Source organism: Kribbella rubisoli, assembly GCF_004217145.1.
GTDB lineage: Bacteria > Actinomycetota > Actinomycetes > Propionibacteriales > Kribbellaceae > Kribbella > Kribbella rubisoli.
The window spans coordinates 1-55,831 of the sequence record NZ_SHKR01000019.1; the positions used below are offsets into that span (position 1 = coordinate 1).

The 55,831-nt window shown below is 67.9% G+C and carries 59 protein-coding genes (1 of these 59 cut by a window edge); 28 read left to right on the forward strand and 31 right to left on the reverse strand.

The genetic code is table 11. The features are described 5' to 3' along the window. On the forward strand, positions 1-917 hold a 917-nt coding region (locus EV645_RS40085; protein WP_206751468.1), incomplete at its 5' end, for a hypothetical protein. 530 nt (positions 918-1,447) lie between these two features. Here EV645_RS40085 and EV645_RS40090 read toward each other — a convergent pair. The 5 genes from EV645_RS40090 to EV645_RS40110 form a co-directional block, all read right to left on the reverse strand. Beyond that, complete coding sequence (locus tag EV645_RS40090) at positions 1,448-2,332, reverse strand: carbohydrate ABC transporter permease (RefSeq protein ID WP_130450305.1); 885 nt, start codon at positions 2,330-2,332, stop codon at positions 1,448-1,450. Then, positions 2,332-3,300, reverse strand: coding sequence for a carbohydrate ABC transporter permease (locus EV645_RS40095; RefSeq protein ID WP_130450307.1), 969 nt, complete (start codon positions 3,298-3,300; stop codon positions 2,332-2,334). The genes EV645_RS40090 and EV645_RS40095 overlap by 1 nt, the downstream gene beginning before the upstream one ends. Next, positions 3,297-4,580: an ABC transporter substrate-binding protein gene (locus EV645_RS40100; protein WP_130450309.1), complete on the reverse strand. Its 1,284-nt coding sequence runs from the start codon at positions 4,578-4,580 to the stop codon at positions 3,297-3,299. Before EV645_RS40100 ends, EV645_RS40095 begins: the two co-directional genes overlap by 4 nt. Before the next feature lie 207 nt (positions 4,581-4,787). After that, positions 4,788-6,923, reverse strand: coding sequence for a 3-hydroxyacyl-CoA dehydrogenase NAD-binding domain-containing protein (locus EV645_RS40105; RefSeq protein ID WP_130450311.1), 2,136 nt, complete (start codon positions 6,921-6,923; stop codon positions 4,788-4,790). Then, the gene (locus tag EV645_RS40110; protein ID WP_130450313.1) at positions 6,920-8,140 is read right to left on the reverse strand and encodes an acetyl-CoA C-acetyltransferase; all 1,221 of its coding nucleotides are present in this window, start codon (positions 8,138-8,140) and stop codon (positions 6,920-6,922) included. The genes EV645_RS40105 and EV645_RS40110 overlap by 4 nt, the downstream gene beginning before the upstream one ends. A gap of 62 nt (positions 8,141-8,202) precedes the next feature. On the opposite strand from EV645_RS40110, the gene EV645_RS40115 reads away from it, so the two are divergent. Next, positions 8,203-8,937 carry a MerR family transcriptional regulator gene (locus EV645_RS40115; RefSeq protein WP_242000959.1) on the forward strand — a complete coding sequence of 245 codons (735 nt, stop codon included), beginning with the start codon at positions 8,203-8,205 and terminating at the stop codon, positions 8,935-8,937. Here EV645_RS40115 and EV645_RS40120 read toward each other — a convergent pair. From EV645_RS40120 to EV645_RS40130, 3 genes are read right to left on the reverse strand one after another with little or no spacing between them, the layout of a single operon-like run. Continuing rightward, positions 8,934-9,200: a DUF6510 family protein gene (locus EV645_RS40120; RefSeq protein WP_130450315.1), complete on the reverse strand. Its 267-nt coding sequence runs from the start codon at positions 9,198-9,200 to the stop codon at positions 8,934-8,936. The genes EV645_RS40115 and EV645_RS40120 overlap by 4 nt on opposite strands. Then, positions 9,197-9,958, reverse strand: coding sequence for a ferredoxin reductase (locus tag EV645_RS40125; protein ID WP_130450317.1), 762 nt, complete (start codon positions 9,956-9,958; stop codon positions 9,197-9,199). The genes EV645_RS40120 and EV645_RS40125 overlap by 4 nt, the downstream gene beginning before the upstream one ends. Beyond that, complete coding sequence (locus tag EV645_RS40130; RefSeq protein WP_130450319.1) at positions 9,928-10,524, reverse strand: sulfite oxidase-like oxidoreductase; 597 nt, start codon at positions 10,522-10,524, stop codon at positions 9,928-9,930. Before EV645_RS40130 ends, EV645_RS40125 begins: the two co-directional genes overlap by 31 nt. A gap of 159 nt (positions 10,525-10,683) precedes the next feature. On the opposite strand from EV645_RS40130, the gene EV645_RS43270 reads away from it, so the two are divergent. The 3 genes from EV645_RS43270 to EV645_RS40140 all read left to right on the forward strand — a co-directional run bounded on the left by EV645_RS43270 (position 10,684) and on the right by EV645_RS40140 (position 12,518). After that, a complete protein-coding gene (locus EV645_RS43270; RefSeq protein ID WP_277877161.1) occupies positions 10,684-10,815 on the forward strand; it encodes a hypothetical protein in 132 nt (43 codons plus the stop codon). 180 nt (positions 10,816-10,995) lie between these two features. Beyond that, positions 10,996-11,784 (forward strand): GAF and ANTAR domain-containing protein, encoded by a 789-nt coding sequence (locus EV645_RS40135; RefSeq protein ID WP_157997271.1) that lies wholly within the window; start codon positions 10,996-10,998, stop codon positions 11,782-11,784. Beyond that, positions 11,784-12,518 (forward strand): GAF and ANTAR domain-containing protein, encoded by a 735-nt coding sequence (locus tag EV645_RS40140; RefSeq protein ID WP_130450323.1) that lies wholly within the window; start codon positions 11,784-11,786, stop codon positions 12,516-12,518. The genes EV645_RS40135 and EV645_RS40140 overlap by 1 nt, the downstream gene beginning before the upstream one ends. Before the next feature lie 256 nt (positions 12,519-12,774). On the opposite strand, the gene EV645_RS40145 is transcribed toward EV645_RS40140, so the two are convergent. From EV645_RS40145 to EV645_RS40165, 5 genes are read right to left on the reverse strand one after another with little or no spacing between them, the layout of a single operon-like run. Next, complete coding sequence (locus tag EV645_RS40145) at positions 12,775-13,917, reverse strand: acyl-CoA dehydrogenase family protein (RefSeq protein WP_130450325.1); 1,143 nt, start codon at positions 13,915-13,917, stop codon at positions 12,775-12,777. Positions 13,918-13,932: 15 nt separating this feature from the next. Continuing rightward, entirely contained in the window at positions 13,933-15,042 is a 1,110-nt protein-coding gene (locus EV645_RS40150) for a CaiB/BaiF CoA transferase family protein (protein WP_130450327.1), read from the reverse strand. A gap of 34 nt (positions 15,043-15,076) precedes the next feature. Continuing rightward, entirely contained in the window at positions 15,077-15,466 is a 390-nt protein-coding gene (locus EV645_RS40155; protein ID WP_130450329.1) for a DUF4345 family protein, read from the reverse strand. After that, positions 15,463-16,188 (reverse strand): SDR family oxidoreductase, encoded by a 726-nt coding sequence (locus EV645_RS40160; protein WP_130450331.1) that lies wholly within the window; start codon positions 16,186-16,188, stop codon positions 15,463-15,465. Before EV645_RS40160 ends, EV645_RS40155 begins: the two co-directional genes overlap by 4 nt. Before the next feature lie 16 nt (positions 16,189-16,204). Next, positions 16,205-17,098: an RNA polymerase sigma-70 factor gene (locus tag EV645_RS40165; RefSeq protein WP_130450333.1), complete on the reverse strand. Its 894-nt coding sequence runs from the start codon at positions 17,096-17,098 to the stop codon at positions 16,205-16,207. A 10-nt stretch (positions 17,099-17,108) separates the two neighbouring features. Between EV645_RS40165 and EV645_RS40170 the strand changes: the two genes are divergently transcribed. Genes EV645_RS40170 through EV645_RS40185 form a run of 4 tightly spaced genes read left to right on the forward strand, consistent with a single transcriptional unit; the run spans position 17,109 to position 21,188 of the window. Continuing rightward, entirely contained in the window at positions 17,109-19,907 is a 2,799-nt protein-coding gene (locus tag EV645_RS40170; protein ID WP_130450335.1) for a type IV secretory system conjugative DNA transfer family protein, read from the forward strand. Positions 19,908-19,960: 53 nt separating this feature from the next. Then, positions 19,961-20,281, forward strand: a complete 321-nt coding sequence (locus EV645_RS40175; protein ID WP_130450337.1) for a hypothetical protein — start codon at positions 19,961-19,963, stop codon at positions 20,279-20,281. A 33-nt stretch (positions 20,282-20,314) separates the two neighbouring features. After that, entirely contained in the window at positions 20,315-20,662 is a 348-nt protein-coding gene (locus EV645_RS40180; protein ID WP_130450339.1) for a hypothetical protein, read from the forward strand. Beyond that, complete coding sequence (locus tag EV645_RS40185; RefSeq protein WP_130450341.1) at positions 20,652-21,188, forward strand: hypothetical protein; 537 nt, start codon at positions 20,652-20,654, stop codon at positions 21,186-21,188. The genes EV645_RS40180 and EV645_RS40185 overlap by 11 nt, the downstream gene beginning before the upstream one ends. A gap of 19 nt (positions 21,189-21,207) precedes the next feature. Here the strand turns inward: EV645_RS40185 and EV645_RS40190 are convergent, their stop codons facing one another. The 4 genes from EV645_RS40190 to EV645_RS40205 form a co-directional block, all read right to left on the reverse strand. Beyond that, positions 21,208-21,465, reverse strand: a complete 258-nt coding sequence (locus tag EV645_RS40190) for a hypothetical protein (protein WP_130450343.1) — start codon at positions 21,463-21,465, stop codon at positions 21,208-21,210. Positions 21,466-21,573: 108 nt separating this feature from the next. Further along, the gene (locus EV645_RS40195; protein WP_242000960.1) at positions 21,574-22,137 is read right to left on the reverse strand and encodes a DinB family protein; all 564 of its coding nucleotides are present in this window, start codon (positions 22,135-22,137) and stop codon (positions 21,574-21,576) included. Next, positions 22,134-23,585 (reverse strand): cobyric acid synthase, encoded by a 1,452-nt coding sequence (locus EV645_RS40200; protein ID WP_130450345.1) that lies wholly within the window; start codon positions 23,583-23,585, stop codon positions 22,134-22,136. The genes EV645_RS40195 and EV645_RS40200 overlap by 4 nt, the downstream gene beginning before the upstream one ends. Positions 23,586-23,594: 9 nt before the next feature. After that, positions 23,595-25,115 carry an MFS transporter gene (locus tag EV645_RS40205; protein WP_130450347.1) on the reverse strand — a complete coding sequence of 507 codons (1,521 nt, stop codon included), beginning with the start codon at positions 25,113-25,115 and terminating at the stop codon, positions 23,595-23,597. 93 nt (positions 25,116-25,208) lie between these two features. On the opposite strand from EV645_RS40205, the gene EV645_RS40210 reads away from it, so the two are divergent. From EV645_RS40210 to EV645_RS40230, 5 genes are all read left to right on the forward strand, one after another. Further along, complete coding sequence (locus tag EV645_RS40210; RefSeq protein ID WP_130450349.1) at positions 25,209-25,514, forward strand: GNAT family N-acetyltransferase; 306 nt, start codon at positions 25,209-25,211, stop codon at positions 25,512-25,514. After that, entirely contained in the window at positions 25,511-26,041 is a 531-nt protein-coding gene (locus tag EV645_RS40215) for a YbaK/EbsC family protein (protein ID WP_130450351.1), read from the forward strand. Before EV645_RS40210 ends, EV645_RS40215 begins: the two co-directional genes overlap by 4 nt. Before the next feature lie 4 nt (positions 26,042-26,045). Next, positions 26,046-27,605: a helix-turn-helix transcriptional regulator gene (locus EV645_RS40220; RefSeq protein WP_130450353.1), complete on the forward strand. Its 1,560-nt coding sequence runs from the start codon at positions 26,046-26,048 to the stop codon at positions 27,603-27,605. Between the two features lie 71 nt (positions 27,606-27,676). Continuing rightward, positions 27,677-28,786, forward strand: coding sequence for a flavin-containing monooxygenase (locus EV645_RS40225; RefSeq protein ID WP_130450355.1), 1,110 nt, complete (start codon positions 27,677-27,679; stop codon positions 28,784-28,786). A 99-nt stretch (positions 28,787-28,885) separates the two neighbouring features. Next, positions 28,886-29,710: a helix-turn-helix domain-containing protein gene (locus tag EV645_RS40230; RefSeq protein ID WP_130450894.1), complete on the forward strand. Its 825-nt coding sequence runs from the start codon at positions 28,886-28,888 to the stop codon at positions 29,708-29,710. A gap of 2 nt (positions 29,711-29,712) precedes the next feature. On the opposite strand, the gene EV645_RS40235 is transcribed toward EV645_RS40230, so the two are convergent. Continuing rightward, the gene (locus EV645_RS40235; RefSeq protein WP_130450357.1) at positions 29,713-30,144 is read right to left on the reverse strand and encodes an organic hydroperoxide resistance protein; all 432 of its coding nucleotides are present in this window, start codon (positions 30,142-30,144) and stop codon (positions 29,713-29,715) included. Between the two features lie 26 nt (positions 30,145-30,170). Then, positions 30,171-31,124 carry a quinone oxidoreductase family protein gene (locus tag EV645_RS40240; RefSeq protein WP_130450359.1) on the reverse strand — a complete coding sequence of 318 codons (954 nt, stop codon included), beginning with the start codon at positions 31,122-31,124 and terminating at the stop codon, positions 30,171-30,173. Between the two features lie 50 nt (positions 31,125-31,174). On the opposite strand from EV645_RS40240, the gene EV645_RS40245 reads away from it, so the two are divergent. Next, positions 31,175-31,825, forward strand: a complete 651-nt coding sequence (locus EV645_RS40245) for a TetR/AcrR family transcriptional regulator (RefSeq protein WP_130450361.1) — start codon at positions 31,175-31,177, stop codon at positions 31,823-31,825. Here EV645_RS40245 and EV645_RS40250 read toward each other — a convergent pair. The 4 genes from EV645_RS40250 to EV645_RS40265 all read right to left on the reverse strand — a co-directional run bounded on the left by EV645_RS40250 (position 31,809) and on the right by EV645_RS40265 (position 35,552). After that, complete coding sequence (locus EV645_RS40250; RefSeq protein ID WP_130450363.1) at positions 31,809-32,555, reverse strand: sulfite exporter TauE/SafE family protein; 747 nt, start codon at positions 32,553-32,555, stop codon at positions 31,809-31,811. The genes EV645_RS40245 and EV645_RS40250 overlap by 17 nt on opposite strands. Before the next feature lie 109 nt (positions 32,556-32,664). After that, positions 32,665-33,816 carry an SPFH domain-containing protein gene (locus EV645_RS40255; RefSeq protein ID WP_130450365.1) on the reverse strand — a complete coding sequence of 384 codons (1,152 nt, stop codon included), beginning with the start codon at positions 33,814-33,816 and terminating at the stop codon, positions 32,665-32,667. Between the two features lie 159 nt (positions 33,817-33,975). After that, the gene (locus tag EV645_RS40260) at positions 33,976-34,503 is read right to left on the reverse strand and encodes an NfeD family protein (RefSeq protein WP_130450367.1); all 528 of its coding nucleotides are present in this window, start codon (positions 34,501-34,503) and stop codon (positions 33,976-33,978) included. Between the two features lie 266 nt (positions 34,504-34,769). Next, on the reverse strand, positions 34,770-35,552 hold the full coding sequence (locus EV645_RS40265) for an ABC transporter ATP-binding protein (RefSeq protein ID WP_130450369.1): 783 nt from the start codon (positions 35,550-35,552) through the stop codon (positions 34,770-34,772). Positions 35,553-35,613: 61 nt separating this feature from the next. On the opposite strand from EV645_RS40265, the gene EV645_RS40270 reads away from it, so the two are divergent. From EV645_RS40270 to EV645_RS40305, 8 genes are all read left to right on the forward strand, one after another. Further along, a complete protein-coding gene (locus tag EV645_RS40270; RefSeq protein WP_130450371.1) occupies positions 35,614-36,348 on the forward strand; it encodes a hypothetical protein in 735 nt (244 codons plus the stop codon). Between the two features lie 53 nt (positions 36,349-36,401). Further along, complete coding sequence (gene serB, locus EV645_RS40275) at positions 36,402-37,625, forward strand: phosphoserine phosphatase SerB (RefSeq protein ID WP_130450373.1); 1,224 nt, start codon at positions 36,402-36,404, stop codon at positions 37,623-37,625. Positions 37,626-37,692: 67 nt separating this feature from the next. Continuing rightward, positions 37,693-38,565, forward strand: coding sequence for a GNAT family N-acetyltransferase (locus EV645_RS40280; RefSeq protein WP_242000961.1), 873 nt, complete (start codon positions 37,693-37,695; stop codon positions 38,563-38,565). 42 nt (positions 38,566-38,607) lie between these two features. Then, a complete protein-coding gene (locus EV645_RS40285; RefSeq protein WP_130450377.1) occupies positions 38,608-39,966 on the forward strand; it encodes a glycoside hydrolase family 16 protein in 1,359 nt (452 codons plus the stop codon). A gap of 26 nt (positions 39,967-39,992) precedes the next feature. Beyond that, the gene (locus EV645_RS40290) at positions 39,993-41,051 is read left to right on the forward strand and encodes a cyanophycinase (RefSeq protein WP_130450379.1); all 1,059 of its coding nucleotides are present in this window, start codon (positions 39,993-39,995) and stop codon (positions 41,049-41,051) included. 8 nt (positions 41,052-41,059) lie between these two features. Beyond that, positions 41,060-43,924, forward strand: a complete 2,865-nt coding sequence (gene cphA / locus EV645_RS40295; protein ID WP_242000962.1) for a cyanophycin synthetase — start codon at positions 41,060-41,062, stop codon at positions 43,922-43,924. Next, entirely contained in the window at positions 43,921-44,439 is a 519-nt protein-coding gene (locus tag EV645_RS40300) for a SigE family RNA polymerase sigma factor (protein ID WP_130450381.1), read from the forward strand. The genes cphA and EV645_RS40300 overlap by 4 nt, the downstream gene beginning before the upstream one ends. Continuing rightward, complete coding sequence (locus EV645_RS40305; protein ID WP_130450383.1) at positions 44,439-45,188, forward strand: hypothetical protein; 750 nt, start codon at positions 44,439-44,441, stop codon at positions 45,186-45,188. Before EV645_RS40300 ends, EV645_RS40305 begins: the two co-directional genes overlap by 1 nt. Here EV645_RS40305 and EV645_RS40310 read toward each other — a convergent pair. From EV645_RS40310 to EV645_RS40330, 5 genes are all read right to left on the reverse strand, one after another. Further along, positions 45,185-46,036 carry a hypothetical protein gene (locus tag EV645_RS40310; protein WP_130450385.1) on the reverse strand — a complete coding sequence of 284 codons (852 nt, stop codon included), beginning with the start codon at positions 46,034-46,036 and terminating at the stop codon, positions 45,185-45,187. The genes EV645_RS40305 and EV645_RS40310 overlap by 4 nt on opposite strands. A 40-nt stretch (positions 46,037-46,076) precedes the next feature. Beyond that, positions 46,077-47,762: a Mur ligase family protein gene (locus EV645_RS40315; RefSeq protein WP_130450387.1), complete on the reverse strand. Its 1,686-nt coding sequence runs from the start codon at positions 47,760-47,762 to the stop codon at positions 46,077-46,079. 3 nt (positions 47,763-47,765) lie between these two features. Next, positions 47,766-48,536 carry an enoyl-ACP reductase FabI gene (gene fabI / locus EV645_RS40320; RefSeq protein ID WP_242000994.1) on the reverse strand — a complete coding sequence of 257 codons (771 nt, stop codon included), beginning with the start codon at positions 48,534-48,536 and terminating at the stop codon, positions 47,766-47,768. A gap of 29 nt (positions 48,537-48,565) precedes the next feature. Further along, positions 48,566-49,270, reverse strand: coding sequence for a 3-oxoacyl-[acyl-carrier-protein] reductase (gene fabG, locus EV645_RS40325; RefSeq protein WP_130450391.1), 705 nt, complete (start codon positions 49,268-49,270; stop codon positions 48,566-48,568). 209 nt (positions 49,271-49,479) lie between these two features. Next, positions 49,480-49,692 (reverse strand): dodecin, encoded by a 213-nt coding sequence (locus EV645_RS40330; protein WP_130450393.1) that lies wholly within the window; start codon positions 49,690-49,692, stop codon positions 49,480-49,482. A 74-nt stretch (positions 49,693-49,766) separates the two neighbouring features. Here EV645_RS40330 and EV645_RS40335 point away from each other — a divergent pair, with 74 nt between their 5' ends. Both EV645_RS40335 and EV645_RS40340 read left to right on the forward strand, forming a co-directional pair. Beyond that, complete coding sequence (locus tag EV645_RS40335; RefSeq protein ID WP_130450395.1) at positions 49,767-50,138, forward strand: DUF3099 domain-containing protein; 372 nt, start codon at positions 49,767-49,769, stop codon at positions 50,136-50,138. Positions 50,139-50,328: 190 nt separating this feature from the next. Next, a complete protein-coding gene (locus tag EV645_RS40340; protein WP_130450397.1) occupies positions 50,329-50,532 on the forward strand; it encodes a hypothetical protein in 204 nt (67 codons plus the stop codon). A 48-nt stretch (positions 50,533-50,580) separates the two neighbouring features. On the opposite strand, the gene moaA is transcribed toward EV645_RS40340, so the two are convergent. After that, positions 50,581-51,600 (reverse strand): GTP 3',8-cyclase MoaA, encoded by a 1,020-nt coding sequence (gene moaA, locus EV645_RS40345; protein WP_130450399.1) that lies wholly within the window; start codon positions 51,598-51,600, stop codon positions 50,581-50,583. A 57-nt stretch (positions 51,601-51,657) separates the two neighbouring features. On the opposite strand from moaA, the gene EV645_RS40350 reads away from it, so the two are divergent. The 3 genes from EV645_RS40350 to EV645_RS40360 all read left to right on the forward strand — a co-directional run bounded on the left by EV645_RS40350 (position 51,658) and on the right by EV645_RS40360 (position 55,042). Further along, complete coding sequence (locus EV645_RS40350; RefSeq protein ID WP_242000963.1) at positions 51,658-52,449, forward strand: SURF1 family cytochrome oxidase biogenesis protein; 792 nt, start codon at positions 51,658-51,660, stop codon at positions 52,447-52,449. After that, positions 52,376-54,223, forward strand: coding sequence for a glycoside hydrolase family 15 protein (locus tag EV645_RS40355; protein ID WP_242000964.1), 1,848 nt, complete (start codon positions 52,376-52,378; stop codon positions 54,221-54,223). Before EV645_RS40350 ends, EV645_RS40355 begins: the two co-directional genes overlap by 74 nt. Positions 54,224-54,286: 63 nt before the next feature. Next, on the forward strand, positions 54,287-55,042 hold the full coding sequence (locus EV645_RS40360) for an SDR family oxidoreductase (RefSeq protein ID WP_130450401.1): 756 nt from the start codon (positions 54,287-54,289) through the stop codon (positions 55,040-55,042). Positions 55,043-55,045: 3 nt separating this feature from the next. Here the strand turns inward: EV645_RS40360 and EV645_RS40365 are convergent, their stop codons facing one another. After that, a complete protein-coding gene (locus tag EV645_RS40365) occupies positions 55,046-55,519 on the reverse strand; it encodes a carboxymuconolactone decarboxylase family protein (protein ID WP_130450403.1) in 474 nt (157 codons plus the stop codon). Positions 55,520-55,584: 65 nt separating this feature from the next. Then, a protein-coding gene (locus tag EV645_RS40370; RefSeq protein ID WP_130450405.1) for a DNA polymerase domain-containing protein crosses the window boundary here: on the reverse strand, positions 55,585-55,831 show its final stretch. 845 nt of this gene lie beyond the right edge of the window; only the last 247 of its 1,092 coding nucleotides appear in the window; its start codon lies beyond the right edge, outside the window — the gene reads right to left on this strand; its stop codon occupies positions 55,585-55,587.

The window sequence follows — 55,831 nt, forward strand, 5'->3', positions numbered from 1 at the left end:
CGGATCCCCACACCAACCGACGACCAACCATGACAACCAGCACGGGGTCCACTTTCAACCGCCGCAAAGGGGTCCGTTTTCAACCGTCGTTGACAGAGGCGCCCGATGTCGCGGATGCCGAGGCCTTCTGGTCCTGGGTCGACTATGCCTGTGAACGTGACGCCCATCTGAAATGGGACGGCGTGGATCCGGAACTACTGGCAAGGGCCGAACGCGTTGGCCTGCACATCGAGACGTCTGCACCGGTACGGAAAAGCCTGCACCACTCCGACCGAGTCCGCGACGAGCTCACCCGTCACTACGGCTGGCGCCCTGAGAACTTCGCGGGCGGTGCCGAGTGGGGAGCGCTGATGAAGGAGTTTCACACTGTGATGGACTCGGCGACCAGCACTCACTTCAATGTCGCCAAGAAGGCATCCACCGAGGCGTGGGCATTCGAGGTGGCTCGCGAGCGCCTGAGAGACCGAGAGCAGAAGGCTCGCGACGACCTGACGGCGGTGAGTCGGCCATCGGTTGAGTTGGCGGAACGAACTGTGCGTAGGTCGCCCAGCAGCGCTGCGAGAAGCCTGGTGGATGCCGCGCAGAGACTCGACATTGCGGTCGAGGCCGCGCGACTTGTACGCGACCTCATAGATTCGGCGGGCGTGTCCAATGCCGAGGAAGTACTCCGGGGCATCAAAGCAGAGGCCGCGGACCGCACCGCACAGTTCGAGAGGCTAGTTGACGAGTTGATGGAGTACGCGGTCTGCCGCTACTGCAGCCACGCCATAGCGCGGGTTGGGGACGCTGCTTGGCGCCATTCCGCCAAGGCACCCATGTCCCGGGGCTGCCGTGCGGCCAGTTTCGATCGCGATGGCACTTGGGACGATTCGCTCGAGCGAGCCTGGAAGGCGGCCCCGCCGAAGACGTATCGATGAGTTCTATGCGCGGATGTAGGCAGGTCCTATGGCGTGACCGCAAGCAGATCTCGATCTACGACCCCCGGGGGCGAGTTCGATACCTATGCCTGAGGTGGGCGTTCGGCAACGGACTCGCACCCGCGGCCTACACGACTACGACCGCTCAAAGGCCCACATGCGAGCAAGCGGTGACATCATCTGCCCGAGGCAACAGATGCGGCCTCGCCGGAGGCGCCCCGAGTTCAGTCCTCGCGCAGCGGTCGGTTGGACGCGCCATGGGTGGGACGGCGGGAGCCTGGTGGACTACCCGCCCGTCCGTGCGATTCGCCGGAACGATCGCACGGGCGCGACATACACGCCGCCCCAGGCGGCCAATAAGACAGCCGCCGCGAAGCGGTGTCCTTTGGACGGTGAGCGGCATGGCGCGGCGGGGAGCCTGGTGGACTCCCCGCCTGGTCGTGCGATTCGCCGGGGCAGCTGCCCGGTAGACGGATTCGCTCGCCGCCGGAGGCGGCTAACAAGACAGCCGCCGCGGAGCGGTGTCCTTTTTAGTCTTTGATGCCGGATTGGGTTACGCCCTGGATTAGGTAGCGCTGGAGGAAGGCGAAGATGAGTACCAGCGGGAGGATCGAGACCGCTACCGCCATGAAGAGTTCGTGGATGTTGATGGTTTGGGCTGTGATGAACGTCGACATCGCGACCTGGATGGTCCATGAGGACGAGTCCTGGCCGATGACGAGTGGCCAGAGGAACGAGTTCCAGTTGCCGATGAAGGTGATGGCGGCCAAAGCAGCGAAGAACGGCAATGAGTTCGGTACGACGATCCGCCAGAACACGCCGAAGTACCCGGCGCCGTCAACGCGCGCCGCTTCCTCGAGCTCGCGTGGGAAGCCGAGGAAGTACTGCCGGAACAGGAACGCCGCGAACCCGCTGAACAGCGTCGGGATGATCAGGCCACGCAGCGACGACACCCATCCGAGCGACGACACCACGATGAACGACGGGATGAAGGTGACCGCGCCCGGGATCATCAGTGTGGCGACGATCGCGTAGAAGATCTTGTCCGCGTGCCGGTAAGGGATCCGCGCCAACCCATACCCAGCCATAGATGCCAACAGCAACTGTCCCGCCGTACCCAGGACGCCGACAACTGCGGAGTTGTACAGCGCCCGCGCCATCGGGACCTGGGTGTCGTCGAAGAGTTCCTTGATGTTGCTCCACTGCAGATGCGTCGGGAACAACGTCCACGCAGGCGCCGTGATGTCGGCCTCGGTGGACAGCGCGTTGCGGAGAATCAGGTAGAACGGCAGCAGGAACAGCACGACCGCGATGAACAGCGCGATCCACCGCAGCACCATCCCGACCCGGCCCCACCCACTTTGGGTGAAGCCGATCGGTTGCGGCGTTCCCGTCGTACGCTCAGAGACTGCCATCAGTCGCCCGCCTTTCCGAAGCCGAAGATCCGGCTCTGCAGCAGCGTCACGATCATGATGATGACCGCCAGGATCAGCGCGCCGGCCGAGCCGTGCCCGAGGTCCTGGATCGAGCCGAGCGAGATGCCGTACAGGTAGACCAGCGGCGGCCGCGCGTAGTTCACGTTGCCGATCAGGTTGTAGAACTCGTCGAACGCCTGGTACGCCGCGATCAAGTTGAGGATCAGTACGGCGACCGACGTCGCCCGGAGCTGGGGCAGCGTGATGTACCGGAAGACCTGCCACCCGGGCTTGGCCCCGTCGACGTACGCCGCCTCGTACAGCGTCGGCGAGATCCGCTGCAGCCCCGCGATGAACAGGATCATGTAGAACCCGAGCTGAAGCCACAACCGGACGGTGACCAGCGGGAGCCAGTACCACGGCGGTGAGACGGTCGAGAGCCACGCGATGTTGTCGATACCGAACCAGCCGAGCACCGTGTTGGCGAGGCCGAACCGGACTCCGTTGAAGATCGACAAGCGCCAGATCAGCGACGCGACGACGTACGAGCAGGCGGTCGGCAGGAAGAACACCGACCGGAAGAACGCCCGCGCGATCTTGACCTGGTTGACCAGCAACGCCAGCACGAGCGACAGCACGAACGTCAGCGGCACGATGAACACCGCGAAGATCGTGAACGTGCCCAGACTCGACAGGAAGTTGTGGTCGGTGAGCATGTCGATGTAGTTGCGGAGCCCGACGAACTTCGACGGCGTCGCGGTGTTGTAGGCCTCGAAGAAGCTGAGGACCAGGCTCCAGATGATCGGCAGGTACGAGAAGATCAGCAGGCCGAGCACGAACGGCCCGACGAACACCCAGAACCACAGGGTGTTGCCGGCGATCCCCTTCTGCCGGCGCCGCCGCGGTCTCCGCCGCTCACCAGTGGTGACGGAGTCCGCGGCCGACGGCGTCTTGGTCGGAGCGCTCATCCGAACAACCGGGAAAGCTCAGCGTTGACTGTCTTCTCGGCTTTCGCGATCTCGGCGGCGGGGTCGGCTCCCTTCTTGATGACGTTGGTCAGCATGTCGCCGAACGCCGTGCCCATCTTCGGCGTCCACGCCGGGTTGTCGGTGTAGCCGTGGTCCTGGGTCAGCTTGACCGTGTCGGCGGCGACGCCGCTCTGCAGCTTGGAGGCCTTGGCCGCGAGGCTCTTGCGCGGCGGAATGTGGAAGCCGTAGTTCAGCGACCAGTCCTCCTGGTACTCCGACTTGTCGATCCACAGCCACTTGACGAACTTCTTCGCCGCGTCGACGTTCGGGCTCTTCGCGGAGACGAACTGCGTCCACCCGCCGGAGTACACGGCCGGCTGGGCCTGCGCGTCGAGCTTCGGGAACGGGATGACGCCGATGTCGTCGCCCAGCGCCTTCTGCATTCCCGGCACCGCCCACATGCCGATGAACTGCATCGCCACCAGGCCCTGGTTGATGGCGGTCGGGTCCCACCAGTCCGTCGGCGCGCCGAGCAGGACGCTCTTGCTCGCGTACAGCTCGTGCAGTTTGCCGAAGGCCTGGGCGGCTCGGGCATCGGTGAAGCCGGGCTTGTTGTCCTTGGTCAGGAACTCACCGCCGGACGAGTACAGCGCCGGACCGCCCATGACGTTGCCGCCGTCGTTGCCGACGAAGATGCCCTTCACCTTGTTCGTGGTGAGTTCCTTGGCCGCGGAGATCAGGTCGTCGATCGTCTCCGGCGGCTTGATTCCGGCCTTGTCCAACAGGCTCTTGCGGTAGTAGATGACCTGCGGGTCGATGATCATCCGGATCCCGTAGATCTTGCCGTCGAGCGTGTTGGTGGCCAGGTCGCCCGGCTGGAAGTCGTCCTTGACGTCAGCCATGATGTCGTCCAGCGGCACCACCTGGTTGCTCTTCACCATGGCGATGTTGAAGTGACCCTCGAAGACGTCCGGGCCCTTGCTGGACAGCAGGCCGGACGCGAGCTTGGCGTCGTAGTCACCGGGGGTCCACTGCACCGCCACGTTCGCGTCGGTGTAGGCCTTGGCGTACCTCTGCGCGGCCTGCTGAGTGCCCGTCTCGCCGTACTGGTGGTACCACTGCGACAGGTTGACCTTCTCCCCGCCGCCTCCGCCCCCTGAGGACGGTCGGCCGGTATTACCGCCGCAGGCCGCGGTGAACGCGGCCAGTGCGGCCAGTCCACCGGTCCGCTTGAGTAGATCCCGCCGGGACAATCCGGCGTTCGGAACATGAGCAGGCATGAATTCCACCTTCCCGAGAGGGAACGTCGCAGGGGTACGACGCACGGTTCCGAGTTACTTAACGACGTTAAGCATCTCTGAGTTGGCACAACTACTACAGGTCAATCGTTGTAGAAGTGCCTAGCACGATGACTCAAAAGTGCGCTGCGCGCAAGACCGGACTGCGACCTTCTTTGTTTGAATGTGTGGAATGTTGTCAGGCCGTGATCACGTAAACATCTCACCGGCGGCTGACTGTCGGACCAGCAGTTCCGGCGGCTCGAAGCGTGCACCGTATACAGCGGCCAATTCGCGCGACCGGGCAACGAAAGCTTGCAGTCCGTAGGCGTTGACGTACTGCAGCGCGCCTCCGTGCAGCGGCGGGAACCCGATGCCGAAGATCGATCCGATGTTGGCATCAGGCACCGATCGGAGTACGCCCTCGTCGAGACACTTCACCGTTTCGAGCGCCATCGCGAACAACATCCGCTCCTGCAGATCGATCAGCGGTACGTCGTTGTCATGGGCGAAGTGCTCCCACAGTCCTGGCCACAAACGCTTCGGGCCGTCCGACGGATAGTCGTAGAACCCCGCACCCGCGGCCTTACCGCGACGGTCGAACTCATTGACCAGACGATCGGCAACCGCCATCCCGGGATGATCGTCGAATGCACCGGCACTGTCGCCGGCCGCGCGAGCCGCGTCGCGGATCTTCTGCGGCAGGGTCAGCGTCACCTCGTCGAGCATCGCCAGCGGCGGCGCCGGGAAGCCGGCCTGGGTCGCGGCCCGCTCGATCATCACCGGGTCGACACCTTCGGCAACCATCGCGGCGCCTTCCATCACGAGCGTGCCGAAGACCCGCGACGTGAAGAACCCGCGGCTGTCGTTGACCACGATCGGCGTCTTCTTGATCTGCCGTACGACGTCGTAGGCGCGCGCGATCGTCGCGTCGGACGTCTTCGAACCCACGATCAGCTCGACCAGCGGCATCCGGTCCACCGGCGAGAAGAAGTGCATGCCGATGAAGTCGTCCGGCCGGTCGATCCCGTCGGCGAGCGAGGTGATCGGCAGCGTCGACGTGTTCGAGCAGAGCAACGCGTCCGGTTCGACCACGCCGGCGATCTCCGCGAACACCTTCTGCTTGAGACCCGCGTCCTCGAAGACGGCCTCGATCACCAGGTCGCACCCGGCCAGATCGTTCGGGTCCCCGGTCGGCGTGATCCGGCTGAGGAATTGCTCGACGTCCGAAGCAGACATGCGCCCCTTCGACACCTGCTTCGCCAGCAGCTTCTCGGAGTACACCTTGCCCTTCGAAGCGGCGTCCAAGGAGACGTCCTTCAGCACCACCTCGATGCCCACCTTCGCGCACACATACGCGATCCCCGCGCCCATCATCCCGGCGCCCAGCACCCCGACCTTGCGGGCCGCGAAGCGAGGTACGTCGGCCGGCCGCGACCCGCCGGCGTTGATCGACTGCAGGTCGAAGAAGAACGCCTGGATCATGTTCTTCGCGATCTGCCCGGTGGCCAGCGAGACGAAGTACCGCGACTCGATCCGCGAGGCCGTCGCGAAGTCGACCTGGCTGCCCTCGACCGCCGCGCTCATGATCGCCCGCGGCGCCGGGTACGGCGCGCCCTTGAGCTGCTTGCGCAGGTTCGCCGGGAAGGCGGGCAAGAACGCGGCCAGCTTCGGCGAGGACGGCGTACCGCCCGGGATCTTGTAGCCATCCCGGTCCCAGGGCTGCTTGGCGTCACCGTCGTACGCCGTGATCCACCGGCGCGCCGCGTCCAAAAGATCGTCGGCGGCGACAACCTCGTCCACGATCCCGACCGACAATGCGTGCGCGGGCTTCATCCGCTGGCCCTGCAGCAGCACCTTCATCAGCGCGTCCTGCAGCCCGAGCATCCGGACCGTGCGGGTCACTCCCCCGCCGCCGGGCAGCAGACCGAGCGTGACCTCGGGTACGCCGAGTTCGATGCGGTTGTCGTCGGCAACGATCCGGTGATGGCAGGCGAGCGCGATCTCCAGCCCGCCACCGAGCGCGGATCCGTTGATCGCGGCAACGACCGGAATACCCGACGTTTCAAGGGCTCTGAGCTGCCGCTTGACCTCCTCGACGGTCTCGAACACCTGCGCCGCATCCGACGGCTGGATCTGCGACAGCATCTGCAGGTTGCCGCCGGCAAAGAAGGTGGACTTGGCGCTGGTGATGACGACGCCGCGCAGCGACTCCTTCTCGGCCTGCAGCCGCTCGACGGCCGAGCCCATCGCCGCCAGATACGCGTCGTTCACCGTGTTCGCCGAGGCGGACGGGTCGTTCAGGGTCAGCGTGACGATGCCGTCGGAGTTGGTCCAGTCGATCATGCCGCAAGCCTCTCGATGATCGTCGCGACGCCCATCCCGCCGCCGACGCACAGGGTGGCCAGTCCGTACCGGAGCTCGCGCCGCTCCAGCTCGTCCAGCAAGGTTCCGATCAGCATCGCGCCGGTGGCGCCGAGCGGGTGACCGAGAGCGATCGCGCCGCCGTTCACATTCACCTTCTCATGCGGTACGCCGAGATCCTTCATGAAGTGCATGACCGCCGCGGCGAACGCCTCGTTCATCTCGAACAGGTCGATATCGCTCGCTTCCAGCCCGGCGCGAGCCAGCGCCTTCCGGGCGGCCGGCGCCGGGCCGGTCAGCATGATGGTCGGATCCGCGCCGCTGACGCCGACTGCGACCACGCGGCCGCGGGGCGCCTGACCGAGCGCCTCGCCGGCCTTCTCGTTGCCCACAGCAACCAGCGCGGCGCCGTCGACGATGCCTGACGAGTTGCCCGCATGATGCACGTGCTCGATCCGCTCGACGGTCAGGTACTTCTCCAGCGCGACCGAGTCGAACCCGCCGTGCTCCCCGATCGCCGCGAACGACAGCGGCAGCCCGGCGAGCGTCTCGACCGACGTACCCGGCCGGACCAGTTGGTCGTGGTCCAGGATCTGCAGACCGTTGCGATCCGTCACGGGTACGACGGAGCGCGCGAAGTATCCGTTCGCCCAGGCCTTCGCGGCGCGGGCGTGCGACTCGGCGGCGTACGTGTCGACGTCGGTCCGCGAGAAGCCGTCGATGGTCGCGATCAGGTCCGCACTGATGCCCTGCGGGATGAAGCCGGTCTCGAGCGCCGTCTCCGGATCCATCGCCCACGCGCCGCCGTCGGAGCCCATCTTCACGCGCGACATCGACTCGACGCCGCCGGCGAGGATGAAGTCCTCCCAGCCCGATCGCACCCGTTGCGCCGCCTGGTTGACCGCCTCCAGGCCGGATGCGCAGAAGCGGTTCAGCTGTACGCCGCCGGTCGTCTCCGGATAGCCGGCCATCAGGACGGCGGTCCGCGCGATGTCCATGCCCTGGTCGCCGATGGGCGTCACGACCCCGAGGACGACGTCGTCGATCGCGGTCGCGTCCAGATCGGGATGCCGCGTCCGCAGCTCCTGCAGCAAGCCGGTGATCAGCTGGATCGGCTTGACCTCGTGCAACCCGCCGGTCGGTTTGCCCTTGCCGCGCGGTGTCCGGATCGCGTCGTACAGAAACGCTTCGCTGGTCATGGACCCGATTGTGACAGTTGCACTGTCATGATGGTCAAGTGCGGGTCGTTATGATCTCCGCCATGTCGGATGTCTCGGGGGACGACGCCACCCTGACAGTTGATGAACTGTCGGCGCGCGTCGGAATGACTGTGCGCACTTTGCGCTTCTATGCGGGCCGGGGCCTGATCCCGCCGCCGATCAGACGCGGGCGGGTCGGGTACTACGGACCTGAACACATCGCGCGCCTCGACCTCGTGCGCGAACTCCAGGCGCACGGTTTCACGCTCCAGGCGATCGAGGGTTACCTCGACCGGATCCCGGTCGACGCGACCCCGCAGGACATCGCGCTGCACCGCACGCTGCTGACGCCGTGGATGCGCGACCTCCCCGAAACGCTCGACCGGACGGCGCTGGTACGGCGTACCGGCCGGGAGCTCACCGACGACGACATCGAGATGCTGGTCGCGCTCGGAGTGGTCGAGCCGACGCCGGACGAGGACGTGTTCCAGGTCGCGACCGCACACCTCAGCCTCGGCGTCGAGCTGCTCGACCTGGACCTGCCGGTCGAGGCAGTGCTGGACGCCGGACGCATCTTCACCGAGCACGGCCGCGCGCTCGCCGAGGAACTCACCGAGGTCTTCCGCACCAAGGTCTGGCCGCACTACCGCGACTCCGGCGGCCCGCCGGAGCACATCCAGCACCTGGTCGAACGCTTCAAGCCCGTCACGATCCAGGGGTTGGTGCTCGCCTACGAACGAGCCGTCGGCGAGACCCAGCGCGACACGATCCGCCGGACCCAGAGCAAACCTCGTTAGGAGTTCGGGACCCGCAGGTAGGTCAGGCCCCGAAGGTCGAGGTACGTGTCGTTGGGCGTGGTGACGATGCGCAGGAGCACGGAGTCGCAGCCCGGGCAGCGGGCCACCATGCCTGGGGCGTCGACGAAGACGTGCGCCTCCGCGAAGACGGCCGTGTGGCCGCAGCCGTTGCACTGCGCGATGGCCGCGGTCAGGTCGACGGCGAACAACTCACTCAGCGACCCGGCGGCAGCGTTGCCGTCCAGATAATTGGTCTCACTCATCGCGAGTCTCCTGTCGGTCCGAATCGTTCTGTCCGCACACGCGCCGGATCGTGTCCCGCGGCGACCAGCAGATCCGCCACCGTTTCCACGAACGGCGTCGGCCCGCACACGTACGTCGTCGCGCCGTCCTCCGGCTTGAACGCGTACTGCGAGATCACGTCGGCATCGATCCGCCCGACCCGCGGCTCCCCCGCCGGCGCATCCCGCGTGTACACCAGCCGGACGTCGACGTCGTCCGACGAGGCGAGCTCTTTGAGGTCGCTCACGTAGATCACGGACTCCGGACGTCGGACGGAGTACAGCAGCCGGAACGGCGTCGTACTGCCGGCCGAGGCGTGCGAACGCAGCATTGCCCGCAGCGGGACGACACCCGATCCCCCGCCGATCAGCTGCACCGGCCCGTCCTGCTCCGGTTTCCACACGAACCAGCCGCCGACCGGTCCGCGGATCTCGAGCGGATCGCCGACGTTGATCACGTCGACCAGGTACGGCGAGACCTCGCCGTCAGGCACCTGCTCGACCGTCAGCTCGATCGTCGAACTGTCCGACCCGCTCCACGCCGAGGCGATCGAGTACGACCTCGATGCCCGGTATCCGTCGGGCGCGGTCAGCCGCACGTCGAGGTGCTGCCCGGCGAGATGCCCCGGCCAGTCCGGTACCTCGAGCACGATCGTCCGCGCCGTCTCGGTCTCACGCCGTACGTCGGTGACGGTGCCGACCTGCCAGGTCAGTCGCCGGCGTATCGCTGTTCTTTCCATGGGTCTCCGTACTCGTGGTAGCCGGCCGTCTCCCAGAAGCCGAGGTCCTCGGTGTCGGAGAGCACGAGACCGCGGACCCACTTGGCGCTCTTCCAGAAGTACAGGTGCGGGACGAGCAGCCGGGCCGGTCCGCCGTGCTCGGGGTCCAGCGGCTCGCCGTCGTACTCGTAGGCGATCCAGGACTGCCCGTCGAGCAGGTCGTCCATCGGCACGTTCGTCGTGTAACCGCCGTAGCTGTGTGCCATCGCGTAGTCGGCGCCGGTCTCGACGTCCGCAAGCAGCGTGTCGAGCGAGACGCCCTTCCAAGTCGTCTCCAGCTTCGACCACCGGGTCACGCAGTGGATGTCCTTGGTGATCTCCTCGGCCGGCAACGCCATCAGCGCGGCCCAGTCCCACTTGTACTTCTCACCCGTCTCGCTGGTGACGGTGAACTCCCAGTGCTCCGGTAGCACATGCGGTGTCGGCCCGGCCGACAGAACCGGGAACTCACGGGTCAGGTACTGCCCGGGCGGAAGCTCTGTCCCGCTCCGCCGCCGACCGGTGAACCCCGGAGAAACGATGCCCATGGCGACCTCCCTCGATTCCTGAAGGCAGTCAACCATGACAGAACGACCCGCGCGACAGGACGACGCCGAGCAGGCCCCGAGGAGTACAATTGGCAGCCTGGCGCTACCCCGGACCTCGGTAGCTTCGCGCATCGCCGATCGGTCCGGGAGGCCCCCGTCATGAGCGAGTGGTACGGCGTACGCGCCGCCGTGGTGAGCGAGAAGTCCGTACGCACACGACCCGGCGAGTCGACGTCGCCGGAGTCCGAGGCCGAGGTGCCGCCGGGCGAGGAGCCGACGGCCGACGAGTGAGAATCGCGGCAGCGGGTACGGGAAGGCCTCTGGCGGGTGACGCCGGCGGATCACGGACCCGGCGCAGACTCGCCGCGGTGAACACAGTGGGTGGCGCGCGACGCGATGATCAGAAGTTGTGCGGTCCGACCGCTAGGGTGGACCATCCGCCCCGCGGCGGTTCGAATCTGGACGGAACGGGTGGATCACGAGCGCAGCGCCAGAGTGTGGGGGGCGATCAGAGCTGTTGCCAACGGCGATGACTCTTCGCTCTCGTTGCTGCACGCAGTGACGGCCTGTGCGCAGGTGCTGTCCGCTGCCGGCGCCGGGCTCGCCCTGACGAGTAGCGGCGGGATGCTCGAGCCGTTGCTGGCCACCGATGCCGAGATCGGCGAGCTGGACGAACTGCAGTCCTCCTTGGGTGAGGGCCCGAGCGGCGACGCGATCTCCGCCGGCGCGCCGGTGCTCGAGACCGATCTGGCCGGCCTCAACGCCGGCCGCAGGTGGCCGTCGTTCTCGGCGGCCGTGGCCGGCCGAGGAATGCACGGCGCGTTCGCCTTCCCGGTCGCCGCCGGGGCCGCCAAGGTGGGCGTGCTCAGCGTGTACCGGCGGCAGGCCGGGCCGCTGCGGGCCGAACAACTACAGGATGCGCTGGTGTTCGCCGACGCGGTGTTCGTTCTCGCCCTCGACCAGCGTCACGGCGTCAGCGCCGACCTGGACGAGATGATCGAGGCCGCGTTCACCGCCCGGCGTGCCGAGGTGCACCAGGCCGCGGGACGCCTCGCGGCACAGGAAGGCGTCAGCGTTGCCGATGCGCTGGCGCTGCTGCGGGCCCACGCCTACAGCAGCGGTCAGCCGCTGCACCGCGTCGCCGCCGACGTGATGTCCGGAAGCCTCAAGCTCGAGAGTGGCTCGTCCCCACCCGGCGGACCGACCGATCCGAAGGAGCTGGACCCTGACCACGCCGAGAACGAACAGGAGGAGGACTGATGAGCGCAACTGACCGTAGAGTGCGCGAGGTGTTCATCGAGCTGTCGGACACGCTCGTCGACGATTTCGACATCATCGAGTTCCTGGACCGCCTCGCAGCCCGGTGCAGCGAGTTGCTGGGAGTTTCGGCCTGCGGCATCCTGCTGGCCGACCATCACGGCGTACTGAACCTGGTTGCGGCCTCCACCGAACAAGCACGCCTGGTCGAGCTGACCCAGCTGCAGAACTCCGAAGGTCCCTGCCTGGACGCGTTCAGCACCGGACATCCGGTGCAGCACCCGGACCTTCGGGACGCCCGGGGCCGGTGGCCGCGCTTCACCGCGGCCGCCATCGGGGCCGGCTATCTGTCTGTGCAGGCACTCCCGATGCGGCTCCGCGACAAGGTGGTCGGGGCGGTGAATCTGTTCAGCAGGTCGACCGGCCAGCTGGACGCCGACACGATCACCCTCGGGCAAGCACTGGCCGATGCCGCAACCATCGGCATCGTTCACCAGCGCGCCATGGCCAGGCAGGAGGTCGTCACGGAGCAACTGCAGACGGCCCTCAACAGCCGGGTGCTGATCGAGCAGGCGAAGGGATTCCTCACCCACAGCCTCTCGATCGACGTCGACGAGGCCTTCGTCGTACTGCGGCACTATGCGCGCGCCAACAGTCGCCGGCTGACCGACGTCGCCGACGATGTCGTCCAGGGCCGCCTCACCATGAGCGCACTCCGATCGGTGACGCCTGGATAGCCCATTGTCACGCCCGGCGGGTGGCAGCCCTGGCGTGCTGCCGGTTTGCCCGCTACGCTGAGGCCGCCTGTTCAGGCATGCCCCAGACCCCGGCGCCCAATGTGTCGCGCCACTCGGGAGGGGTTGGCACGGCACGGTGCCACTCAGCTTCGGTCTCATTCCACCGCACTGCTGACAGTTCAGGCGCAGGCTCCGTCTCGCCGCGGAGGCCTGCGGACGACTACCTGCCGGCACCTCACCGGCAGGTAGTTGTCCGCTACACGCCCATCGTCCGACCGATGATTTCTTTCATGATTTCCGTAGTGCCGCCGTAGATGGTCTGGATCCGGGTGTCCAGGTAGGCCTTGGCGATCGGGTACTCCGTCATGAAGCCGTAGCCGCCATGGAGCTGCAGGCAACGATCGACGACCTTCTTCTGCAGCTCCGTGGTCCACCATTTCGCCATCGCGGCCTCGGCAACGCTCAGCGTGCCGGCATTGAGCTCCTGGACGCAGCGATCAACGAAGACACGGGCGATCTGCGTCTCGGTGGCGAGTTCGGCCAGTACGAAGCGGCTGTTCTGGAACGAGCCGATCGGGCGGCCGAACGCCTTGCGATCCTTCACGTACCGCAGGGTGTCCTCGAGCATGTTCTCGCAGGCGGCAGCCGCAACCACGGCGATGGTCAGGCGTTCCTGCGGCAACTTCTCCATCAGGTAGATGAAGCCCTTGCCCTCCTCACCGAGCAGATTCTCCGCGGGCACCCGTACGTCGTCGAAGAACAGCTCGGCGGTGTCCTGTGCCTTCAGGCCGATCTTGTCGAGGTTCCGCCCGCGCTCGAATCCGGGCATACCGCGCTCGACCACGAGCAGCGAGATGCCTTGCGCACCGGCCGCCGGATCGGTCTTGGCGACCACGATCACCAGATCGGCAAGGATGCCGTTGGAAATAAAGGTCTTCTGGCCGTTCAGCACGTAGTGGTCACCATCGCGACGTGCGGTGGTCTGGATGCCTTGCAGGTCGCTCCCGGCGCCCGGCTCGGTCATCGCGATCGCGCTGATCGTCTCCCCCGCGCAGAACGCAGGCAGCCAGCGCGCCTTCTGCTCAGGCGTCGCATAGTCGAGCAGGTACGCCGAGTTGATGTCGGTGTGGATGGTGAAGCCGACCCCACTCGCACGGACCCGGGTCAGTTCCTCGATCAGCACGGTGTTGAACCGGAAGTCGCGCACCCCGCCCCCGCCGTACTCCTCCGGCATCATGAAGCCGAGCAGACCCGCACCGCCGGCAGCGGTCCACAGCTCGCGCGGGACGATCCCGGCTTCCTCCCAACTGTCGTGGTGCGGGACGATCTCCTTCTCGCAGAAGGCGCGAACGGTCTCCCGGAAGGCATCGTGATCGGCGTCGAAGAGCTGACGTTCCACGGGCGGATTCCTCTCTCAGTTCTGTACGGCGGCGCCGGATTCCAGCACGGTGTCGATATCGGCGATGCCCCAGTCGGTCAGGGCCTCGCGGGTGTGCTCCCCCGGACGCGCGGGCGGTCGATCCAGGCTGGTCGGCGTACGGTCGAAGCGTGGGGCGGGCGCGGGCTGCCGGACGCCGTGATGGTCCACAAAGGTGCCTCGGGCAACGAGATGCGGATGGTCGGCGGCGAGTGGCAGGACGGGCGCGACGCAGGCATCGGACCCGGCGAAGACCTCGGTCCACTCGGCCTGTGTTCGCTGCTTGAACGTCTCGGTCAGCACCTTGCGCAGTTCCGGCCACTGCGCCGGATCGTTGCGATCGGGTACGTCGACCCCGAGCTTCTCGATCAGCTCGGTGTAGAACTGCGGCTCGAGCGCACCGACCGAGACGTGCTTCCCGTCGGCAGTTTCGTAGACGTCGTAGAACGGCGCACCGGTATCCAGCAGGTTCGTCCCGCGCTCCTGCCGCCACGACCCGGCTGCGAGCGCACCGAGCAGCATCGTGGTCAGATGCGCCGACCCGTCGACGATCGCCGCGTCGACCACCTGCCCCTGCCCGCTGTGCAGCGCCGCGAGTACGCCGATCACCAGATAAAGCGATCCGCCAGCGAAGTCGCCGAGCAGGTTGGCCGGCACCTGCGGCGGTCCGCCGGCCCTGCCGATCAGGTGCAACGCACCCGACAGGGCCAGGTAGTCGATGTCGTGTCCGGCCGTCTGCGCGAGCGGACCGTCCTGGCCCCAGCCGGTCATCCGCCCGTACACGAGCCGCGGGTTGATCGCGTGGCACTCCTCCGGCCCGAGACCGAGCCGCTCGGCGACACCGGGCCGGAACCCTTCGATCAGTACGTCGGCCTGCGCGACAAGCCGGCGTACGACGTCTACCGCCGCGGGTTGCTTCAGGTCGAGCGCCGCGCTCCGGCGACCGCGGTTGAGCAGGTCGAGCTCCGGCGGGCCGAGCGACAGGCTGCCGCCGGGGCGATCGATGCGCAGTACCTCGGCGCCGAGCTCGGCCAGCATCATGCACGCGAACGGCGCCGGACCGATCCCCGCCAGCTCGACCACCTTGACGCCCTCGAGTGGACCCATGGGCGCTATTGTGACAGTTCTACTGTCACAGTCGTCAAGTCAACTTGCGAACTCCCAGCAATGCACTGGCAGGCAGCACGAACATCAGGGTCACGACCACCCCGAGCACGATCGACCAGCCGACCTCGCCGTGCTGCAGGTGACTGAGGTGGAGGACCATGTGCGGCAGCGCGAACGCGACGTACGCCAGCAGGGCGACGCCCGCGAGGTAACGTTCGGGCCGGATCGCCGCGGCGGCCAGCACGATCGCCAGACCGAGCGACGCACTGCCGAAGTCGCGGAAGGCGTGCTCGCTGAAGGGCGGATCCCAGTCGACTGTCGGCACGTTGTCGTAGAACGACTCCGGCAGGAACGTCAGCCAGACGCCGAGGACCAGCTGGAGCGCGGCGAAGATCACGAGCACCGTGCGAACGTAGGTCCTCATCCCAGGTGCTCCGCGAACGTGATCCGCCCGTACGCCGGGCCGTCCACCATCGCGTCGCCCGCAGCGAAGGCGCGGAACACCTTGCCGCCCAGGCGGACCGGCACGATCGGGCGCCGCGAACCCTTCGCCCGCTTCCAGATCCGGGCCAGCTCCGGCACCCAGAGGCGCTCGGGCCCGCCGATGTCGGGCGCCCGCCCCTTCACCGGCGGCGCGCCGACCAGCTCCGTCAGCCGGGTGGCGACGTCCTCGACGGCGATCGGCTGCATCATCATCTTCGGCGCGACCACGACGGGGAGATAACGCTGGGCGCCGAAGACCTGGGCGACCAGGTCGTGGAACTGGGTGGCGCGCAGGATCGTGTACGGCACGCCCGACTCCTCGACCAGCCGCTCGACCTCGAGCTTCGCCCGGTAGTAGCCGAGCGGGATGCGGTCGATCCCGGCGATCGACATCACCACGAGGTGCCGCAGCCCGGCTACGGCCCCGAGCAGGTTCCGGGTCTGCTGCGCGTCCTGGCCGCGCGCGCTGGTGGCGAGATGCACAACCACGTCGGCGCCCTGGACCGCGGCAGTCAGCCCTTCGCCGGTGGTGAGGTCGGCGACGACATGTTCGGGTCCGGCCCGTCGGCTGAGCACGCGTACCTGGTGTCCGGCCGCGCGGAAGGCGTTCACAGCCGGCCGGCCGAGGCGACCGGTCCCGCCGGTGACGAGAAGGGAAGTCATCTGGTGTCCTTTCGGTTCACCAGCTCAGATCCGACAGCCCTCCGATTTGTGACAGCTGGGCGGCGGCGAAAATGAGTTTGTCCGGATTCAGCACGAACCGGAGGTCGCTCACACCCTCCGGACCGGCCTCGATGAAGCACACCGCCATCAGCCCGTCGGCGCTTTCGGCGACGAGCACCGGCTCGCCGTTCGCCTCGGCGAACCGCATGACGAAGCCCGCGCCGAACTTCTGCAGCGTCCCGATCAGGTAGCGCGCCACCAGGGTCCGGCCGACGACCGGGTTCCGGGCCGCGATCACCTTGCCGCCGCCGTCCGCAGTGGAGACGACGTCCTCGGCCAGCAGACGCTCGAGCTGCTCGATCTCGCCCGACTGCGCCGCTGCCAGGAAGCGGTCCACGAGCTCGCGCCAACGGACGCGGTCGACCGGGTGCCGACGGTCGGTCGCCACCCGTTTGCGAGCGCGGGACAACAGTTGCCGCGCGTTGGCTTCCGTCGTACCGATCAGCTCGGCCACTTCGCGATGGCTGTACCCGAACGCTTCATGCAGGACGTACGCCGCACGCTCGGCCGGAGTCAGCCGCTCCAGCAAGAGCAGCAGCGCGAACGACACCGAGTCCCGCTCGGCGACCACCCCAAGCGTGTCGAACTCGGGCCGCCCCGTCAGCACCGGCTCCGGCAACCACTCCCCGACGTACAGCTCGCGCCGGGCTCGCGCGGACGTGAGCTGCTTGATGGACAGGTTGGTGACGATCTTCGCGAGATACGCGTCCGGATCCCGCACCGACGTACGGTCCGCGTCCTGCCAGCGCAGCCAAGCATCCTGCAGGATCTCCTCGGCGTCGGTCGCCGTCCCGGTCATCCGGTACGCAATCCCGAACAGCCGTCCGCGCAGACGCTCGAAGTGATCCATTCGGACAGTCTTGCGCAACCGACCCGCCAGCAATGGGGTCTCTCGCTCACTTCTCGGCATCGAGGATATCGGGTACGGAACGGGCAACTTCGGCCTTCAGATCCGCGAACACGGCATTCACCGCCTCGCGATAGTCCGGGCAGTTCGCCTCAAGCCACGCGAGCGAAGCCTCCTCGTCACCTGCGTCGACCAACTGCTCGAACTCCCTCATCGCTTCCGCAGACAGTGTGGACGCGAGGAGCACGCCGACGCGCAGCTCCATTGTGGAGTACATCTGCTCAAGGAATGCCTTCTTAGTCTCCGGGCTCAGCGATCCGAGCCCAAGCTGGTCCAGCAGTTCGGTGTCCAGTTCCAACATCTGCAGGCCTCCCAGCGAGCTTTCTCGCTTCGCAGTGTCGAAGACGCCGACGCGGCCGACAAGCGCTGTCATGCATCTGCTTCGGCAGGCATGAGAATCGTTGCGGCCGTCGCTCCGTTAGGCGAACCTCACCGCATGAAGCCTTTCTGGGCGCTGCAAATCATCTCCCACCAGGGGTCGATGACACGGCAATCGCTGTCCAACCAACTGTTGCTTCTCAAGGCATTGGCGAACATGCCACGAGGGGTCGCTTTGACCTGGCGTCTGGAAGCGGTTCCGCACCCCAAACCGTCGTCGGTTGGAGCGCGGATGTCGTTGATCTGCTCTGCGCCCGAGAACCTAGAGTTGGCGCCGGCTTCGCTGCTGGAACTGGAGAACATCGCGAGCGTGGCGCTGGCCGCCGGGTACAGCCTGTCGCGAGACCGGCACCCGACCGCTGCGACCCAGCGATCTCGGCGGTACTTGGTACCCGATGGCACGGCTCTTCCGGTGAAACCGGACTGGGCTGTGCTCGTCGACCTAGTCCGGCACCGCGGTACGCCGATCGCCATCGACATCAGCTGCACAGCGACCGGGCTCCCATCGGAGAGCATGGCGACAGTACCCGCGCAACTGGGAGATCTGTCCGCGTTTGACTTCGATCCGGGACTGCCCTTTTTGGCGAGCCTGCACAGCAGCGACGGGGCCGCAGGGCTCAGCCTCGAGGTCTCCGTGGCTGCCAAGCGTCTCGTGGACCCTGGGCTCCTGCACCTCATCGGACACAGCGTGCTCGGGCTGCCGGTGCGGATCTGCACTGGCCGCGAAGTCCAGCGCACGTTGCCGCCGGTCTACTCGCCAGAGCTGGCACTCCGAGCCTGGCACGCACCCTACGGCCCGTTACAGGGCCGGGGAATACAGAGCGGCCCGACGACAATCCCTGCTGCACATGATCTGTCGGACGTGGACGGCGCGACGCTCGGCACGACCAGCGTGCAGGGCCCGGACTGGGACCGTGCATCCGCGGTACGTATCTCAGAGGAGGAGCGTCTCCGGCATCTGTACATCGTCGGCAAGACAGGTTCCGGCAAAACCAATCTGATGAAGCTGATCGCCGAGCAGGACATCAGGGCCGGGTACGGCGTTGCGGTGATCACGCCGCACGGAGATCTCATCGATCACCTACTCGACACCGTCGGCGACCGGGCCGGCGATGTCACGCTGCTCGACTTCGGCGACCCGGACGCCATACCGCTCCTCAATCCGTTGACCTTGGACACCCACGGACAGACCGAGTACGTCGAGAGCACCGCGCGGGTCGTCGATCTCTTCGCCAAGCGGACATTCAACCAGTTCGCGGGGCCGGTCTTTGCCGACTCGGTCCGCTTGGCGCTCGAGACCACCGCCGCGCTGGTACCGAAGACCGGCGCCTACCCGACGCTTGCGGCGGCGATCGAGATCGTGAAAAGCGACAAGCTGCAACGCTGGGCAAGTTCCGCGGTCAAAGAGGTCCGGCCCGATCTCGGTGAGGAATGGACTCGACTGTTCAACATGCGCGGCTCCGAGCTGGCCGAGACCTCGCGCTGGGTGACAGCGAAATTCAACGACCTGGGTCCACACTCCGCGCTGCGCGCGATCACCACGCAACTGACTGACAGCCCGCTGTCCATCCGTGACATCTACCGGCAGAACAAGATCCTCCTGGTTCGGCTGCCTGATACACACATGCCGGCGGCAACCGCGTCGGTGCTCGGGGCCTTGATCTTCGACCGGCTCTTCCAGGAGGCACAGCTGAGTGGTCATGACGCGAGACGTCCCTTCTACGTCCACGTAGACGAGTTCCAGCGGTTCGTGACGACCGACCTCGAGGAGTTGGTAGCGGAGGCCCGCAAGTTCAGACTCGGCCTGACGATCGCTCACCAGAACCTCCGGCAGCTCGAAGCATTTTCGCTGTACGAGGGCGCCACGAGCTCCCGCCTGGCCGACGCAATCTTCTCGAACGTCGGCACCCTGATCGCGATGAAGACCGCCGGACGGGACGTCGCACGCTTCGCCGAGGAACTCTCGCTCCGGGAATCCGACGTCCGCAGTCTAGGTCGGGGCCACGCGTTCGTTCGAACCGGGCATCATGGCGAGGACCTGACCTGCTCGATCGCGATCCGGCTCGCCACCGCGACCGCTGCCCCCACAGTCCGAGCAGCGATCCGACAACGGATGCTCGCCGACGGCATCTGCCGGCCGCGTGCCGACCAGGACCAAGGGGCCGAAAACCTCCTGGTCAGCCTGCGCGATCTCGCTACCACTCGCAAGCAGATCAAGCCCGCCGCAACTGCAGTTCCCAGCGACCTGTTCGAGGACACCGGCCGCTCGACGACAAGCACCTTCGTCGACGAATGGAAGGCCAAGCGCCGCCGGACGGCAAGCACCGAGCCGCCAGCCACCGTCTCGGAACCCGACCAAGCGGAGGCAGGCTGAGCCATGCCTTGGCCTGGCACACCACCACTACGAGGAGGATCCGGGAGATGTCAATGAACACGCCCGAGACCGATACCGCCAACTATGTCGAGGCACTGTTCCGGATTGAGACCTCAGTCTGGTCGAAATACGAGGAAATCGCCCGCGATCTAGGTATTACCAGCAACGAAATCATCGCGCTCAGTATCACGGAGCTGCACTCGCGGCTCATCAATGTGAAGGAAGGGCGTCTGCTGCTGTCGATCTCGGCGGACGCGCGGTTCTACACATCGACCCTGGAGATGCACCTGGCCGAGGCAGACCCGGTCTACGCCCGCGTGCTGAAGGATCTCAATGCCCTCCCGATCGGGCCGGCTGACCAAGACGATCACTAACCAGTCGAGACGACGAACGTGAGGACGTCCGCCATGTCAGACGACAACGGCCCTAAGACGCCGGAGCAGGAGGCGAAGGCACGTGGTGAAGCCGCCAAGCGCGCCCTGCGCGCGCAAAAGCGGAGAAGCCTGCTCCGGCTCGGTCGGGACGGAACATTTGTCACAAGGAAGGGATTGAAGAAGCGGCCCGGCCAGGTGGTGATCCCCAAGGACGCGTACAACCGCTGGGCCGACAACCGGAACGACGTACTGGAGATTCCGATCTTCGTTCTGGACTTCGGTTGGGCTGTTCTGGTAGTCCCGACGACGGAGGCCGATCGGTTCATCGAGGATCTCAAGATCGACCACTCCCGACTGAAGCCGCCGCGCCATGGACGATGACGTGGTTGCCGCGCAACTGGCCATCGACAGGTATGCGCTGCTTGCGTTGCTACAGGATGGTGAGCTTCGCACCTCGGACGGCAAAGAGATCCGCGCGACGCAGGAGTACGTCGTGCTGCCCAACGAGTACGCCGCCGTGTTCAAGGCCGCGCTGGAGGCCCGGCTCGACCACGCGGGGGCCTGCGCCGGCGACCTGCACGACATCGCCGAGATCATGCTTCAGCCCTGTCCATGCACCGAGGGGTGGGTGCCGGCGCTCGAGCCGTCCTTCCTCTCCGCCGCGTTGCCTGTTCCCGTTCGCATCGCGCAGACACCGGCGGCCTCGCTCGGGTGGCGGGTTCGGCTCCGGAGCGCGATGGATTCGATAACCGAGGCCGAGGCAGCGCTACTGGCCGGTCTCCTCCACCTCCGGCTTCCGCTCGTTGCTTGTGTTCCCGGGTTGTCTCCACCCACCCTTGAGTTCCTGGCCGACATCGCTGTCGAGGTCATCGACCTCAGCCACGCCTGTCCGAACCACGACAGCTGAGCCGCGTGCTCGATCGGAGTTACCACGGCAGGTGATCCAGCCACATCGCGACGGTGTGCCACTTGATTGCGGCTCCCGCCGACACGGCCGTCAGGGACAGCCCCATCACAATCTTTCGCCGTCCTCGAGGCACTGTTCTCCGGCCACCGTCGTCCTGCGCCCCGACCGGATCCATCCGGCGTAGGAATGCCAGCCGCAGTGTGACCCCGAGTCCGTCCTTGGCCGCCTCCATACTCCGCTGGTCGCGTGGGTCCTCGACCTTCTTCATCGCTCCCATGCGGCACCTCTTCCTCGCGCCAGGCCCTTGTCTTGCTACGAGGATCACGGCCATGCCGGTCCGGTGTCGATCTGCGTCATGGCCGGCCTTAGGGCAGTCATGCGCGAGCTAGCGCGCCAGGAAGGTCTCCGCGGCTCGCTGGATCGTCGTGTAGTACTCCGTCCAGCCGGTTTCGTCGAGCAGGTCGGCGTCCTTGCCGCCCTGGCCGTCGATCAGTTCACGGACGATGTCGGCGTGGCCGGCGTGGTGTGCGGTCTCGTCGACGACGCGGACGAGCAGCGCGCCGAACGTCGTACTGCGGTTGCCCTCGGCCCAGTGCGGGACTTCGGCCGGGTGATCCAGGTCGAAGTCGGCGATCGAGCGGTCGCTGTGTGCGCAGGCCTCGATGTAGAGGCCGGTGAGATACTCCGTGGACTCGTCCGGCTTGGCCCACATGTCGGCGCCTTCCCAGACCGAGCCGTCCGCCTCCCAGGGCAGCTGTTCGGCCGGCGGACGGCCGACGCTGGTCCCGAGGTAGACGTACTCGATCCCGACCAGGTGCTTCACCAGCCCGAGCAGGTTGGTGCCGGACGGGACCATCGGACGGCGGCGGTCGTACTCGCTGAGCCCTTCGAGCTTGGCGAGCATCAAGGCGCGGGTGTCTTGGAGGTAGTCCTGCAGGTCGGTCTTCACGGGGCTCCTGGTGGCACGAAGGGAACGGGCGGGGCGCCGTTCTCGATCAACCGCATGAGGGCGGCGGTGTCGGCGTACTCCTCGATCAGGTCGGCGAGACGGTCCAGTCGCTCGGCGCGGAGTCCGGCGAAGGAGACGGAGCCGTCGGGCGCGGGCTTGCCGGTCAGGCTCGCCACCTCGGTGAGGAAGGCGTGCCGCGCGGCGTCGTCGTCGAGCAGACCGTGCCAGATCGTGCCCCAGGTGTTGCCGCTGCGGCAGCCACCTGGGAATGCATCCGCCTCTCCCGTCACCTCGACCACCCCGTGGTGGATCTCGTAGGCCGTCGCCGTGGGTCGCGCCAACGTCTTCTCACGCACAAAAGTGGTTGCGACGGGCAACAAATTCAGGCCGGGGTGATCGCCGCCCGACTCGACTGAATGGGGATCGGAGACGAATGATCCGAGCATCTGGTACCCGCCACAGATCCCCAGAACTGGAAGGCCTGCGGTGACCCTGGCTGTGATGGCGTCGGCCAGGCCGTTCGAGCGGAGCCAGGCCAGATCGGCGACCGTGGCGCGGGAGCCGGGGAGGACGACCAGGTCGGCGTCGCGGATCTCGGCGGGGCTGGTGGTGAAGAAGACGCTGTTCGTCGGCTCGACCGCGAGCGCGTCGAGGTCGGTGAAGTTGCTGATCCGCGGGAAGCGCACGACCGCGATCGTCAGCAGGTCGCCCGGCGAAGTACGTCGTACCGGGATGTCGAGCGCGTCCTCCGAGTCCAGCCACAACTCGGGCAGCCACGGCAGGACGCCGTACGTCGGGCGGCCGGTGACCGAGGCGAGCATGTCGATCCCCGGCTGCAGGAGCGACACGTCGCCGCGGAACTTGTTCACCAGGAACCCGCTGATCAGGGCCTGATCGGCCGCGTCGAGCAACGCCACCGTGCCGAACATCGACGCGAACACTCCCCCGCGGTCGATGTCACCGACCACGACGACCGGCGCCCTCGTATGCTGCGCGAGCCCCAGGTTCACGTAGTCGGACTGGCGCAGGTTGATCTCGGTCGGACTGCCCGCGCCCTCGCTGATCACCACGTCGTACCTCGACGCGAGATCGTCGTACGCCGCGAACGCCGCCTTGGCGAGCTCGGCCCGCTCGGTCAGGAAGCCCCGCGCGCTCAGCTCGCCCCACGGCCGGCCCATCAGCACGACGTGGCTGCGCCGATCACTGCCGGGTTTGAGCAGCACCGGGTTCATCGCCGCCTCGGGTTCGGCGCCCGCGGCAACGGCCTGGATCCACTGCGCCCGGCCGATCTCGGTGCCGTCGGCGCAGACCATCGAGTTGTTCGACATGTTCTGTGCCTTGTACGGCGCGACCCGCACGCCCTGCCGGGCCAGCCAGCGGCAGATGCCGGTGACCACGGTTGTCTTCCCGGCATCCGACGTCGTACCGGCGATCAGCAGCGAACCCACGCCGTCATCTTAGGGTTCGCGGCGTTCCGTCCGTGGCACCCGCGGGGTCGCCCCCTGGAACCGGGTCGCGCCGCCGGTCGCCGACAGCGGTTTGGCGATGTTTTCCAGCGACTTGCCTTCCGCGTCCACGCCGAACACCCAGGCGATGATCCCGCCGGCCAGCATCACGGCCGCGCCGACGATGTAACCGACCGTCAGCGGCCCGCGCGCCGGGTTGTCGCCCGAACCGATCAGCGACGCGAACAGGTACGGCGCGATCACACCACCGGTCAGCTGCGAGATCGCAAAGAAGAACGAGATCGCCTGGCCGCGCAGCTCGATCGGGAAGATCTCGCTCACCGTCAGGTACGCCGACGACGCGCCGGCCGACGCGAAGAAGAACACCACGCACCACAGGCCGGTCAGCGAGGCCGCGTTCAAGGCGCCGGCGTTGAACAGCAGCGCGGTGATGAACAGCACGATCGCCGACAGCGTGTAGGTGCCGAAGATCATCTTCCGCCGGCCGATCGTGTCGAACAGCCGGCCGAGCAGCAGCGGACCGGCCAGGTTGCCGATCGCGAACGGGAAGAAGTACAGCGCGACGCTGGAGTCGCTCAGACCGAAGTACGACTTCAGCACCAGTGCGTAGGTGAAGAAGATCGCGTTGTAGAGGAACGCCTGGGTGACCATCATCGAGAACCCGAGGAACGAGCGGCTGCGGTAGTCGCGCAGCATGACACGGGCGATCTCGCGGTACGTCACCGGCGGATAGTCGACCAGCTCGATCGCCTCGTCGTCGCTGACCTCGCGCAGTTCGCCGCCCTGCCGCCGCACCGTCTCCTCGATATCGTCGACGGTCCGCTCGGCCTCCTCGACCCGTCCGTGCGTCATCAGCCAGCGCGGGCTCTCCGGGATGTGCCGGCGCAGGTAGATGATGATCAACCCCATCACCGGGCCGATCAGGAAGCACAGCCTCCAGCCCCACTCGATCGGCACGATGTCCTTGTTCAGGAACACCAGCCCGACCGCGGAGCCGATCAGCGCGCCGGCCCAGTAGGTGCCGTTGACGCCGATGTCGACGCGGCCGCGGAACCGCGACGGGATCAGCTCGTCGATCGCGGAGTTGATCGCGGCGTACTCACCGCCGATCCCCATACCGGCGAGGAACCGGAAGATCAGCAGCGAGGTGAGGTCCCACGACAGCCCGGCGAGACCGGATGCGAGCAGGTAGACGAGCAGCGTGACGATGAACAGGCTGCGTCGGCCGAGCCGGTCGGTCAACCGGCCGAAGACCAGCGCTCCGACCACCTCACCGCCCAGATAGACCGATGCCATCAGGCCGACCTGCGCCGTGCTCAGGTGCAGGGTCTCCGGCTCCTTCAGCACATTCCCGACCAGCGACACCAGCTGGATCTCGAGGCCGTCGAGGATCCAGGAGACGCCGAGACCGACGACGATCATCCAGTGGAACCGGGTCCAGGGCAGCCGGTCCATCCTGGCCGGCACGAGACTCGGTATCGCTTTTCCGTGCTTCAATGCGTGCTCGCTCATCCCTGCTCCTTTCGACCATCCGCGCCGGTACCCCAGGAGTGACGAAGTCAAAACCGTCCGTCACTGCGCGATGAGATGGCTAAAGTTGCGAGCATGGAGAACGAGATCAACATCGTCGACGCCAAGGACCACAGTCGGTACGAGGCGCACGACGCCGACGGCACCCTGATGGGCTTCGTCGACTACAAGCTGCACCCGGGCGTGATCGCCTTCCTGCACGCCGAGACACTGCCGGAGTTCCGCGGCCGCGGCGTGGCCGGGCGGATCGCGACCAAGTCGCTCGACGACGCCCGCGCGCTCGGGCTCCGGGTCAAGCCGGCCTGCCCGTTCTACCAGGAATTCCTCGCCGAGCACCCGGAGTACGCCGACCTCACCAAGCTGCCGGAGGCTCACCAGTGACCGCAGCAGTGATGGGCAAGCTCGACTGGCGGCCGGCGCTGGAGGTTCCGGAGCTGCTGGCCGCGCCGGTTCGAGCAGCGCTCGACGGCGTGACGGCGTACGCGGCTGCGATCGACGCGGAGCTGGCCGACACCGCGGCGTTCTGCGCGGAGTACGACGTACCGATGGAGGCGTCGGCCAACTGCGTGATCGTGCTCGGCAAGCGGGCCGGCGAGGAGTCGTACGCCGCGGTGCTGGTGCTGGCGACCGACCGGGCCGACGTGAACGGCGTGATCCGCAAGCATCTCGGCGTACGGAAGATCTCGTTCGCCGCGCAGCACGACGCGGTCAGCACGACCAGCATGGAGTACGGCGGGATCACGCCGGTCGGACTGCCCGCGGACTGGCCGGTGCTGGTCGACGAGGCCGTTGTGAAGGCCGGGCTGGTGGTGATCGGCAGCGGGATCCGCGGCTCCAAGCTGCTGCTCGACGGCGCCGAGCTGGCGAAGTTGCCGACAGCAACTGTGCTGGACCTGGCGCAGCACTAGAAACATGGAGCAGCACGACTGGCCCGCGGAGTACGCCGAACTGACGGCGGCGGACCAGCGCGCTCCCCTGCCGCCGGCGGAGCTCGAACGGCTCGCGGTCGCCGCGTTCGTCCTCGGTCACGACGAGGAGGTGGCGGCGTACCGCGAGCGAGCGGTCGAGGCACATCTCGCCCATGGCGATACGGATGCGGCGATCCGGAGCGGGTTCTGGCTCGGGTTCCACCTGCAGCAGCGCGGTGATCTCTCCCGTGCGGCCGGCTGGCAGGCCCGGATCACGCGCCTGGTGCCGGAGGGGAACGTCGAGCTGGCCGGGCGGCTCGCGATGGGCGAGGCCGCGCTGAAGATGAACTCCGGCGAGGCGGCCGCCGCATTGCCCTTGTTCGAGACGAGCCAGCAGTGGGCGACCGAGCCGGACACGATGGTGCTGGCCGCGCTCGGCCGCGGGAACTGCCTCGCCATGCTGGGCCGCGGAACCGAGGCACTCCTCGCGTTGGACGAGGCGATGGTGCACGTCACCGGCGGCCAGATCGGCCCTGAGGTCACCGGGATGGCGTATTGCTCGGTGATCGCCCTGTGCCTGAACATGTACGACATCCGCCGCGCCCAGGAGTGGACGCGCGCGCTCACCGGCTGGTGTGATTCGCAGCCCGGCCTGGTCCCCTACCGTGGCGCGTGCCTTGTGCACCGCGCCCAGATCCTCCAGCTCCGCGGCGCCTGGGCCGAGGCCGCCGACGCAGCCGAGGACGCATGCCGCCGCCTGTCGGCGGGATCGGTCGGATCGGCGTGGTACCGCCTGGCCGAGGTGGAGCGCCAACGCGGCAACTTCGACGCTGCCGAGCACGCGTATCAGCTGGCGGCCGGTGACGGGATGGACGTGCAGCCAGGTCTCGCTCGGCTGCGAGCCGCGCAGGGCAGGTTCGACGTTGCGATCGCCGGGCTGGAGCGGGCGCTGGCCGAGGACCCGTTCTCTCCGAATCGCCCGATGCTGCTCGCGGCGCGGGTCGAGCTGGCGATCGAATGCTCCGATCGCGAGACCGCACGCAAGGCGGCGGCCGAGTTGAACGAGTTCGCCCCGGCGGAATCGCCGTACCTGCAGGCGTTGGCGGCGTACTCCGAGGGCGCGGTGCGGATCGCGTGCGGTGATCCACAGGGCGCGATCCCGCCGTTGCGGCGGGCGTGGACGCTGTGGCAGCGGCTGGAGATGCCGTACGAAGGCGCCCGCACGCGGCGGTTGGTCGCGGACGCCTGCCGGCAGCTCGGAGACACCGACGCGGAGCAGATGGAGCTGGACGGCGCCCGAGCCGTCTTCCAGCGCCTAGGTGCCGACGGCGACCTGACGATGGCCGACCCGCCGGACAACAGCAGCAAACTCAGCGCGCGGGAACTAGAAGTACTGCGGTTGCTCGCGACAGGCGCTACGAATCGGATGGTTGCAGATCAGCTGTTCCTCAGTGAACGGACAGTCGCTCGACACGTCAGCAACATCTTCGGGAAGCTCGACGTTTCCAGCAGAGCCGCCGCGACAGCCTATGCGTACGAGCACGGCCTGACTGGGCAGAAATGACCACTCGACGTCGGGCTGAGTTGGCGTGATGGGTGGATGTGCGGCGTCCCGCACCGCCCTACCTTGAACTTATGGACAGGGTCGGGGTTGTGGTGATCGGGGCGGGTCAGGCAGGGCTGGCGATGGGGTACTACTTGCGGCGGCGGGGCGACGACTTCGTCATCCTCGACGGGAACGAGCGCGTGGGTGACTGCTGGCGGGAGCGGTACGACTCGTTGCGGCTCTTCAGCCTGCCGCGGTACGCGAGCCTGCCGGGATTACGCATCGGCACGAAGGACTGCCCGAACCGGGACGAGATGGCCGACTACCTCGAGCAGTACGCCGTCCACCACGCGCTGCCGGTGCGGACCGGCGTGCGCGTGACGCGGTTGTCGCGGGACGGCGAGGGGTTCGTGGTGGAGACGAACGCCGGCGACTGGCGGGCCGACCAGGTCGTGGTGGCTGCCGGGATGCACAGCACGCCGCGGTGGCCGTCCTTCGCCGGTGAGCTCGATCCGTCGATCCGGCAGCTGCATTCGCTGGAATACCGCAATCCTGCCCAGCTGGCAGACGGCACCGTGCTAATCGTTGGTGCGGCCAACTCTGGCACCGACGTCGCGCTGGACGCGGTCAAGACTCATCGCACCCTGCTCGCCGGACGACACCCCGGACAGGTGCCGGTCGACATCGACTCGACCGTCGGCCATGTGTTCACGCCGGTCGTCATGTTCCTCTTCAAGTACGTCCTCACTCGACGTACGCCGATGGGACGCAAGGCGATCGCGAACGCGCTGAAGAACGGCCTGCCGCTGACCCGCAACAAGCTCGATCATCTCGATGCTGCCGGCATCAAACGACTGAGTCGGATCGACGGCGTCCGCGACGGCAAGCCAGTCACGGTCGACGGCGACGTACTCGACGACGTGACGAATGTGGTCTGGTGCACCGGTTCCGATCCGGACCACAGCTGGATCGACCTGCCCGTCTTCGGTGACGACGGCCGGCCGCGGCACGAGCGCGGCGTGGCGTCCGACATCCCCGGCCTGTACTTCCTCGGGCTCGATTTCCAGTACGCGATCGCGTCCGCCAGCATCCAGGGTGTGGACCGCGACGCTCGCTTCCTCGTCAAGCATCTCGCGCAACACGCCGCCGATCTCAGTCGGCGGAGCGCCGATCGGACCATACCCGTGGACAGGCGGTAGCATCACGGGCTGAAATGGGTGCGTGGCTGGGCGTGGGTCAGGGTGAGTGATCAGGTGTCGGTGAGCGGCGGCGAAGGCGGGCCGACCGCTCTGCGGATCATGCTGGGCGGGCAGCTTCGGCGAATGCGCGAAGGTGCCGGGATCAGTCGCGCCGACGCGGGCTGGCAGATCCGGGCCTCGGAGTCCAAGGTCAGCCGGATGGAGCTCGGCCGGGTCGGGTTCAAGGAACGCGATGTCAGCGACCTGCTCGAGCTGTACGGGATGGCCGACGAGGACGAGCGGTTCCGGCTGATGGAGCTGGCCCGGGCCGCGAACAACCCCGGCTGGTGGTCGCGGTACGGCGATGTCATGCCGAGCTGGTTCACCAACTATGTCGGCCTCGAGGTCGCCGCGGCGCTGATCCGGACGTACGAGGTGATGTTCGTCCCCGGCCTGCTGCAGACCGAGGAGTACGCGCGGGCCATGGTCCAGCTCGGCAAGTCGAATTTCCTGCCGCATCAGGAGGTCGACCAGCGGGTCGAGCTCCGCGTGACCCGGCAGCAGATCCTCACTCGCGCGAACCCGGCCCGCCTCTGGGTCGTCATCGACGAGTCGGTGCTGCACCGGCCGGTCGGCGGCGAGAAGGTACTGCGGGCGCAGATCGAGCACCTGATCATGTGGTCGCAGCAGCCGAACATCACACTGCAGGTGATGCCGTTCAGCAGTGTCGGGTACGCCGGTGCAGGCGGCGCGTTCAGCCTGCTGCGGTTCCCGGAGGGCGATCTGCCCGACATCGTCTACATCGAGCACGCGGCGAGCGCGCTGTACCTGGACAAGCTCGACGAGGTGGACGAGTACGTCGCGATCATGGAGGGCCTGACCATCTCGGCGGCCCCGGTGTCCGCGACCGAGGGCCTCCTGAAAGAGGCCCTCGCGCGGATCTAGCCTCAGGCGACCTTGAGGTCGACCTTGATGTTGCCGCGGGTGGCGTTGGAGTACGGGCAGACCTCGTGCGCCTTGGCGACGAGCTCCTCGGCGACCGCGCGCTCGACACCCGGCAGGCTGACCACGAGCTCGACCTGGAGGCCGTAGCCGGCGCCGCCGTTGATCGGGCCGATGCCCACCTCGGCGGTGACGGTCGAGCCGTCGGAGTCTTGGCGGGCCTTGCGCGCCACCAGCTTCAGCGCGCTGTGGAAGCAGGCCGCGTACCCGGCCGCGAACAGCTGCTCCGGATTCGTGCCGTTGCCGTTGCCACCCATCTCGACCGGCGGCGCAACCGTGACGGCGAGCTTGCCGTCATCGGTCGAGACCTTGCCGTCGCGGCCGCCGTCCGCGGTGGCGCGGGCGGTGTACAGAACCTTCTCAACAGCGATCGTCATATCTGGTTTCTCCTAGGTAGTGAGGTCTAGCGAGTGGGGTCGAGCAGGAGCTTGCCGACCGTCTTGCGGTCGCGCATGTCCTGGTGTGCGGTGGCGGCGTCGGAGAGCGCGTACTCCGCGCCGACGATCGGGCGGAGCTTGCCGCTCGCGGTCAACTCGAACAGCTCGGTCAGCTCGGCGCTGAAGCGCTGCGGGTCGCGGAAGCAGTCCACCAGCCAGAAGCCGGCGATCGTCTTCGAACCCTTCATCAGCCGGGTGGCCTCGATCGGCTTGGCGGCCTCGCGGCCCGCCGCCCCGAATGTCACCAGCCGGCCGAACGGCGCCAGCGCCGCGAACGACTCGTCGAACGTCGGCCCGCCGACCATCTCCAGCACGATGTCGACCGGCTTACCGCCGTTCGCCTCGATGATGCGATCCTTCAGGCCTTCCGGCGTACCGTCGATGGCGACGTCGGCGCCGAGCTCGAGGGTCTGCTGCCGCTTCTCCTCCGACGACGCGGTCGCGATGATGCGGCCGGCGCCCCACAGCTTCGCGAGCTGGATGGACAAATGGCCGACGCCGCCGGCGCCTGCGTGGACCAGGACGGATTCACCGGGCTGCAGGTGCGTCGAGAGCTTCAGCATGTACGCCGCGGTGGTGCCCTGCACGATGAGAGCGAGCGCCTGACCGTCGGTGACACCTTCGGGCACGTCCCAGGCCCGCATCGGGTGGATCAGCGCCTTCTCGGCGTACCCGCCGGAACCGGTGAGCGCCACCACGCGACGGCCGTCCGCAGTACGGCCGACAACCTCGCCGCCCGGGATCATCGGGAGCTCCGCCTTGGAGAGGTAACTGTTCTCGACCTGGTGGGTGTCGGCGTAGTTGATACCCGCGCGGTCGACCGTGATGACGACCTGTCCGTCGCCGGCGACCGGCTCCGCGACATCGCTGATCTTCAGGACCTCGGGTCCACCGAACTCGGTGATCTGAATGGCTCGCATACACCGTACTATACACTGTACGTTATGAAGGTCGAAGGGAGGTGCGTCACATGGCCAGGACACCGCGGAACACGCTCAGCTCCGAACTGATCGTGCGGACCGCGCTCGAGTTGATGGAGTCCCGCGGCGCGGACGCTTTCAGTCTGCGCGGCGTGGCCGCCGAGCTCGGTGTCGGTCCGATGGCGCTCTACACCTATTTCCGTAACAAGGACGAGTTGTACGACGCGGTGCGCGATCACCTGATGGGCCTGCTGCCCGCCGTCCCCGGTGATGCGGCGTGGCCGGACCAGGTGCGCGCGGTCTGCCGGTCGTTGCGGCTGCTGATGCTCCAGCATCCTTGCCTTGCGCAACTACTCGCCGGCCGGCCGTTGAGCGGGCACGAGACGGCGCGCGTCGCGGAGGGGCTCCTCGGCGTACTGCGGGCGGCCGGGTTCGACGCGGAGACGGCGGCCCGGACGCATACGACGCTGTTCACGTATGTGCTCGGCTCGACGTCATGGGAGATCCAGATGGCGGCCGAACGTCGTGATCCGGAGGCATGGCGGCGGCTGCGGGCGACGATGGAGTCGCTGTCGGCGCGCGACTTCCCGTCGGTTGTCGAGCTGGCGCCGGAGCTGGCTCGTACGACGGGCGGCGACGAGCAGTTCGACTACGGGCTGGATCTACTGCTGGCCGGTCTGCAGCTCAGAACACCATCGTGACGATGGCGAGGACACCTATACAGACGATCAGCGCGCGGAGTGCGATCGGCGGGAGCTTCCGGCCGTAGCGCGCGCCGAGGAAACCGCCGATCGTCGAGCCGACCGCGATCAGGCCGGCCGCGAGCCAGTCGATGTCGTGCACGACGATGAACAGAATCGCGGACGCAGTGTTCACGACGGTGGCCAGCACGTTCTTCAGGCCGTTCATCCGCTGCAGGTTCGAGTCCAGGCCGAGGCCGAGGATCGCCATCAGCAGGACGCCTTGCGCGGCGCCGAAGTACCCGCCGTACACACCGGTGGCGAAGACAGCGGGGATCACCCACCAGGCACCGCGATGCAGGTGTGACGGAGCACTGATCCACTTCGACAGCCACGGCTGGAACGCGACCAGCAGACAGCCGAGCAGGATCAGCACAGGCACGACGGCATGGAACGCGGAGTCGGGCAGCGTCAGCAGCAGCACTCCCCCGACGATGCCGCCGGCCAGCGATGCCGGGATCAACCGCAGCATGCGACCGCGCTGACCTTCGAGCTCGCGCCGGTAGCCGATCGCGCCGGCCGCCGTACCGGGTGCCAGACCGACGGTATTGCTGACGTTCGCGAGCACCGGCGGGATGCCGACGGCAAGCAACGCGGGGAAGGTGAGCAATGTGCCCGACCCCACCACCGCGTTGATCGTTCCCGCGCCCATCCCGGCCAGCAGGACGAACACCGCTTCGTACCAAGTCATCGATGAGAGACTTTACGCACCTGACTGCCACCGCGCAGATCTGTCCGACGACTGAACAGTGAGAGGGCCTTTCCGGATTACTCCGGAAAGGCCCTCTTCATGCTGTCGTTCAGCGCTGCGGCGGCTCGGCGGCCGGCGGCTCCTGCCCGGGAGCCGGCGGCGGGATCGACGGAGTGGTGGGGGCAACCTGACCGCGGTTACCGACGGCCGCGGACTCGGCGGCCGCGATTGCCTCGCGGACCGCGTTGTCGGCCTCGGCAACCGCTGCCGGTGCGGCCGCGGACGAGTCGAGCTCCGGCACCTCGCCGTTGGAGAGCTCCGGCGCGTGCCACTCACCCTCGGCCTTCTGCGTGATGCCGGCCACCTGGCCGACCGCACTGCCGAGACCCTTGAGGGCGTCGCCGATCTCGCTCGGCACGATCCACAGCTTGTTCGCATCGCCCTGGGCGATCGACGGGAGCATCTGCAGGTACTGGTACGCGAGCAGACCCTGGTCCGGCTTGCCGGCGTGGATCGCATTGAAGACCGTGGTGATGGCCTGCGCCTCACCCTGTGCCTTCAGGATCCGTGCCTGCCGCTCGGCCTCTGCGCGGAGGATGCGGGACTGCTTGTCACCTTCGGCGGTCAGGATCGCGGACTGCTTCTGACCCTCGGCGGACAGAACCGCCGACTGCCGCATACCTTCCGCGGTGAGGATCGCGGCGCGCTTGTCGCGGTCCGCGCGCATCTGCTTCTCCATCGAGTCCTGGATCGAGGGCGGCGGGTCGATCGAGCGGAGCTCGACCCGGTTGACCCGGATGCCCCACTTGCCGGTCGCCTCGTCGAGGACGTATCGCAGCTTCTCGTTGATCTCTTCGCGAGACGTCAGCGTCTGCTCCAGGTCCATGCCGCCGATGATGTTTCGCAGCGTGGTCATGGTCAGCTGCTCGATGGCCTGGATGTAGTTCGAGATCTCGTACGTCGCCCGGACCGGGTCGTTCACCTGGAAGTAGATGACGGAGTCGATCGACACCATCAGGTTGTCCTCGGTGATGACACCCTGCGGCGGGAACGCCACCACCTGCTCGCGCATGTCGATGGTGTAGCGGACCTTGTCGACGAACGGCGTCAACAGGTTCAGGCCGGGCTGCAGACCGGTCTTGAACTTGCCGAACCGCTCGACGATCCCGACGGTCTGCTGCTGCACCACCCGGACGGACTTGACCAAGGTCACGATCACCACTAAGGCGACCAGTGCCAGGACTATGAGGAACGCGGTCACTTTGACCCTCCACTCGAACGGACCCTCAGGACGGACAGTCTTCCGTATCGACGGGGCAGGCGCCGTACCGGTTCCCGGCGCGTCGGATGCCTGATCGAGCAGCTACTTCAGTCGTCCTGCACCTTCGACACTACTGCGCGGAGGGGCCCACTCAACCGTTCAGCTCTGGGGCGGGTCCGACGGCTTCGGATCCTGGGTCGGTTCGGGCAGATCCAGCTGGTGGTGCAACGGTTCGCCGACCGGGTACACGACCGCGGTCGCGCCGTCGATGTGCATCACCTCGACCCGCGTCCCCGGCGCGATCGTCGAGATCTCGTCGTACGGGCGCGCCGTCCAGAGCTCGCCGCCGAGCCGGATCGAACCGCCGCCGTCGGGGTGGATCTCCTTCACCACGGTCCCGGTCCGGCCGATGATGTGCGCCGAGCCGGTCTTCAGCTCGGTGCCGTGATGGATCTTGCGGACGATCATCGGGCGGATCGCCCCGAGCATCGCGGCCGCGGTGATCAGGCCGACGACGATCTGCAGCCAGAGCAGTCCCGGGAAGAACGCCGCGACCCCCGCGGCCGTGAGCGCGCCCGCGGCCAGCATCAGCAGGGTGAAGTCGAGCGAGGCCAGCTCAGCCAGGCCGAGGACGGCAGCGATCGTCAGCCACGCCGCCCACACATTGTCCCGCAGCCAATCCATCATTTCCCAAGCCTATCCACGTTGGGGCCCGCAAGCAGATGTTTGGACGCGCCACCCCCGTCCCCGGCTCCCGGACCGCTCAGGGGTCAACCCCCGAGCTGGTCGGTTAGGCGGTCAGAATTTGCCTGCCTAACCGACCAAGTGCGGGGTTGACCCCTGAGACGTCCGGGAGACGGAGGCTCGCCGGTGGGGACAGGCGGCGGCCGCGGTTGGGTTGCCGGGCGCGGGGTGGGTTGCCGGGGGCGGGTGGGTTGCCGGGGGCGGGTGGGTTACAGGGCGCGGGCGGTGTAGCGGCCGTCTTCCTGCTTGAGGGTGAGGGCGAGGTCGAAGGTGTCACTGAGGGTTTCGGCGGTGAGGGCTTCGTCCATCGGGCCGGCGGCGACGACGCGACCCTGCTTGAGGAGGAGGGCGTGGGTGAAGCCGGGCGGGATCTCCTCGACGTGGTGGGTGACGAGGACCATCGCAGGAGCGCCGACGGCGGTCGCGATCGAGCTGAGCGAGCGGACGAGCTGTTCGCGACCCGTAAGGTCGAGGCCCGCCGCGGGCTCGTCCATCAGCATCAGTTCGGGGTCGGTCATCAGCGCGCGGGCGATCTGCACCCGCTTCCGCTCCCCCTCGGACAGCGTCCCGAACGTACGGTCCGCGAGGTGCGCGATCCCGAGCTCGGCCAGCAGTGCGTTGGCGCGTTGGTGATCCAGGTCGTCGTACTGCTCGATCCAGCGGCCAAGGACGGCGTACGACGCGGAGACGACCACGTCGGAGACCCGTTCGCTCTTGGGCAACCGGTCGGCCAATGCGGCACTGGTGAGTCCGATCCTCGGCCGCAGCTCGAACACGTCGACGGCGCCGAGCACTTCACCGAGCAGGCCGGCAACTCCGGTCGTCGGGTGAATCTGCGCGGCCAGGATCTGCAGCAGGGTGGTCTTGCCGGCGCCGTTCGGCCCGATCACCACCCAGCGGTCGGCCTCGTCGATCGTCCAGTCGATCCCGTCCAGCAGCCGCGCGCCACCACGGACGATCGTCACCCCGGCCACCTCCACCACTGCAGTCATGCTCAAAACCTAAGGGGTCGCCGTCGACGGCGTGTGGTCGGGTGGTGAGAGACTTGCGGGCGTGCTGACGACCTCCGCCTCGGTACGGTTCACCGTGTGGACGAACGCGATGCTGACCGGCGCCTGCGACCCCGATACCGCCGCATCGAAGATCCTCGGTGACGACGTCGGTCACCACGTCTCCGGACTGGCCGCGCATCCCGAACCCGCCACCTTGCCGGTCGCGCTGAACCTGCTGCGTGCCGCCGGTACGACGCAGGCGCACCTCGCGCTGCCCGTCCCGGGTGATCCGATCGGTCTGGCCGGACCGCCGTCGTTCAACGAGGCCGCGTTGGAGACCGGCGAAGCCGTCGTACTCACGGGGCCTGAGCTCGGGCTGGTTCCGTCGTACGTCGGACCGGCCGTGCAGTGGTCCGTGCTGGCGGCGGCGAGCCCGACGCCGGCCGACTTCGGCGAGGCGGACCGCGGTCTGCGGCTCGCGCTGATCGACGCGGCCGAATCGCTGGCCGCACTCGACGTCGCGCGCTGGAAGCCGGAGGTCGCCGACGCGCTGATCGACATCCGGAAGATCGGTCGCGGTCGCGGTGACGATCTTGCCCCCGGCTACGAACCGCGCGCGGTGAAGACCGCCGCGACCGCGCGCCGCTGCCTGGCGATCGCGGACGCTGCGCTCGAGGACGACGGTTCGGCGGTCACCGGGGCCGAGGCCGACGCTCGCCGGCGGGCGCTTCTCGACCTCGCCGCCGCGGCCCGCCGGGCACTGGTCGCGGCCTGCGCGCCGCCCGTTCATGCTTGAGATTTGGACCGGTCATTGGACGGTCATCTCAAGTAGGTAGCGTTCGGGGTGCGATGACTGATCCCACTGAGGTTGAACTCGAGACTGCGGCGGCCGAGCGACCGACGCTGCTGGTGACGTTGACGGGGACCGACCGGCCGGGGCTGACGTCCGCCGTACTCTCCACGCTCGCGACGCGCGGGCTCGAGGTCATCGACGCCGAGCAGGTCGTCCTGCGGGGGCGCCTGGTGCTCGGCGTACTGCTGTCCGCACCGCGTGACCACAAGGATCTGAAGGACGAGCTGAAGGCGCTCGCCACCCTGCTCGACGTCGACATCTCGGTGAAGAAGGGTGTCGGCGACAACGAGCCGCGGCGCAAGGGCCGCAGCCAGGTGACCGTGATCGGGCACCCGTTGTCCGCCGCCGGACTGGCCGCGGTCGCCGGGCGGATCGCCGATACCGGCGCGAACATCGACCGGATCAGCCGCATGGCGCGGTATCCGGTGACAGCGATGGAGATCGCGGTGTCGGGCGCCGATCCGGAGACGCTGCGGACGGTCCTCGCGCTCGAGGGCGTCCGGCAAGGGCTCGACGTCGCGGTCCAGGACGGCGGGCTGTACCGGCGGGCCAAGCGGCTGATCGTGATGGACGTCGACTCCACGCTCATCCAGGGCGAGGTCATCGAGATGCTCGCCGAGCACGCGGGCCGGCTGGACGAGGTCGCCGCCGTCACCGAGAAGGCGATGCGCGGCGAGCTGGACTTCGAGGAATCGCTCCGGCATCGCGTCGCGGCGCTCGAAGGCCTGTCGGCGACCGCGCTCGACGAGGTGTACGCCGCGATCGAGCTGGCGCCCGGCGCCCGGACCTTGGTCCGCACGTTGAAGCGGCTCGGCTACCAGTTCGCGATCGTCAGCGGCGGGTTCAGCCAGATCACCGACCAACTCGCGGCCGAGCTGGGCATCGACTACGCGAAGGCGAACGAGCTCGAGATCGTCGACGGCGTGCTCACCGGCCGGGTCGTCGGCGAGATCGTGGATCGGGCCGGTAAGGCGACCGCGCTGCGCGAGTTCGCCGGACGCTCCGGGACTCCGCTCACCCAGACCGTGGCCATCGGCGACGGTGCGAACGACCTCGACATGCTCGCCGTGGCCGGCCTCGGCGTCGCGTTCAACGCCAAGCCGGTGGTCCGCGCTGCCGCCGATACCCATCTCAGCGTCCCCTACCTCGACACGATCCTCTACCTCCTCGGCATCACCCGCGAAGAAGTAGAAGTAGCCGACGCCGAGACCCCTGCCTGACCCCGGCCTGATCGCAACAAGCTGCAGAACTCGCAGCCCGGCGGCCGGGATGCGGCAGGATCGGGCCATGGACTTGACGGACCGGCCGGCCACGCTCGACGATGCGGACGCGATCTATCGGTTGATCGCCGCGAACGAGCGGGAGTGGCACGGGCAGGCCGAGGTGATTCCGGATCAGGTGGCTGCGAATCTGAGCCGGCCGTTGATCGTTCTCGAACGCGACACGCTGGTCGTCGTGGCTCCGAACGGCGACGTGGCCGCGTGGGCGTGGTTGCACGACGGCAAGCACGCGATGATCGACGTGCATCCGTCGTACCGCGGGCTCGGGATCGGGACGCGGCTGCTCGACTGGGCGGAGGCGGGTTCGCGGGCGCGCGGCAGCGAGTGGTTCGCACAGATCGTCGACGACGCCGACCTCGCCGGGACAAAGCTGCTGCGGTCCCGCGGCTGCGGCGTACTGGCGACGAACTGGTTGTTGGAGCGACCAATCAGTCCGCGAACCTTCAACGTCCCGGAGGGCATCCGGCTGTCCGGGTACGACGCATCCCGCGCGCAGGAGGTGTACGAGCTGATCGAGGCGGCGTTCGCGGCGTTCCAGCCGCGGCGGAAAAGCTTCGAGGAGTGGAGCGAGCTGACGGTCGGGCGGTCGACGTTCCTCCCGGACGTGTCGACGCTCGCGTACGCCGGTGACGAGGTGGTCGGTGCGGTCATCGCGCTCGACGGCGACGAGGGGTACGTCGAGCAGCTCGCCGTCCGGGACGACCAGCGGCAGAAGGGCATCGCCCGGGCCATGCTCGATCGCACGTGCGCGGGGTTCCTGGCCCGCGGTCGCAGTACCTGCATCCTGTGGACGCATTCCGGCACCGGCGCTCTCGCGATGTACGAACGGCTCGGCATGCGGGTCCGACGTAGTACGACGGTCTATCGAACCCAGCTGTGACGAAGTGTTGACAGTGCGCGATGAGAGCGCTCCCATAGGTTCATGCGTACCCGCCCCTTAGTACTTGCGCTGCTGGCGCCTCTGCTGGCCGTCGTACCGCTCGCACATGCGAGTGTGCCGCCGCCTACCGACGGCTGGACGACGGTGTGGAGTGACGACTTCAACGGGTCGAGCGGCAGTCTGCCGTCAGGCTCCAACTGGATCATCGACACCGGACACGGTTACCCGGGCGGCCCCGGGAACTGGGGCACCGGCGAGATCCAGAACTACACGAACAGCCCGGACAACGTGTCGCTCGACGGCACCGGGAACCTGCGGATCACCCCGCGCCGGGACGGAGCCGGCAACTGGACCTCGGCGCGGATCGAGAGCCAGCGGAGCGATTTCAAGCCGCCGTCGGGCGGTGTGCTGGCAATCGAGAGCCGGATCCAGATGCCGAACGTGACCGGTGACGCGGCGCTCGGGTACTGGCCCGCGTTCTGGGCGCTCGGTGCGCCGTACCGCGGGAACTACTGGAACTGGCCGGGGATCGGCGAGTTCGACATCATGGAGAACGTCAACGGGATCAACTCGGTCTGGGGCGTGCTGCACTGCGGCGTCAGCCCGGGCGGCCCGTGCAACGAGACCACGGGGATCGGCGCGAACCGCGCGTGCCCGGGCTCGAGCTGCCAGTCCGCGTTCCACACGTACCGGTTCGAGTGGGACACGTCGGTGTCGCCGAACCAGTTGCGCTGGTACGTCGACGGGCAGCAGTTCCACTCGGTCAGCCAGGGGCAGTTGCCGGCTGACACGTGGGCGAACATGACGTCCCACGCCGGGTACTTCGTCCTGCTCAACCTGGCGATCGGCGGCGCGTTCCCGGATGCGCTCAACGGCCCGACGCCGCGCGCGTCGACCGTGCCGGACCGTCCGATGATGGTCGACTACGTGGCGGTCTCGACGAAGGGCGGCGGCACCACTCCGCCACCGACGACTCCCCCGCCGGGCGGCTCCTCGGCGTACGGCACGTTGCAGGCGGAGTCTTACGCGCAGCAGTCCGGGATGGGCCTGGAGACCACCACGGACACCGGCGGCGGCCAGAACCTGATGCAGATCGGCAACGGCGACTGGGCGCAGTACAACGGCATCGACTTCGGCAGCACCGCGGCGACGCAGTTCGTGGCACGCGTCGCATCAGGCGCCGGAGGAGGTGTCAGCGGACTCGTCGAAGTACGCCTCGACAGCCGCTCCAACGCCCCCGTCGGCAGCTTCGCCGTCGGCAACACCGGCGGCTGGCAATCCTGGCGCACCATCCCCGCCAACATGTCGTCGGTCACCGGCGTCCACACCATCTACATAACCTTCACCAGCGGCCAACCCGCCGACTACGTCAACCTCAACTGGTTCACGTTCGGTCACTGAGGGCAGTAGCACCTATCCTGCAGCTTATGTCTGAACTGCAGGGTGGGCCGGGGGCCCTGTTCGCGATCGGTGGGGCCGAGGACAAGCTGAAGAAGCGGACGGTGTTGCAGGAGTTCGTGGAGGCGGCTGGTGGGTCCAAGGCGCGGATCGTGGTGGTGCCTACTGCGTCCGCGCTTGGTCCGGACGTCATCGACGTGTACCGGGCGCTGTTCGCGGCGCTCGGGGCCGAGAGTGTGGTCGGCGTTCGCCCGGAGAACCGGGAGGACGCCGACGACCCGGCCTTCATCTCCCCGCTGAACGACGCGACCGGCGTGTTCATGACCGGCGGCAACCAGCTCAAGCTCGCCGGTGTCGTCACCGGTACGGCGTTCGGCCGCGCCGTCACCGCGGCCCACGCGCGCGGTGCTGCCGTCGGTGGTACGTCGGCCGGCGCGAGCATCCTGGCCGAACACATGATCGCGTTCGGCCGCTCCGGCGCCACCCCGCGGCAGCGGATGAGCCAGCTGGCCAGCGGCCTCGGCCTGGTCCAGGGCGCGATCGTCGACCAGCACTTCGCCCAGCGGAACCGGTACGGCCGGCTGCTGTCGCTCGTCGCCCAGTCCCCCGGCCTGCTCGGGATCGGCGTCGACGAGGACACCGCGGCCGTGTTCCGCGGCTCGCACCTGGAGGTTGTCGGCCGCGGCGCGGTGACGATCTTCGACGGCAGCCGGATCAGGTCCAACGGGCACTACGCCGGCCGGTCCGAGCCGCTGCTCGCGTCCGGCGTCGTACTGCATGTACTTCCGGCCACCGCGACGTTCGACCTCCAGGACCGCGTCCTGCTGTCGTTCGGCAAGCAGCCGCCGGCAGCCGAGCTCGCCGAGATGGAGGCGGCCGAGGCGGACCTTCGCAAGCTCGCGAAGGAGATCGCGGCGGAGGGGGTGTCACCGAAGTACTACGCGGACCGCAAGAAGCGGGCGGGACGCCGTACGTCGAAGAAATCCGCGGCCGCCGGGGAGTCCAGACCGGAGGCGACCGAGCCGATCACGGCCGGCGCCGACGCTGAGAACACCTTGCTCCCCGACCGCACGCAACCAGAAGTGTGATGCCCCGCATGACCGAAACCACAGGCACCCCCGCCCCCGACCTGAAGATCATCGAGACCCGCGTCTACCGCGGCCCGAACATCTGGAGCTACGACCCCGCGATCCACCTCGTCGTCGATCTCGGCTCGCTGGAGAACTTCCCGTCGAACACCATCCCCGGGTTCAAGGAGCGGCTGCTGGCCTACCTGCCGCGGCTCGATCAGCACCACTGCTCGCGCGGCCGCCGGGGCGGATTCATCGAGCGGCTGGACGAGGGCACCTGGCTCGGGCACATCGCCGAGCATGTCGCACTCCAGCTCCAGCAGGAGGCCGGCCACGACATGCGCCGCGGCAAGACCCGGCAGGTCAAGGGCTCCCCCGGCATCTACAACATCACCTACGCGTACGCCGACGAGGCGGTCGGCCTCGCGGCCGGCGAGCTCGCCGTACGGTTCGTGAACAACCTGGTCCAGCCCCAAATGAAGAATGGACAGCCCGCGTTCGACTTCACCACCGAGCTGGAGAAGTTCATCAAGCAGGCCGAGCGTACGGCGTTCGGCCCGTCGACGCAGGCCATCGTGGACGAAGCCGTGTCCCGGGACATCCCGTGGATCCGGTTGAACAAGGCCAGCCTGGTGCAGCTCGGTCAGGGCGTGCACGCTAAGCGGATCCGGGCCACGATGACGTCCGAGACCGGTTCGATCGCGGTGGACGTTGCCAGCGACAAGGACCTCACCACCCGGCTGCTCGCGTCCGCCGGCCTGCCGGTGCCTCGGTCGGAGTCGATCCGCACGGTCGAGGAAGCGGTCACCGTCGCGAACAAGATCGGCTACCCGGTCGTGTGCAAGCCGCTCGACGGCAACCACGGCCGCGGCGTCTGCCTGAACCTGCAGGACGCCGACGCGGTCCGCGAGGCGTTCCCGATCGCCGCCGAGCAGTCCCGGCGCGGCTCCGTGATCGTGGAGAACTTCGTCACCGGCAAGGACTACCGCTGCCTGATCATCAACGGCCGGATGGAGGCGATCGCCGAACGCGTGCCCGCGCACGTCGTCGGCGACGGCATCCACACCGTGGCCGAGCTGGTCGACATCACCAACGCCGACCCGCGCCGCGGAGTCGGTCACGAGAAGATCCTGACCCGGATCACGATCAACGCCGCCGCGCGGCAGCTGGTCCGCGACCAGGGCTTCGAGCTGGACGACGTACCGCCCGAGGACGCGATGGTGAAGCTGACGCTCACCGGCAACATGTCCACCGGCGGGATCTCGATCGACCGGACCTGGGAGGCGCACCCGGAGAACATCGAGATCGCCGAGGAGGCGGCCCGGATGATCGGGCTCGACATCGCCGGTATCGACTTCATCTGCCCCGATATCACCCAGCCGGTGCGTGAGACCGGCGGCGCGATCTGCGAGGTCAACGCCGCGCCCGGGTTCCGGATGCACACGAACCCGACGATCGGCGAGCCGCAGTACATCGCGAAGCCTGTCGTCGACATGCTGTTCCCGCCGGGCGCAACCAGCCGGATCCCGATCGTCGCGGTGACCGGTACGAACGGCAAGACCACGACCTCGCGGATGATCAGCCACGTGTTCAAGGGTCTGGGCCGCAAGGTCGGGATGACGTCGACCGACGGCATCGTGATCGACGAGCGGCTGGTGATCCGCCAGGACGCGTCCGGGCCGAAATCCGCGCGGATGGTGCTGCAGAACCCGCGGGTCGACTTCGCGGTGTTCGAGGTGGCACGCGGCGGCATCCTGCGCGAGGGCCTCGGGTACGAGCGCAACGACGTCGCCGTGGTACTGAACGTCCAGCCCGATCACCTGGGACTGCGCGGCATCGACACGCTCGAGCAGCTCGCCGACGTGAAGGCGGTGCTGGTCGAGGCGGTGCCGCGGACGGGGTACGCCGTACTCAATGCCGACGATCCGCTGGTCCGGAAGATGCGCCGGAAGTGCTCGGGGCAGGTCGTGTGGTTCAGCATGGCCGAGCCGGGCAGCGAGGTCCGCGACTACATCGAGGGGCACTGCCGTCGCGGTGGTCGCGCGGTCGTGCTGGAGCGGTCCGACCTGGGCGACATGATCGTGGTGAAGCACGGCCGGCGTTCGATGCAGCTCGCGTGGACTCACTTGCTGCCGGCAACGTTCGGCGGGCGGGCGATGATGAACGTGCAGAACGCGATGGCGGCCGCGGCGGCTGCCTTCGCGGCGGGCGCTTCGCTGCACGACATCAGGCAGGGTCTGCGGACGTTCAGTACGTCGTACTACCTGTCGCCCGGGCGCTTGAACGAGATCGACGTGGACGGGCGGACCGTGATCGTCGACTACTGCCACAACGCGCCGGCGATGCGGATGCTCGGCGACTTCGTCGATCGTCTCGGCGAGAGCCTGACCGCGTCGTCCGAGCTCGGGCGGCCGTCCCGGATCGGCGTGATCGCGACCGCGGGCGACCGCCGCGACGACGACATCCGCGAACTGGGTCAGGTCGCGGCACAGCACTTCGACGTGGTCATCGTCCGCGAGGATGCCCGGTTGCGCGGACGCAAGCGCGGCGAATCGGCTGCCTTGGTCGAGGCCGGCGTACGTGCCGCGATGGAGAACGGCGCCCGCTGCCGCCAGGTCGACACCGTGCTCGAGGAGCTGGACGCGGTCAAGCACGCGCTCAACCGCTCGAACCCCGGCGACCTCGTCGTCCTGTGCGTCGACCAGCACCAGCAGGTCCTGTCCGAGCTCGAATCGGTCTCCCACCTCGCCCAAGCCGGAGCCCGCTCGGGTGACGAAGGCGGCGACCCCGACTTCGTCCCCCCGGACGAGGAACCCGCGGAACCTGAACGGAACTCGCCTGACCTGTCACCCTGCGACGCTGTTCACCGCGTTGTAGGGGTGTGCGGATGACAGCCGAGGACGACTTCGACGAGTTCGTGCGGGCGCGGTGGACCGCGACCGCGCGGCTCGCCTATGCCCTCACCCTGGACCATCAGAAGGCGGAGGACCTCGCGCAGGACGCCTTCACCAAGCTGTGGTTCCACTGGCACAAGGTGCGCGACGGGAACCCGGAGGCTTACCTGCGCAAGATCATCGCCAGCCACTTCCTGTCCGCCCGTCGCCGGCGCTGGCGAGGTGAACGCCCCACCGAGACGCCACCGGAGACCGTCGCCGATCCGGCGACCGTTCAGGTGGACGAACGCCTCGCGATGCACCAGGCGATGGCACGCCTCAGCCCGCGCCAGCGCGCCGCCGTTTACCTCCGGTACGCCGAGGACCTGTCCGAGCGCACCGTCGCCGACCTCCTCGGCTGCTCGGTCGGCGCCGTGAAGCAGCACACCCGCCGTGGCCTGGAAGCGCTCCGCACCGACATCACGTTCGCCACGCCGGACGAACTGGCCGACCTCACCGAAAGGGGGATCTGATGACTGACGATCTGGGAGCCAAGCTCGCGCTGCTCACCGACGACCGGCCCGAGCCGGCCGACCCGGCGGCCCCGATCCGGCTGCGGATCAAGAGTCGCCAACTGCGTCGCCGTACGGCGGCCGCCGTGTGCGCGGCGGTCGCAGCGATCGCCGTCGTCGTGGCCGGCACGGTCATCGGCTCGATCAAGTCGGCAGAGCCCGGCGTCGCGACGCCCTCGCCGAGTCCCTCGCAGCGGACCCAGAACCTCGACTTCAGGTACACGCCACTTCCTCAGCCGTGGTCCGACGAGCCGGCGTTCACGACACAGCCGGACGCGCTCAAGTACGCGCCGGCCTTCTATGTCACCGACGGCAGCATCCCCAATGAGCATTGGGCGGTCGCGTCGTACTACAGCGACGGCTGTCTCGTCATCACCGACGAGGGTCCGGCGAAGAGCTTCGGCGGCGCCAAAGGCTGCTTCTACGAGAACTGGCAGCCCGACCAGCGTTCGCAGTACAAGACCGTCCCGGCGGTGATTCCGAACGCAGGCTCCCCCATGCACCTCACGATGGTCATGGGTGCGGTGTCCGCCGAGGCACGCAAGGTCCGCGTCACCGCTGGTGGCAAGACCTATGACACCGATGCGATCGGCACACCGAACAGCAGCCGCTTCAGGTTCTTCGCGGTGGTGGTCAGCGCGGCCGAGTCCCAGGTCACCGCAGTCACGCCGCTCGACGCGGCAGGGAAGATCGCCCCGAGCCCGAGCTAGTTCACCGGTTGGCGGCGGGGTAGGAGGCGGCGGGGGGCTTCCTTCTCGTCGATCCAGTCGAGGTCGTCGGAGAGTACGGCGTCGTTCGAGCGGTCGGCGTACGGGTCCGGAGGCGGCGGTGGTGGCGGGAGGGCGCGGAGCTTGAGCGCCACCATCGGGATCGCGAGCAGTACGGCGACCACCATCCAGGGCCAGTATTCGCGCAGCAACGGCTGGAAGGACTGGAAGAACGCCTCGGTCGACGCGTCGCCGACGGCGTCCATCGGCTTGCCGTTGGAGCGGGCGACCACCTGCACGGCCTCGACGAAGCCGTTGCACACCAGGTAGAACCCGGCCAGCGGAATCCACGAGCCGACCGAGGGCCATCCGCGCTTCCAGCAGGCGAGGTACAGCAGCAGCGCGAGCCCGGCGCCGACCAGCAGACCGTTCAGCTGCCAGAGCCATCGCCAGTCGGCCAACTGCTCAGCCGGCCGCTGCGCGTACCAGGCCACCGGCAGCGCCAGCGCGAACGCCGCGACCACCGAGCTTCTGGTGCCGATGGCACCGAAGAAGGCGCCGACAGCACTTGCCGCCAGCAACGTGATCAGCATCTCCCGGTCGGAGAACGAGTTCCCGGTCAGCCACCACATGCCCGCGGCAACGACCAGCACCACCGGCACGGCGGCCCGCGCGCGACCGATCAGCAACCCGGCCAGCACACCGCCCGCGAATCCGCCGAGCAGCACGAGGTCGATCCGCGGCGGCACGAAGTACGTCGTACCGTCGGGCAGGCCCTTCAGGTACGTCGCGGAGAAGCCGCCCACGAACCAGGCGACCACCGCGGCCGGAATCGACCACAGGTAGCGCATACAAACCCCGTTCCCACCCCAACCGACGGGCGGACAGGGCTCAGTGCTGGGCTCTCTCGACCTTGCTCTTCAAGGTCTCCGGTGTGTCGACAGTAGCTCCCTCGGACCGCAACCAGGCGTCAAGACTCGCCCGATCCTGCAGAGACATCACCGCCACCACATCGCCCGGCAGAGCTTCCGCGACCAGTGCCTGCGCCGCCTCGAGCTCGGTCGGGTACGCCGGTACGTCGTCCACACCCACCGATGCGGCGCCCTCGCGGAACACCGCCTCGAGCTCCGCCGGCGGCCGTCCGCGCAGGTAATCGCTCTTGTGACCGATCGCCACCCGGTCGGTCCCCCGCGCACCCATGGCACCGAGCGCCGCGACCATGTCGTCGGCCCGGTCCCCCGGCGACCCGAGAGCCAGCATCAGCCGGCCGCCTTCGCGGCGGACGCCGTTCATGATCTCGAGCAGCGCCTCCAGCCCGGCCTCGTTGTGGGCGAGGTCGATGACGACGGTGAAGTCGCGCAGCGAGTACATGTTCATCCGGCCGGGGTTGTTCTCGTTCGGCGCGAACGTGCTGAGCCCTTCGATCACCGCCGCCCGCGGCAGCCCGAGCCCGAGCGCCGCCGATGCCGCGGCCAGCGTGTTCTCGACGTTGTAGTGCGACAGCCCCGACAGCGTCATCGGTACGTCGACGACCTTCAGCAACGGTTCCGGATCCCGCGACTGGTCCAGCACCGTCACGAACCCGTCGAGCACCGTCGTCGCCCGGCCGCCCTCGTCGAGCACCGCCCGGATCGACGGCGAGTCAGGGTCACGCGAGAACACCCAGCATTTGGCCGGCGAGCCGAGCCGCATCGCGAACGTCCGCGGATCGTCGCCGTTCACCACACACCATCCGCGCGGACGGGTGATCTGGGTGATGACCGCCTTCACTTCGGCGAGCTGGTCGATCGTGTCGATCCCGCCCAGACCGAGATGGTCCGCGCTGACGTTGGTGACGACGGACACGTCGTTGTAGGCGATGCCGACCCCGCGCCGCAGGATCCCGCCGCGCGCGGTCTCGACCACCGCGAGCTGGATCCCGGGCTGGGACAGCACCTGTGCCGCGCCGCTCGGGCCGGAGAAGTCGCCGTACTTGATCAGTTCGCCGTCGAAGTACACGCCGTCGGTGCTCGACCAGCCGACGTGCAGGCCGGCGGCGCGACCGATGTGCGCGATCATCCGCGAGGTCGTGGTCTTGCCGTTCGTCCCGGTCACCGCGACCACCGGGACCTTGGGCCGCAGCGTCGGCGGCGGGTTGCCCGGCGGCTCGTCCCGCACCCGCTCCCCCACGGCCGCGATCAGCTCGCTCAGATCTTCAGCTCCGAACGCATCCAGCACCTCGACGATCGCTGCACCGAGCGCCTGCGCCCGGGCCTCGTGCGCCCACGGGAACGCGACGACCAACCGCCGTACGTCGTTCTCCGGGCGGACCCGGACGCCGATCCGCCCGATCCCGGCCTCGCGCGCGATCCGTCGTACGACGTGACCGACGACGCGGATCGCGAACCGCTGCCGGAAGCCCGACCCGATCCGGCCGGGCCGGGTGGTGCCGAGGCCGATCGCCTGCCCGTAGGCCTTGGCCGCCGGTGCGGGGGCGTCGACGATCGACGAGACGTCGAGTGTCAGCTTGACCGCGGCACGACTGAAATAGAGGTTGGCGCCGTCCAGGACGCGGAGCTCAACCAGCGATGTGGCCACCTATCACGCACCCATCGCGTGGTAGCCGCCGTCGACGTGGACGATCTCGCCCGTGGTCGCGGGGAAGAAGTCGCTGAGCAGACCCACGATCGTGCGGCCGGTCGGCTCGAGATCGGACGGGTCCCACCCGAGCGGCGCGCGGTCCAGCCACGGCTCCTCGAACTTCTCGAAGCCCGGGATCGCCTTCGCCGCAAGCGTCTTCAGCGGACCGGCCGAGACCAGATTGCATCGGATGCCCTGGGCACCGAGATCGCGGGCCAGGTACCGGCTCGTCGACTCGAGGGCAGCCTTGGCCACGCCCATCCAGTCGTACCCAGGCCACGCGACGGTCGCGTCGAAGGTCAGTCCGACGACGCTGCCACCACGACTCATCAGCGGCGCACACGCCACCGCCAGCGCCTTCAGGCTGTACGCCGAGACGTGCACCGCCTGGGATACGTCGTCCCACGGACCGTCCAGGAACTTCCCGCCGAGGATCGTCTCCGGATTGCCGTACGCGATCGAGTGCACGACCCCGTCCAGACCGTCGACGTGCTCGCGGACCGCATCGGGCAGAGCGGCCAGGTGCTCGGGGTTGGTGACGTCGAGCTCCAGTACCGGCGGCTCGGTCGGCAGGCGCTTCGCGATCCGCTTGGTGATGCTGAGCGCGCGGCCGAAGTTCGAGATCAGCACGGTGGCGCCCTGTTCCTGCGCCACCTTGGCAGTGGCGAAGCCGATCGACGAGTCGAGGGTGACTCCGGCGACCAGAATGCGCTTGCCGTCGAGGATGCCCACCGGCATGCCCTTTCTAGGTAGTAAGAGGTTTAGTTGCCCATGCCGATGCCGCCGTCGACCGGGATCACCGCGCCGGTGATGTAGCCGGCCTCCTCGGAGGCGAGCCAGCGGACCGCGTTCGCGATCTCCTCGGTCAGCCCGAAGCGGCCGAGCGGGATCTGACTCAGGTACTGCTTCTGGGTCTCCTCCGGCAGGACCGCGGTCATGTCGGTCTCGACGAAGCCCGGAGCGACCACGTTCGCGGTGATGCCGCGGCTCCCGAGCTCGCGGGCGATCGAGCGGGCCATGCCGATCAGGCCGGACTTGCTGGCCGCGTAGTTCACCTGGCCCGGCGAGCCGAGCAGGCCGACCACCGAGGAGATGAAGACGATACGGCCCTTGCGCAGCCGCAGCATGCCCTTCGCGGCCCGGCGTGCGACCCGGAACGACCCGGTGAGGTTGGTCTCGATGACCGAGTCCCAGTCGTCGTCGGACATGCGCAGCAGCAGCGTGTCGCGGGTGATGCCGGCGTTTGCCACCAGTACCTCGACCGGACCGTGCTGCTCCGCGATCGTGTCGAAGGCGGCGTCGACCTGCTCCTGGTCGGTGATGTCGCACTTCACACCGAGGAAGCCCTCCGGCGGCGGGCTGGTGTTGTACGTGACCGCGACCTGGTCGCCGGCCTCCTTGAACGCGGCGGCGATCGCCAGCCCGATCCCCCGGCTACCGCCGGTCACCAACACAGACCTACCCACAAGCCCTCCTCACCCGTCACCACACAAGTCAGCGGCACGAACGCTATCGCCTACAACGCCCTGCCCCGCACAGCGGGTCGCCCACCCCTCCTCCCCGGACGTCTCAGGGGTCAACCCCCGTGCTGGTCGGTTGCGGACGCTGATTCTGAGGTCTCAACCGACCGCCTGCGGGGTTAACCCCTGAGACGTCCGGGGGGTGGGTGGTGAGGTCAGGAGTCTTCGAGGCGGAAGCCGACCTTCATACCGACCTGGTAGTGGTCGATCTGGTTGTCGACGACGTGGCCGCGGATCTCGGTGACCTCGAACCAGTCGAGGTGACGCAGGGTCTCGCCGGCGCGGGCGATGCCGTTGGTGATCGCCTGGTTGATGCCCTCCTTGGAGGTGCCAACGATCTCCGTGACGCGGTAGGTGCGATCGGTCATGCGACATTCCTCTCCATCCTGGCTGCGCGCGGGGCGACGGCGCGGCGTACCGTTGTTCTTGCTGAGGAGGATAGATGTCGCGACACCGCGAGCGGACCGGCGAAACCGTCATTTCGGTGACGAGTGCACAGCCGGGACGTTCCGAGGATCTGGACAGCCGGATCGTGCGTTACGCCTGGATGATGTCGATCCGGATCGTCTGCTTCGTGCTGGCGGTCCTGACCCCGTCGCCGTGGCGCTGGCTGTTCGTCGTCGGAGCGATCGCTCTGCCGTACTTCGCGGTGGTGCTGGCGAACGCGCAACGATCGGCGACGCAGCCCGCCGCGGACCCCTACATCGCACCGTCGAGGCTCGCGATCGGGGAGCGTCCGACGGTCGTCGTACCGCAGGACGAGGACCCACATCAGGGGCCTCGTGAGGACCCCCGGACCGACACCGAAAAGTGATCTTGGCCGGGACTGGAAAACTGGCACTGATCCGTGTCAGAATCTCCCGCGTGCTCTGAAGTTCATGAGTGAAATTCAGGGACTTGATGCGGCGTCGGACGGCTCCCCCCGTGGCTGTCCGACGTCGCTTCATTTTGCCCAGGCTATTGATTATTGAGACATCAGGAATGCAGAGGAATGGCGCCAGCGCATGAGTGAAGAAGCCGCACCGGCGGTCTGCTCCGCCAGAGGATGCGGCCAGCCTGCGACCTGGGCGGTGCGGTGGAACAACCCGAAGATCCACACACCCGACCGGCGCAAGACCTGGCTCGCCTGTGACGAACACAAGGAGAGCTTGTCCGACTTCCTGGCCCGGCGGTCATTCCTGCGCGAGGTCGAACCATTCACCGGGTGAATGCCGCCTAGCGAAAAAGTACATTTCCGGATTGGGCCGGTATGACCGTCATCCGCCGATCGCGGACATCGGCCGGGACGGTTGCAGGAAGCTCGGGTCGTTGATGCCGTGGCCCGGGAGTTTGTTCCGCATCGCACGTCGCCAGCGGTCGGCCAACTCGGCATCGTCCGCGCCGTTCCGCAACGCCGTCCGAAGGTCGGACTCGGTACGGGCGAAAAGGCAGTCGCGGACCTGACCGTCGGCGGTCAGCCGGACCCGGTCGCAGTCGCCGCAGAACGGCCGGGTGACCGAGGCGATGATGCCGACGGTCTGCGGCCCGCCCTCGACCAGGAACGACTCGGCCGGCGCACTCCCCCGCTTCGAGGCGTCGTCGGGTGTCAGCGCGAACCGGCCGGACAGGGTTTCGAGAATCTCGTCGGCGGTGATCATCGTCGACCGGTCCCAGCCGTGCTGCGCGTCCAGCGGCATCTGCTCGATGAACCGCAGTTCGTAGCCGCGGTCGAGGCAGAACTCCAGCAATTCCGGCGCTTCTGCGTCATTCACGCCGCGCATGAGGACCGCGTTCACCTTCACCGGGGTGAGGCCGGCCGCCTGAGCCGCCTCGAGACCGGCGATCACGTCGTGTGCGCGGTCCCGGCGGGTGAGCCGCCTGAAGGTCTCCGGGCGAATAGTGTCGAGGCTCACATTCACCCGATCGAGACCGGCGTCCTTCAACGCCTGCGCCTGCCGGGCAAGGCCGATCCCGTTCGTGGTCAGCGAAACCTCGGGGCGGGGCGTGAGTTGGGTCGTCCGGGCAACGATCCCGACCAGACCGCGGCGGAGCAGCGGTTCGCCGCCGGTGAAGCGGATCTCGTTCACGCCGAGGTGCGTCACAGCGACCGAAACCAGCCGGATCACCTCGTCGTCGGTGAGCAGCTCGGGCTTGGCGAGCCAGTCCAGACCCTCTTCCGGCATGCAGTACGTACACCGCAGATTGCAGCGGTCCGTGAGCGAGATCCGGAGGTCCGTGGCGACCCGGCCATACCGGTCCGCGAGACCCGTCTGAGTCGCCTCCTGGATCGCTGTCATCACACCAGCGTACGTGCCGCGCGTCGGCGATTTCAGGGCATGGCTTAAGTTCGAGACGTGGGTCGCTTGATGAACGTCCGCTGGATCGCCGCCGCGCTGGCCGTCCTCGTGCTCGCCTTCGTGTGCGTGCAGCTCGGTCGCTGGCAGTTCCATCGCCTCGAGGAACGCAAGGCGCGGAACGAGGTGACCCGGACGAACCTGGCCGCGGCGCCGGCGCCGATCGACCAGATCCTGGGCCCGCCGGGCGTCGTCGGCGACCAGCACGCCTGGCGCACCGCCGTCGTCACCGGGCGGTTCGACGCGACCAAGCAGATCGTGCTCAAGTACCGCAACATCGACGACCGGCCGGGCTTCGAGATCGTCACCCCACTGGTCCTCGCCGACGGGAAGGCGGTCCTGATCGACCGCGGGTTCCTGCCGAGGCAGAGTTCGGAACTGATGCCGCTGAAGATCCCCGCGGTGCCGACGGGCGAGGTCACGGTCACCGGACGCCTGCAGCGCAGCGAACGTGGCGGCCACACGAACGGCGGCGTCCCGGACGGCGGTACGGCGCGACTGATCAACGGCCCGGACTTCGCGAAGGTGCTCGGGCTGAACCTGTACGACGGCTACATGATGGTGACCAAGGAGGAGCCGGCGAACGATCCGGCCTTCCTGGGCTTCCCGGGTCCGGAGATCGACGACGGCCCACACTTCTTCTACGGCCTGCAGTGGTGGTTCTTCGCGCTGCTGGCCGTCGGCGGACTCGTCTACTTCTCCCGACAGGAGGTCCGCGGTGCCAAGAAGCCCGCGCCAGAGCAGCCAGAAGTCGCCGAGCGGCCCGAGGCCCGTGCCGCAGCGAAGGATTGAGGACTATGCGCTGATCGGTGACCTGCAGACCGCCGCACTGGTGTCGAAGCAGGGATCGATCGACTGGCTGTGCTTCCCGCGTTTCGATTCGCCTGCCTGTTTCGCCGCGCTGCTCGGCAGCGACGACAACGGTCACTGGCGGATGGCGCCGCGGGACGCGGACGCGATCAGCAGCAGGCACTACCGCGGCGACACGCTCGTGCTGGAGACCGAGTGGTCCACCTCGACCGGCACGGTGCGCGTGATCGACTTCATGCCGCCACGCGATGCCGCGCCGGACGTCGTACGCATCGTCGAAGGCGTCAGCGGATCCGTCGAGATGCGGTCGGAGTTGAAGCTGCGGTTCGACTACGGTCACGTCGTTCCGTGGGTACGGCGGTCCGACGACGGACAGATCGATGCGATCGCCGGACCGGATGCGGTGTCGTTGCGGTCGGACGTGCATCAGTACGGACGCGACCTTGCGACGTACGCCGATTTCCGCGTCTCGGAGAACGACCGCGCCTGGTTCGTTCTGACGTGGCACCCGTCGCACCATCCGCTGCCCGAGCCGACGGATGCGCTGCAGTCGTTGGAGCCGACCGAGACGTTCTGGCGGGAGTGGATCGGCCGGAGCCACAGCTCGACCGACTTCGGCGAGGAGGTCACGCGGTCGGTGCTGACGTTGAAGGCGCTTACCTACGCGCCGTCCGGCGGTATCGTCGCGGCGCCGACCACGTCCTTGCCCGAGGCGCTCGGCGGCCGGCGGAACTGGGACTACCGGTACTGCTGGTTGCGCGATGCAACGATGACGCTGTCCGCGATGCTCCGCGCCGGCTACACCGACGAGGCCGAGGCCTGGCGGAACTGGCTGCTCCGCGCGATCGCGGGATCGCCCGCGGACCTGCAGATCATGTACGGCGTGACCGGTGAACGCCGGCTGACCGAGTTCGAGGCCGGCTGGCTACCGGGGTACGCCGAATCGGCGCCGGTCCGGATCGGGAACGCGGCCGCCGAGCAGCTGCAGATCGATGTGTTCGGCGAGGTGATGGACGTTCTGGCGCTGGCCCGCGAACATCAGATCGGCGCGACCGACGAGGCATGGCAGGTGCAGCGCGGCCTGATGGCGCATCTCGACGACGTGTGGGACCAGCCGGACGAGGGCATCTGGGAGGTCCGCGGCGGGCGGCAGCACTTCACATACTCGAAGGTGATGGCCTGGGTCGCGTTCGACCGGGCCGCGCGGGCGGTGCAGCGATTCGGGCTGAACGGGCCCGCGAAGGAGTGGCGGGCGCGGGCCGACGAGATCCATCGGGCCGTCTGCGAGCAGGCGTACGACGCGGACCGGAACACGTTCACGCAGGCGTACGGGAGCAAGGCGCTGGATGCCGCCGTACTGCTGATCCCGCAGGTCGGGTTCCTGCCGGCGGACGATCCGCGGGTGGTCGGGACCGTGGAGGCGGTGCAGCGGGAGCTGGCGTCGGACGGGTTCGTCCGGCGCTACCTGACCGAGCACACCGACGACGGGATCAACGACAGCGAGGGCACGTTCCTGATCTGCTCCTTCTGGCTCGCGGACGCGCTGGCGATGATCGGCCGGGTCGGCGAGGCCCGCGATCTCTACGAACGACTCGTTGCCCTACGCAACGACGTCGGGTTGCTCGCCGAGGAGTACGACGTGACGTCGGGCCGGATGCTCGGGAACTTCCCGCAGGCGTTCTCCCATCTCGGTCTGGTCAACACTGCCTGGCATCTGACCACGGCCGAGTCGCCGCTGCGCAAGTCGGCGTACTAGTTCTTGCCGGGGGCCACGAACTGTCGAGGTGCGCCAGCCGGTGCGGTGGGGCAGGATGGTGATGTGGACCTCGGACTGCGCGATCGCACCTACATCGTCACCGGCGCCAGCGCCGGGCTCGGCTTCGCCACCGCGAAGGCCCTTGCTGCCGAAGGCGCGCGGCTGGTGATCTCCAGCCGCAACGAGGAGTCGATCTCCCGCGCCGCGGCCGAGCTCGGCGAGAACGTCGTCGGAATCCCGGTCGACAACGCCGATCCCGAGAGCGCGGAGCGGCTGGCAGCGACCGCGATCGCCAAGTGGGGTGCGCTGCACGGCGCATTGATCAGCGTCGGCGGGCCTCGGCCCGGCACGGCGCTCGACAGCGAAGAGGACGACTGGCGGTCGGCGTTCGAGAGCGTCTTCCTCGGCGGGCTGCGGATCGCTCGCGCGGTCGCCCGGGCCGGGTCGGAGGGGACGTCGATCGCCTTCGTGCTGTCGTCGTCGGTGAAGTCCCCGATCAACGGACTGGCGATTTCGAACGGTCTCCGCCCCGGCCTGGCGATGGTGGCCAAGACGCTGGCCGACGAGCTCGGCCCGAACGGAATCCGGGTCAACGGCCTGATGCCCGGCCGCATCTCCACCGACCGCCTGAAGGAGCTGGACGGCAAGGGCGGCGACCCCGAGGCGACCCGCCGGGCGTCGGAGAAGACCATCCCCCTGCGCCGGTACGGCACGCCCGATGAGTTCGGCCGGGTCGCCGCCTTCATCCTCTCCCCGGCCGCCTCGTACCTGACCGGCATCATCATCCCGATCGACGGCGGGGCACTGCGCACTATCTGAGGATCAGCCCCACTGGCCCGGGACGTAGTCGCCGGCGGGTTGCTGGGTCATGACGTTGAGGCGGTTCCAGGTGTTGATGCCGGCGATGGCGCCGACCAGCGCGGCCAGCTGGTTCTCGTCGTAGTACTTGGTCGCGTTCAGCCAGACGTCGTCGGGGACTCCGCCGGCGGCGTCGGCGATCCGGGTACCGGCCTCGGTCAGCGCCAGTGCGGCACGCTCCGCGTCGGTGTAGACGGTGGCCTCGCGCCAGGTCGCCACCAGGTTGATCCGGACCGCGGTCTCGCCGTGGTGTGCGGCGTCCTTCGAGTGCATGTCGACGCACACGGCGCAGCCGTTGATCTGGCTGGCCCGCAACTCGACCAGCTCAAGGGTCGTGAGCGGTACGCCGGCGTCCAGCGCGACCCGGGCGGCCGCGTTGAGGTGCTTGATGAACTTACCGAGCACCGGGTTGGTGAACAGGTTGAGACGGGCGTCCATAGTGGTGTTTCTCCTTAGCGGATGAACTCTTTGACACCACTACGACGAAGCAGCTTCCCGAAGTGTCAGTCCGGTGCGATCCGGTTGCCCTGCTCGTCCCAGTGCTCGGCAACCTTCTTGCTCGGCTGGACGCGCGGCGGCTCCCCCGGCATCTTCGGGTAGTCCGGCGGGAAGTTCAGCTCGCCACCGGGCAGCTCCTCCCACAGCCGCAGCAGCGCATCGAGCGAGTACGCCGTCTCGTCCATGTCCGCCCACGGATCACCGTCCGAGAGGTACTCCGGGACCGTGTGCAGGTTGAACGCCCGCGGATCG

Coding starts and splice junctions, on each gene's coding strand:
- EV645_RS40090 (WP_130450305.1), bottom strand. CDS start 2,332: ATGGCAGTCTCTGAGCGTACGACGGGAACGCCGCAACCGATCGGCTTC.
- EV645_RS40095 (WP_130450307.1), bottom strand. CDS start 3,300: ATGAGCGCTCCGACCAAGACGCCGTCGGCCGCGGACTCCGTCACCACT.
- EV645_RS40100 (WP_130450309.1), bottom strand. CDS start 4,580: ATGCCTGCTCATGTTCCGAACGCCGGATTGTCCCGGCGGGATCTACTC.
- EV645_RS40105 (WP_130450311.1), bottom strand. CDS start 6,923: ATGATCGACTGGACCAACTCCGACGGCATCGTCACGCTGACCCTGAAC.
- EV645_RS40110 (WP_130450313.1), bottom strand. CDS start 8,140: ATGACCAGCGAAGCGTTTCTGTACGACGCGATCCGGACACCGCGCGGC.
- EV645_RS40115 (WP_242000959.1), top strand. CDS start 8,203: ATGTCGGATGTCTCGGGGGACGACGCCACCCTGACAGTTGATGAACTG.
- EV645_RS40120 (WP_130450315.1), bottom strand. CDS start 9,200: ATGAGTGAGACCAATTATCTGGACGGCAACGCTGCCGCCGGGTCGCTG.
- EV645_RS40125 (WP_130450317.1), bottom strand. CDS start 9,958: ATGGAAAGAACAGCGATACGCCGGCGACTGACCTGGCAGGTCGGCACC.
- EV645_RS40130 (WP_130450319.1), bottom strand. CDS start 10,524: ATGGGCATCGTTTCTCCGGGGTTCACCGGTCGGCGGCGGAGCGGGACA.
- EV645_RS43270 (WP_277877161.1), top strand. CDS start 10,684: ATGAGCGAGTGGTACGGCGTACGCGCCGCCGTGGTGAGCGAGAAGTCC.
- EV645_RS40140 (WP_130450323.1), top strand. CDS start 11,784: ATGAGCGCAACTGACCGTAGAGTGCGCGAGGTGTTCATCGAGCTGTCG.
- EV645_RS40150 (WP_130450327.1), bottom strand. CDS start 15,042: ATGGGTCCACTCGAGGGCGTCAAGGTGGTCGAGCTGGCGGGGATCGGT.
- EV645_RS40155 (WP_130450329.1), bottom strand. CDS start 15,466: ATGAGGACCTACGTTCGCACGGTGCTCGTGATCTTCGCCGCGCTCCAG.
- EV645_RS40160 (WP_130450331.1), bottom strand. CDS start 16,188: ATGACTTCCCTTCTCGTCACCGGCGGGACCGGTCGCCTCGGCCGGCCG.
- EV645_RS40165 (WP_130450333.1), bottom strand. CDS start 17,098: ATGGATCACTTCGAGCGTCTGCGCGGACGGCTGTTCGGGATTGCGTAC.
- EV645_RS40175 (WP_130450337.1), top strand. CDS start 19,961: ATGAACACGCCCGAGACCGATACCGCCAACTATGTCGAGGCACTGTTC.
- EV645_RS40180 (WP_130450339.1), top strand. CDS start 20,315: ATGTCAGACGACAACGGCCCTAAGACGCCGGAGCAGGAGGCGAAGGCA.
- EV645_RS40185 (WP_130450341.1), top strand. CDS start 20,652: ATGGACGATGACGTGGTTGCCGCGCAACTGGCCATCGACAGGTATGCG.
- EV645_RS40190 (WP_130450343.1), bottom strand. CDS start 21,465: ATGGGAGCGATGAAGAAGGTCGAGGACCCACGCGACCAGCGGAGTATG.
- EV645_RS40205 (WP_130450347.1), bottom strand. CDS start 25,115: ATGAGCGAGCACGCATTGAAGCACGGAAAAGCGATACCGAGTCTCGTG.
- EV645_RS40210 (WP_130450349.1), top strand. CDS start 25,209: ATGGAGAACGAGATCAACATCGTCGACGCCAAGGACCACAGTCGGTAC.
- EV645_RS40220 (WP_130450353.1), top strand. CDS start 26,046: ATGGAGCAGCACGACTGGCCCGCGGAGTACGCCGAACTGACGGCGGCG.
- EV645_RS40225 (WP_130450355.1), top strand. CDS start 27,677: ATGGACAGGGTCGGGGTTGTGGTGATCGGGGCGGGTCAGGCAGGGCTG.
- EV645_RS40230 (WP_130450894.1), top strand. CDS start 28,886: ATGCTGGGCGGGCAGCTTCGGCGAATGCGCGAAGGTGCCGGGATCAGT.
- EV645_RS40235 (WP_130450357.1), bottom strand. CDS start 30,144: ATGACGATCGCTGTTGAGAAGGTTCTGTACACCGCCCGCGCCACCGCG.
- EV645_RS40240 (WP_130450359.1), bottom strand. CDS start 31,124: ATGCGAGCCATTCAGATCACCGAGTTCGGTGGACCCGAGGTCCTGAAG.
- EV645_RS40245 (WP_130450361.1), top strand. CDS start 31,175: ATGGCCAGGACACCGCGGAACACGCTCAGCTCCGAACTGATCGTGCGG.
- EV645_RS40250 (WP_130450363.1), bottom strand. CDS start 32,555: ATGACTTGGTACGAAGCGGTGTTCGTCCTGCTGGCCGGGATGGGCGCG.
- EV645_RS40260 (WP_130450367.1), bottom strand. CDS start 34,503: ATGATGGATTGGCTGCGGGACAATGTGTGGGCGGCGTGGCTGACGATC.
- EV645_RS40265 (WP_130450369.1), bottom strand. CDS start 35,552: ATGACTGCAGTGGTGGAGGTGGCCGGGGTGACGATCGTCCGTGGTGGC.
- serB (WP_130450373.1), top strand. CDS start 36,402: ATGACTGATCCCACTGAGGTTGAACTCGAGACTGCGGCGGCCGAGCGA.
- EV645_RS40280 (WP_242000961.1), top strand. CDS start 37,693: ATGGACTTGACGGACCGGCCGGCCACGCTCGACGATGCGGACGCGATC.
- EV645_RS40285 (WP_130450377.1), top strand. CDS start 38,608: ATGCGTACCCGCCCCTTAGTACTTGCGCTGCTGGCGCCTCTGCTGGCC.
- EV645_RS40290 (WP_130450379.1), top strand. CDS start 39,993: ATGTCTGAACTGCAGGGTGGGCCGGGGGCCCTGTTCGCGATCGGTGGG.
- cphA (WP_242000962.1), top strand. CDS start 41,060: ATGACCGAAACCACAGGCACCCCCGCCCCCGACCTGAAGATCATCGAG.
- EV645_RS40300 (WP_130450381.1), top strand. CDS start 43,921: ATGACAGCCGAGGACGACTTCGACGAGTTCGTGCGGGCGCGGTGGACC.
- EV645_RS40305 (WP_130450383.1), top strand. CDS start 44,439: ATGACTGACGATCTGGGAGCCAAGCTCGCGCTGCTCACCGACGACCGG.
- EV645_RS40310 (WP_130450385.1), bottom strand. CDS start 46,036: ATGCGCTACCTGTGGTCGATTCCGGCCGCGGTGGTCGCCTGGTTCGTG.
- EV645_RS40330 (WP_130450393.1), bottom strand. CDS start 49,692: ATGACCGATCGCACCTACCGCGTCACGGAGATCGTTGGCACCTCCAAG.
- EV645_RS40335 (WP_130450395.1), top strand. CDS start 49,767: ATGTCGCGACACCGCGAGCGGACCGGCGAAACCGTCATTTCGGTGACG.
- EV645_RS40340 (WP_130450397.1), top strand. CDS start 50,329: ATGAGTGAAGAAGCCGCACCGGCGGTCTGCTCCGCCAGAGGATGCGGC.
- moaA (WP_130450399.1), bottom strand. CDS start 51,600: ATGACAGCGATCCAGGAGGCGACTCAGACGGGTCTCGCGGACCGGTAT.
- EV645_RS40365 (WP_130450403.1), bottom strand. CDS start 55,519: ATGGACGCCCGTCTCAACCTGTTCACCAACCCGGTGCTCGGTAAGTTC.